The following is a 56,976-nucleotide window of genomic DNA, read 5'->3' on the forward strand; positions in this document are numbered from 1 at the left end:
GGGCGGGCGGCCCGGTCGGGGTCCGGGTGGCCGTCACCTCGGACGGCCTGGAACTCGGCGTCGTCAACCGGACCGGAGCCGGCCCGGGCGCCTTTCCGTCCTCCGGGCACGGCCTGCGCGGACTGGCCGAGCGCGTACGGCTGCTGCACGGTGAGATCCACGCCGGCCCGGACGGGCCGGGGCACTGGCGGCTGGCCGTCCGCCTCCCCGTACGGCGGCCGGCATGACCGGCCCCGACGCGAACGCCACCGTCACCCTCTTGATCGCGGACGACGACGAGGTGACCCGCAGCGGCCTGCGCACCCTGCTCGCGGCGCAGCCGGGCATCGCGGTGGTCGGGGAGGCCGCCGACGGCGTCGAGGCGGTCGAACGGGCACGGCGCCTGCGGCCGGACGTCGTCCTGATGGACGTACGGATGCCGCGCCTCAACGGGATCGACGCCACCCGGCAGTTGCTGGCCGAATCCCCCGCATCGGACGGGTCGGCCGAACCGCCGAAGGTCGTGGTGATCACCACCTTCGAGAACGACGGCTACGTCACCGCCGCCCTTGGCGCGGGCGCCAGCGGCTTCGTCCTCAAACGGCTCCCGGTCCGCCAGATCGCGGAAGCGGTACGCGTCGTCGCGGCGGGCGAGGCGATCCTCTTCCCGACCGCCCTGCGCCGGATGGTCGCCGCCCGCCCGCTGGACTCCGCCGAGGCGCTGCCGAGAGCGGCGCTGACGGGACGCGAGGAGGAGGTGCTGCGGCTGATGGCCACCGGCCTGTCCAACCCGGAGATCGCCCAGTCGCTCACGGTGACCCTGGAGACGGTCAAGACGCACGTCGGGAACGTCCTGACCAAGCTCGGCGCACACAACCGCACCCACGCGGTCGTGATCGCCTACGAATCCGGACTGGTGGTCCCGGGCTTCACCGGCTGACGCGGCCGCGGGCCTGGTTCAGGCGTCGCCGAGCCAGCTCACGACGGCCGGGACCGACGCGGTTTCCGGGACGCCCGCCGGGACCGGGGGACGGCGGACGAGGAGGACCGGGATCGCGGCCTCGCGGGCCGCGGTGAGCTTGGGGGACGTGGCCGAGCCACCGCTGTCCTTCGTCACAAGGACGTCGATGCGATGCCGCGACAGCAGCTCCCGTTCGTCATCGAGGGTGAACGGGCCCCGGGCGAGCAGGACTTCCAGGCGCGGCGGCATCGGCTCCGCCGGGGGATCCACCGAACGGACGAGGAACCAGGTGTCGTCCAGACGGGCGAAGCTGTGCAGGCCCATGCGGCCCGTGGTCAGGAACGCCCGGGCGCCCAGGGACGGCAGCACGGCGGCCGCCTCGGCGAGGGAGTCCGCGAAGGTCCAGTCGTCGCCGGGGCCCGGGGTCCAGCCCGGACGGCGCAGCGCCAGCAGCTGGACCCCCGAAAGGGCCGCTGCCCGCGCGGCGTTGAAGCTCATGCGCTCCGCGAACGGATGGGTGGCGTCCACCAGGTGCGTGACCCCGTGGGCGGCCATCCAGTCGCACAACCCCGCCGGCCCGCCGAAGCCGCCGATCCGGGTCTCGCCCGGCGGGAACACCGGCCGTGCGACCCGCCCCGCGAGCGAGGTGGTCACGCGGTACGGGGTGTGTTCCAGGGCCTCCGCGAGGCGCCGGGCCTCCGTCGTGCCGCCCAGGATCAGGACGTGAACGGGGACGCGCCGCTCAGCAGACATGCCGGTCGCGCTCGGGGGAGTACAGGTGGCTGTCCCGGAACTGCTCGGCGCCCAGCGTGCGGCCCACCACGATGACCGCGGTGCGGACCAGGCCCGCCTCCTTCACCTGCGCCGCGATGTCGGCCAGCGTGCCGCGCAGGATCAGCTCGTCGGGGCGGCTGGCCATCGCCACCACCGCGACCGGGCACTCGGCGCCGTAGTGCGGCAGCAGCTCGTCCACCACCCGGTCGACGTACCGCGTCGCCAGGTGCAGCACCAGCAGCGCGCCGCTGCGGCCCAGCGTGTCGAGGTCCTCGCCGGGCGGCATCGGCGTGGCCTGCTGGGCGATCCGGGTCAGGATCACCGTCTGGCCGACGGTGGGCACCGTCAGCTCCCGCTTCAGCGCGGCGGCCGCCGCCGCGAACGCCGGTACGCCCGGGACCACCTCGTACGGGATCCCGGCCGCGTCCAGGCGCCGCATCTGCTCCGCGACGGCGCTGAAGATCGACGGGTCGCCGGAGTGCAGCCGCGCGACGTCCTGGCCCGCCTCGTTGGCCCGTACGAACTCGGCGGTGATCTCGTCCAGGTTCAGCCCCGAGGTGTCCACCAGCCGGGCGTCCGCTGGGCACTCGGCCAGCAGTTCGCGCGGGACCAGGCTGCCCGCGTACAGGCACACGGGAGCGGCGGCCAGGGTCCGCGCACCGCGCACCGTGATCAGGTCGGCGGCGCCGGGGCCCGCTCCGATGAAGTACACGGTCATGTCTGAGTCATCCCTTTCGTTACCGACCACTGGGTCACCGGCATCGCCTGCCGCCAGCCCGTGAAACCGCCGACCGGCACCGCGTGCGCCACAGCCAGCTTCACCAGCTCGCCGCCGTACCGCTTGTGGCGCTCGCTCAGCACCGCCTCCGACTCCAGCGTGACGGTGTTCACCACCAGCCGGCCGCCGGGGCCCAGCGCCGCCCATGCCGCGTCCAGCAGCCCCGGAGCCGTCAGGCCGCCGCCGATGAACACCGCGTCGGGAGCCGGGAGTCCGGCGAGGGCCCCGGGCGCCGCGCCCGTCACCACGCGCAGCCCCGGCACGCCGAGCGTCGCCGCGTTGCGGGCGATCCGCGCCGCCCGCTCCGGGACGCGCTCCACGGTCACCGCCCGGCAGGAGGGGTGCGTGCGCATCCACTCGATGCCGATGGATCCGGAGCCGCCGCCGACGTCCCACAGCAGCTCGCCGGGGGCCGGGGCCAGCGCGCACAGGGTCGCGGCCCGCACGTGCCGCTTGGTCAGCTGGCCGTCGTGCTCGTACGCGGTGTCGGGCAGGCCGGGGGTCGCGCCGAGCCGCGGGGCGGCCGCGGCCGGGTCCCGGCGGCAGTCGACGGCCACCACGTTCAGCGGGTCGCCCGGCTCGTGGTCCCAGCCGTCGGCCCGGCCCTCGTACGCGTCCTCGCGCTCGGATCCGAGCTGCTCCAGCACCCGCATCCGGCTCGGACCGAAGCCCCGCTCCCGCAGCAGCGCCGCGATCTCGCCCGGCGACGCCGCCCCGGCGCTCAGCACCAGCACCCGCCGCCCCTCGTACAGCGCGGCCGCGAGCCGGGCCACCGGGCGGCCGACCACCGTGACCACCTCGGTGTCCTCCACCGGCCAGCCCAGCCGGGCGCAGGCGTACGAGACGGACGAGGGGTGCGGGTGGACCCGCAGGGCGGCCGCGCCCAGCTCCTCGCAGAGCGCCCGGCCGATCCCGTAGAACATGGGGTCCCCACTGGCCAGCACCGCGATCCGGCGGCCCGCGTGCTCGGCCGTCAGCTTCGGCACGGCCGGCCGCAGCGGACTCGGCCAGGCCACCCGTACGCCCGGGCAGGCGTCGGACGGCAGCAGGTCCAGCTGCCGGGGCCCGCCGATCAGCACCTCGGCGGAGGCCAGTGCGGCCCGCGCGCCGGCGGTGAGCCCGGCCCAGCCGTCGGCGCCGAGGCCGACGACGGCCACGGGCATGGGCGTGGAGGGTGCTGCGGAGCTCACTGCGCGGTACCTCGAACGGAAGACGGAGAGGGGCGGACCCGCAGCCTACTGGTGCGCAGCCGCGGCTCCAGGACCAGGGTGACCACCACCGACGCCGCCGCCAGCACCGTCATCGCGACCGCGGCCGAGGTGTACTGGGCGAGCGCCCCGGCGGGCGCCGCGCACACGCCCTGCAGGGTCAGCATCCCCGCCGAGTGCAGCCCCAGCGCCTGCCCCTGGGTGCCCTCCGGGAGCAGCGCGACCAGCCGCTCCTGCATCAGCAGCCCCGCCGAGAAGCCGACGGAGGCCACCGCCACCGTGACGGCCGCCACCACCGGGCCGGGCTCCAGCGCGAACACCAGGTACGGCACGGCGAGCAGCAGCCGCAGCGGGGCCGCCAGCCGGTCCCGCAGCCGCGCGGGCAGGTACCGGCCGGCGACGGCGTCGCCGATGAGCATTCCACCGGCGGCGGCGGCGAAGAGCAGCCCTGCGTGGGCCGCGTCGTAGGGGACGAACAGCGACTCGCAGCCGACGATCAGCCCGTTCGGCACCCACAGGGCGAGGTAGAGGGCGCGCCGGGCCGGGTCGGAGAACAGGGTGACGTTGCCGCGCCAGGTCTCGGCCGGTGACGGCCGCCCGCCCGCGCGCGGCGCCCGCCGCCGCAGCCCGCACCGTACGGTGACCGCGGCGGCGAGCGACAGCCCGGCGGCCGTCAGCAGCGCCCCGTGCGGGGAGAGCGCGGCGACGAGCAGCCCGCCGAGGGCGTACCCGGCGATCTGCGTCACCCCGGCGCAGACGGCGAGCAGCGAGCGGCCCAGCAGGTAGTCCCCGGGCGGCAGGATCTCGGTGAGCAGCCCGTACCGGACCCCGCCGGCGAGGGAGTCGGCGAGCCCCTGGCCGAGCAGGACGGCGAACACCGCCCACAGCGGCAGTCCCGGCAGGCACAGCGCCAGGGTGCCGAGAGCGCCGACGGCCGAGAGCCCGCCGAGGGCGGCGCGCGGCGGCAGCCGGTCGGCGGCGGACAGCAGCAGCGTCGCGCCGAGCATCTGGGCGAAGGACGGGCCGAACATGCTGAGGGCGGACAGCAGCGGGCTGCGGGTGCGGTCGTAGACGAGGACGGCGAGCGCGAGCCCGCTCACGGTGGAGGCGCCGACGCGCAGGGCGGCCGCGGCGAAGAAGGGGGTGAACTCGGGGACACGGGTGAGGGAGCGGTAGGTCCGGGGCATGCCGGGAGTGTCCGGGGACGGCCGCGCGGGCCCCTAATGTTTCGCCTGCACGCGAAAGAACGGCGCCGAGGGGGCAGCGGGACATGGGCTGGTGGCGGATCGACACCGACGCGCTCGCGGACAGCCGGTTCGTGGTGTCGGCGCTGGCCGAGACCACGGCCGCGATGATGGCCCTGCGCGGGCGGACCGCCGGGCACCCGGCCGACCGGGACTGGCTGGCGCGGCTGCTGCCGGGGTTCCAGGCGTACCTGGCGGCCGAACCGGTCGCCGCCGAGGTGCTGCGGGCGGCCCTCGGGAGGCAGTGGATCGCCGACTTCCTGACCCCGCCGCCCGACGGACGCCCCTTCGAGGAGGAGCTGGAGTCGATCCGCGCGACCCCGGACGCGGTGGTACGGACGAACCTGCGCGCGGCCTCGCGCCTGCCCGAGGCGATCGAGCGCGCCCGGGGCCTGGGCCCGCGCACCGCCGAGCTGCTGGAGTGGGTGTGGGCCGAGGCCGTACGCCCCGACTGGGAGCGCCGTCGCCGGGTCGCCGAGGCCGACATCCTGGTCCGCACCCGGCAGTTGAGCCTCGGCGGGTGGTCGGCGGCCTTGTCGGGGATGCGGCCCGGCATGGCCTGGCTCGGCGAGGGGCGGCTGCGGATCAACCTCCAGCAGCGCCCGCCGCGCGAGCTGTCGGGGGAGGCCGGGCTGGTCTTCGTACCCGTGACGCCCCGGCACGGGTGGGTGTCCTGGCGGGGGGCCCACCGGCACGCCCTGGTGTACCCGTGCGAGGGGCAGCTCACCCAGTCGGGCGCGGCGGCCGCCCCGCAGGCGCTGGTCGCCCTGCTCGGGCCGGTCCGGGCGCGGGTGCTGGTGCTGCTGGAGAGCCCGAAGTCCACGACGCAGCTGGTGGCGCTGACCGGGCTGAGCCTGGGCGCGGTGGCGGGCCAGCTGAAGGTACTGCTGGCGGCCGGGCTGATCCTCCGCCGCCGCACGGGCCGCACGGTCCTCTACGGCCGCGTCGCGGCCGGCGACGTCCTGGTGTCGGCGGCCGGGGCCGGGTGGGCGCCCCGGGTGTGAGCCTTTCCGCCCCCGGGTGCCCCAAGGCGCCCCGGCCGGGGTGGGACCGGCCCCGCGGTCGCCCCCGAGACTCGGTGGCATGGACAGCGATACGGACAACCACCCAGCAGGCTCACCCACAAGCCGACCCGAAGGACCCGGCAACGACGGCCCCGACGACGACGGCCACGACGACCACGCCGTGGTGCTCGGCGCGGGCCTGGCCGGGCTGCTCGCGGCCCGGGTGCTCGCCGCGAAGTTCGCCCGTGTGACCCTCGTGGAACGCGACGAACTGCCCGAGGCCGGGCCCGCGTTCCGGCCCGGCGTCCCGCAGTCCCGGCACGTGCACGTCCTGTGGGCGCGCGGCCTGGAGCTGATCGAGGGGATGCTGCCCGGGATCACCGGGAAGCTGTCGGCGGCCGGGGCCTCGGTGCTGGAATCGCCCCGGGACTTCCTCTGGCTGAGCCCGGCCGACTGGTTCCATCCGGTACCCGGCTCCGAAGTCCTCCTCGCCAGCCGGGAACTCCTCGAATGGACGGTGCGTCAGGAGGTGCTGCGGGACCCGCGCATCCGGGTGCGCGCGGGCTGCGCGGCCACCGGGCTCGTCGCCGGGGCCGACGGCCGTTCGGTGACCGGCGTGGCCCTGCGCGACGGCGAGCCGCTGGCCGCGGGCTTCGTGGTCGACGCCACCGGCCGCACCTCCAAGGCCGCCGCCTGGCTCACCGCGCTCGGCCACGAGGTTCCGCGGGCCTCCCGCTGCGATTCCCACCTCGGCTACTCCAGCCGGTACTTCGAGCCCCCCGAGGACCCCGCGCGGCGCTGGCGCGGCCTGTACGTCCAGGGCCGCCCCGAGAGCCCGCGCGGCGGCGTCCTCGCCCCGCAGGACGGCAACCGCTGGCTGGTGACGCTGATCGGCTACGGCAGCGAGCACGCCCCGCCCCCCAAGGACGAGGAGTTCCTCGACTTCGCCCGTACCCTGCGCAGCCCCGTCCTCTACGACGCGATCCGCGACGCGAAACCCCTCTCCTCGGCGACCGGTTTCCGCGGCACGGCGAACGAGCGGCTCCACTACGAGCGGATGGAGCGCTGGCCGACCGGATTCCTCGTCCTCGGCGACGCCTCCTGCCGCTTCAATCCCGTGTACGGGCACGGGATGACGGTGGCCGCGCTCGCGGCGGACGCCCTCGCCTCCGAGATCCGCGCCCTGGCCCCGGGGGAGATCCCGGGCGCTGCCCGCCGGCTCCAGCGCAAGACGGCCGCCGCGGCGGAGGTGGCCTGGCAGATCGCCACCAGCGAGGACCTGCGCTACCCGCAGACCGAGGGCCCGCCCCCGGACCGGGCGACCCGGGTCCTGCAGAAGTACATGTCCCGGGTGATGGTCGGGGCCAACAGCGACCCGCTGATCTCCGCGCCGTTCTTCGGCGTCCTGTCCCTGTCCACCCCGCCGAACGCGCTGCTCAGCCCGGGCACGGTGGTGCGCGTGCTGTCCAAGTGGCGGCTGCCGACGGCTCCGGAGACCGCCGACTACCCCGCCCACCACGGACCGCCCCGGGAGTAGCGGCCTCAGCCCCCGGTGGCGCGCTCGTACAGGGCGCGCACGCCGTCGCCGAAGTAGCTGCTGTACGAGACCAGCTCGTCCCCGCCCCCGTCCCGGCCGCCGACCACCCCGATCAGGGTGTGCGCGCCGGTCAGGACCGGGCCGCCGCTCGTGCCGTCGGGTACGTCCGCGCAGTCCAGCCGCAGCTGCGCGGGCCCGGCGGCCCGGGCGGTGTTGCGGCAGTCCAGCGGCTCCTCGGCGTCGTTCGGATACCCCACGACCCGCGCGGGCAGCGGGAGTTCGGGCCCGAAACCGATGGTCTGCGCCCCGGTGACGTCCTCCAGCCGCTGCCCGGGACGGCCCGGGCGGCGCAGCCGGAGGAAGGCGACGTCGTGGTCCGGGTCGAAGTCCTCGGCCCAGCGCGGGTCCACGTCGATCCGCTCCGGCACCCAGATGCCGTACGGGGCCTCGCCGTCGTGGTAGCCGGGAACGAAGGCGAGGTTGGTGCGGAAGCCGCCCTGGTACACGCAGTGGGCGGCGGTGGCGATCAGGTTCCCGCCGGGGGAGTGGACCACGCTCGCCGAGCAGTGGTGGTCGGAATCCCAGTCGCCGGGGGAGAACAGCGCCCCGATCGACGGCTCGGGCGCGGTGGGCCGGGCTTCGAGCGGCTCGGAGACCCGCCACGGCCCGGACTCCGCGTTTTCGGCCCCGGATTCCCCGCTCGGCGTGCCGACCGGCGGCGGGACCTCCCGTACCACCCCGTCCAGCAGGTCCGCCGCCGCGCCGTCGCCCAGCTCCGGGTCCTGTGCGTAGCTCCCCTGCCCGGGATCCCCGTCCGCGAGGTGTCCCGCGAACCCGCTCAGCTGCCACGCGCACCCGACGCTCCCGAGCAGCAGGGCGCAGCAGACGCCGACGAGCCCGAAGACCCGCGGGGCCCGCCGGTGGTCCTTGGTGAACATGTGGAACTCCCCGACCGTGTGTGCGATGCGGACAAATGTGTCACAGGCCTCCGCGCGTCATCCGCAGTCCTCCCCACCGTCACTCAACTTCCCTACTCTCCGGTGAACTTGAGGCACGGCGGAGCGACGGGAGTCGGAAACATGGGCATGGGTATGGGCATGGGCAGGGGCGCGAACACGGGCGCGCGCAACCGGATGGCTGGAGCGGTCCTGGCGGGACTCGCGGCCCTGGGGATCGCGACCGCCCCGGCCGGGGCGGCCGCACCGGCGCGGGCGGCCGCCGGGGAGCTCTCGTACGCCGCCTCGACCGGCGTCGGCGTGCACAACGCCTACGAGAAGGCCAAGTTCCCCTACTTCGCCGACGCGCTGGACTCCGGGGCCGCGATGCTCGAACTCGACGTGTGGACCAACTTCTTCGGCAGCTCCTGGCGGGTCTCGCACGACAACCCCTTCGGCAACGACAGCAACTGCGAGAACGCCACCAGCCCCGCCCAACTGCGCACCAAGTCCCGCAATCAGAACCTCGCGGGCTGCCTCTCCGACATCCGCAGCTGGCACGACGCCCACCCCGGCCACCGCCCCGTCGTCCTCAAGCTGGAGCTCAAGGACGGCTTCGCCGCCAACCTCGGACGCGGGCCCGCCGAGCTGGACGCCCTGCTGAACTCGAAGCTCGGCGACGCCCTCTACCGGCCCGGCCGGCTGGCCGCCGGACACCCGGACCTCGACTCCGCCGCCAAGGCGGGCGCCTGGCCCGGCCGCTCCGCCATGGCCGGGAAGTTCCTCGTCGAGCTGATCCCCGGCACCCTGGAGGAGGGCAACGCGTCCGACACCCTCTGGACGGACCGCGAGTACGCCACCCACCTGCGCTCCCTCGCCGCCTCGGGCCGGCTCGGCCAGGCCGCGGCCTTCCCCGCCGTACACCGGGCGGAAGCGGGCGATCCCCGCGCCCGCTACGCCGACGCCTCGCTGCGCCCCTGGTTCGTGGTCTTCGACGGGGACGCGAGCGCGTACGCCGGCGGCTCCATAGACACCGGCTGGTACGACCGCAACCACTACCTGCTGATCGCCACCGACGTCCACAACGTGGCCCCCGCCATCGACGGCACCCGGCCGACCGAGGCGCAGGCCCGCGACCGCCTCGCCCTGACGGCCGCGCGCCACGCCTCCATCGCCTCCGCCGACTGGTACCCGCTGCCGTCCGTGCTGGCGACCGTCGTGCCGCGCGGCTAGTACCCTTATTGCGAGTAATTCGCAATAAGGGTTGAAGGTGCTGTGGTGGGGTCTCCGGTGGTGCTCGGCATCGAGTCGTCCTGCGACGAGACGGGCGCGGGCATCGTGCGCGACGGGAGGCTCCTTGCCCACGTCGTCGCGTCGAGCATGGACGAACACGCCCGCTTCGGCGGCGTCGTCCCCGAGATCGCGGCCCGCGCCCACCTGCACGCCTTCAACCCGGTCGTCCGCCGCGCCCTCGACCAGGCCGGGCTGCGGGCGGACCAGCTCGACGCGGTCGCCGTCACCACCGGCCCCGGCCTCTCCGGCGCGCTCCAGGTCGGACTCGCCGGGGCCAAGACCCTCGCCTACTCCCTCGGCGTCCCCCTGTACGGGGTGCACCACCTGGCCGGACACGTCGCCGCCGACACCCTGGAACACGGGCCGCTGCCACGGCCCTGCGTGGTGCTGATCGTCTCCGGCGGGCACACCTCGCTGCTGCTGGTACGGGACCTCGTGCGCGAGCCGATCCTGCACCTCGGGGACACCCTGGACGACGCCGCCGGCGAATGCTTCGACAAGGTGGCCCGGATCCTCGGCCTGCCCTACCCCGGCGGGCCCGCCGTCGACCGCGCCGCGCGCGGCGGGAACCCCAGGGCCGTCCCCTTCCCCCGTCCGCTGACCGCCGGGCGCGGCGCGGACGACCCGTACGCCTGGTCCTTCTCCTTCTCCGGGCTGAAGACCGCCGCCGCCCGCTGGGCGGAGGGGTACCGGCAGCGCGGGGAGGAGCCGCCGGTGGCGGACGGCGCCGCCTCGCTCCAGGAGGCCGTGGCCGACGTGCTCACCCGCAAGGCGGTCGCCGCCTGCAAGGAGTACGGGGTCGGGACCCTGGTGGTGGTCGGCGGCGTGGCCGCCAACTCCCGCGTACGGGCCCTCGCGGAGCGGCGCTGCGCCTCCGCCGGGATCGAGCTGCGGGTGCCCCCGATGACCCTGTGCACCGACAACGGCGCGATGATCGCCGCGATCGGGGACCTGCTGGTGCGCGCCGGGGCGCAGCCCGCCCCGTGGGACGTGACCGTCGACCCGTCCGCGCCGCTGGAGTACGCCTCCCTCAACCCGGCCGCGGCCCGCCGGTAAACGCGTCGCGGGCGCGGCCCGGTGGTTGCGGTCCGCGCCCGCGAGGGCGGTCAGGCGGTCAGGCTGTCAGAGCTCCGAGCCTTCGTCCGACTCGTCCATCGGAGGCCGGACGAAGGGGAGCTCTTCTTCCAGGTCTTCCTCCGGGACGGTGTCCGGGGCCGGCTTCGGGCTGGGCTTCTGGGCAGGCTTGCCCGAGGGCTTTCCGGAGGGCTTCCCGGACGGCTTCTGGCCGGGCTTCCCCGGAGGCCGCTGGCCGGCTTGCTGCTGCTGGTCGGGCTTGGGCCAACTGGAGGGCCTTTCCTCGCCGCTGGGCTGCTGCGCTTCGGCGGGCTCCTGCGTGTCGTCCGGCTGCTCCTGCTGGCCCGGCTTGGGCCAGGAAGGGGGCTGCTGGGTTCCGCCGGGCTGCTGCTGTTCGGGCCTGGGCCATGCCGGGGGCTTCTGCTCTCCGGCCGGCTGCTGGGTCCCGCCGGGCTGCTGGGTTCCGCCCGGCTTCTGCTCTCCGGCCGGCTGCTGGGTTCCGCCAGGCTTCTGCTCTCCGGCCGGCTGCTGCTGTGCCGGGTCCGGCCGGGTCTGCCCGCCGGGGTTCTGCTGGTTCCCGCCCGGCGGCGGGACCGCGCCCGGCTGCGCCGGCTGCTGCTGGTCGGGCCTGCCCCCGCCCGGCTGCTCGGAGCCTTCGATCGCGAAGGCCTCGGCCTTGGCCGTCGGGGTCTCCTCGGCACCCGGGACGCCTCCCAGGGCGTACACGCAGTGGCTCTTGCGGGACTTGGGACACGCCGCGGCCGCCGCGGCGAGCGCCCGGCGCGCGGTGGGCATCGAGGGCAGCGCCACCCACGCGTTGGTCACCGGGCTGTACGCGTCGAGGGCCGCCAGGTTGCCGGCGTCGTTGTTACCGCCCACGGCATACACGCAGCCGTTGCTCATGCCGTCGGGGCAGGGCGCCGCGGCCGCGGCCGTGAGGCCGCGCTCGGTCGGCATGTCGGGCAGGGGCTGCCAGCCGTCCAGGCTCGGGCTGTACACCTCGGCCGAGATCAGGGTCGCGTCAGTGGTGTTGCCGCCGCCGAGGGCGTAGACGCAGGTTCCGCGCAGTTCCAGGTCCCCGGGGCAGGGCGCGGCGGCGGCGCCGAGGCCGACCCGGGCGACCTGCAGGGACGAGACGGTGGCCCAGGTGTTGGTGGCCGGGCTGTAGGCCTCCACCCGGGTAAGGATCGGCGTGGCACCGGTCAGCGTGCTGCCCCCGATGACGTAGACGCACGTCCCGCGCAGCCCGCCCACGTTGGTCGGGCACGGTGCCGCCGCCGCGGCCGGGCCGGAACGCGGGCCGCCCGGCATCGGCGGCAGCGACAGCCAGGCGTTGGTCTTCGTGCTGTACGCCTCCGCGGTGGCCGAGGCGGTGGTGCCGCCGACCAGACCTCCGATGGCGTAGACGCAGTCGCCCCGCACCCCGCCCGGGCAGGGAGCCGTGGCGGACGCGAGGTTCGACCGGGGGAACTTGAGCCGGGGCAGGGCCGCCCACGTGCCGACCGCGGGGCTGTACGCCTCCAGCTCGTCGTCGGAGCCCACCGCGTACACGCAGGGGCCGTGGAGCCCGTCGGGGCACTCCGCCGCCGCGGCCGCGAGGTTCGCACGTGCGGTCGGCATGTCGGGGACGGTCAGCCACACGCCCTGGGCGCTCGCCGCAGTGGACGACAGGGCCAGCAGCGGGGCGACGGCCAGGACGGCGAGTCGCCGCCAGCCTCGCTGCCCGGCCCGGCCCGGCGGGGATTCGTCCTGGTCGCTGGGGAGCATGCGCCTCATCGGGACCTCTTTCCTGGTTGCCGCGCGGCGCGGTCCGCCGACGACGGAATGGGAGCAGGATGAAGTTACATACAGTTATCGGCTTGTCGCACGCCGTAGCGACCGAACGGTCGAACCGGGGCCGCGCCCGTCACCCCTCCGTGGGTGCGGGCGGGGGTGTGGGCTCGGGCTTGGACTCGTGCTCGGGCTCGGGCTTGGGCTTGGGCTCGTGCTCGGGCTTGGACTCGTGCTCGGGCTTGGGGCCCGTCTCGTGGCGCCCGCGTTCGATGGTGAAGGCCTCGTTCGCGGCCGTCGGGTTCGAGCCGTTGTCGATGAATCCGCCGAACGCGTAGGCGCAGGTGTGATCCTTGTTCTTGGGGCACGGAGCGGCGGCCCCGGCGAACTCCCGGTGGGGCGTGGGCATCGAGGGCATGGTCGCCCACGCGTTGGTGACCGGACTGTACGCCTCGACCGTGGCCAGGGTGGTCGAGGTCCCGAGACCTCCCATCGCGTACACGCAGCCGTTCCGCAGGCCCTCGGGGCAGGGAGCCGCCACCATGGCGAAGAAGTCGGAGCGCGCGGTCGGCATGTCCGGAATGCTCAGCCAGGCGTTCAGGGCGGGGCTGTAGACCTCGGCCGAAGCGAGGGGCGAGGTGGTGCTGTTGCCGCCTCCGGCGGCGTAGACGCAGGTGCCGTGCAGCCCCAGGCCTTCGGGGCAGGGTGCGGCGGTGCCGCCGTGGCCGACCCGGGGGGTCTGCATGGGTGTGACGGTGGCCCAGGTGTTGGTGGCGGGGCTGTAGGCCTCCACGGTGGCGACGACGTCGTTGGGGCCGCCGGTGAGGAGGTTGCCGCCGAAGACGTACACGCACGTCCCGCGCAACCCGACCCCCTCCACGCACGGCGCGGTGGCCGCCGCCGAGCCTGAGCGGGCGGTCGGCATGGAAGGCAGGGTCAGCCAGGTGTTCGTCTCCGTGCTGTACGCCTCGGCGGTGGCCAGGGCCGTGGTGTTCCCGCCCCCGATGGCGTAGACGCAGTCGCCCAGTACCTCGCCCGGGCATGGCGCCGTGGCGGTCGAGGGGGTGGCCCGGGGCGTTTTCACCGGCGGAAGAGTGGTCCAGGCGCCGGTGACGGGGCTGTACGCCAACAGGTTCGTGGGTCCGACGGAGTACACGCAGGTGCCGTGGAGCCCCTCGGGGCAGTTCGCCGCCGCGCCTCCCATGGCCACGTCGGGCGCGGGCAGCGGCGCCGCGGTCACCCATACGCCCTGCGCGGTCGCCGAGGCGGCCGTCAGGGCCAGCAGTGGCGCGAGGGCGAGGACGGCGAGCCGCCGCCAGGAGCGGTGCCGTGCGCGCGGGGGTGGGGGATCGTCCTGGCCGCTGTGCCGCGTGCGCCTCATCGGGGACCTCTTTCCGGAGCGGGAGTCGGGGGCACGGCGACCTTACATACGGTGATCTGACAATCACTCAATGCGGCGCCCGGGTGCGCCGATCGGGCCGCCGCCGTTCACCCGCCCGGCCGCCTGCGGCCCCGCCCCCGCCCTCCCGGGCACCGCCGCCGGACCGTGCGCCCCCCACCGGGGCGCTCGCTCGGCCCGGCCCGGGCCCGGCCCCTCCTCGCCCGTTCCGGGGGCGGCGGACCGTTTCCCCGCAGGCGGTGGCGTCGTTGAGTCCGCGGAAGGGCCGGGGGGCCGCGGCCCGATTGTCGGCTACCGAACCGCAGGACTTCAGAGATGCTCCTCGAATCCGCCCTCCCGCCCGCCCGGCACCGGGACCGGCACGACGCCGCGACCGCCGTCTGGCAGTCGCTCGCCCGGGCGCTGTACGCGCTCGCCGCCGCCCCCGAGGCGGAGACCGGCCCGTTGGCCGCCCGGGCCGCCGCCCTCTACGACGTGTCCTCCGCGCTCCTCCTGCGCTCCGGCCCCGCCTTCGGCGAGCCCGTCCCCGGGGCCCTGCGCGCCGCCCTCGCGAGCCATCCCGCCGCCCCCGCCCTCGACCCGCTGCTGCGGGCCGTGAAGGACCACGTGCGGGTGCGGGTGGCCGTGGTCCGCCGCCCCGAACCGGACCTCCCGGCCGAGCGGCACCCCGTGCCCCCGGCCGGGCTGGCCGACCTGCTGGCCCGGTGCGCCGACGGCCCCGGCCCGCTCCCGCCCGGCTGCCCCGAACGCTTCGGCCGGGAACCGCTTGCCCGCCTCGCGGCGGTGGCGGTGGCCCTGTGCGAGGAAACCCCCACCCCGAAGGGAGACCGGCAGGAATGAGCCGGACCGAAGATCGCGTGAAGACCGTGCCGATCACCCCCGAGGTGTACGCGTACCTGGTCGCCCAGGCGGAACCCCCGAGCCCCGTGCAGCGCGGCCTGATCGCCCGCACCCGTGAACTCGGGGGCTCGGCCGAGATGCAGATCCCGCACGAGCAGGGTGTGTTCCTGACCCTGCTGGCCCGGCTCCTCGGCGCCCGCCGGATCGTCGAGGTCGGCACCTTCACCGGTTACTCCACGCTCGCCCTGGCCAACGGCCTCGTCCCCGGTGGCCAGGTCCTGACCTGCGACGTCTCCGAGGAGTGGACCGCGATCGCGCAGGAGGCGTGGAAGGAGGCCAAGGTCGCCGACCGGATCGAGCTGCGGATCGCACCCGCCCTGGAAACCCTCCGCGCGCTGCCGCCCGAGCCGGTGATCGACCTGGTCTTCCTGGACGCCGACAAGCCCGGCTACCGGGACTACTGGGACCAGCTCGTGCCGCGCGTCCGCCCCGGCGGGCTGCTCCTCGCCGACAACGTGCTGTACGGGGGCGAGGCCGTCCGCGAGGACGCGACCGGCAACGCCCGCGCCATCCGGGAGTTCAACGCCCACGTCCGCGCCGACGACCGGGTCGAGTCCGTGATGCTGCCGGTCGCGGACGGTCTCACGGTGGCCCGCAAACGCTGAACTCCCGGTCGGGCGGGGGTTGGTGCATGATCGTGAACACGAGAAGCACCCCTCCACCGATCGGGAGACACCGGCATGACCAGCCGCCGCCACATCGAGTTCGAACGCCTCCACAACTTCCGCGACCTGGGCGGCTACCGCACCGCCGACGGGCGCACCGTCGCCTGGGGGGCGCTCTACCGGGCCGACTCCCTGGGCAAGTTGAGCGGCGCCGACTGGGAGCGCTTCCTCGCGCTGGACATCCGTACCGTCATCGACCTGCGCTACCCCTGGGAGATCGAGGCCAAGGGCCGGATCCCGGAGGCCGACCGGTTCACGTACGCCAACCTCAGCATCGAGCACCGGCCCTACGACCAGGCCGAGATAGACCCCGGCATCGACCCCTGGCGCTACCTCGCCGACCGGTTCGCCGAGGTCGCCGAGGACGGCGTCCAGGAGATCCGCCAGGCCATCGAACTGATCGCCACCGGCCCCGGCCCGGCCGTGTTCCACTGCACCTCGGGCAAGGACCGCACCGGCCTCATCGCCGCCCTCGTGCTGACCCTGCTGGAGGTGCGGGAGGAGGAGATCCTCGCCGACTTCGCCCTCACCGAGCTGGCCACCGCCCGCCTCACCGCCGACTGGCACGCGGCGAACCCGGGCCGCACCCTGCGCTGGCCCTCGTACGGGCGCGCCCCGGCGGTCCTGCTCTCCCTCGTCCTGGCCGACCTGACGACGAGCTACGGCTCCCCGGCCGGCTACCTCACGGACCGCGTCGGCATCACCGCCGATACGGTCGCCCGGCTGCGGGACCGCCTGCTGACGGCCTGACGCCTCATGTGAAAAAGGAGCGGTCGCGGTGCCGGGCACCGTGACCGCTCCTCCCTCTCGTCCCGCCGGTCAGGCGCCGGGCACCCGCGACGGGCGGCCCGTGCCACGCGTCAGCGCGTAGCCGCCGATGCCGGCCAGGGCCGCGAGCAGCCCCCCGGCCGCCGTCCAGATCCACCGGTCGGACCACCAGCCGCCGGACCAGCCGCCCTCCGGCTCGGCGGCGACGGCCGGCTTCGGCGCGGTCAGCGGCGCGGCGAGCGCCCCGTCCACCGCGACGGCGCCGCCGAACTCCTTGACGTCCGCCCGCACCTCGGCGCGCACCGGCAGACCGAGGTCCTCCTGCGCCACGCCGGTCACGGTCAGCCGTACGTAGTAGCTCCCCGGAAGCGGGTCGTTGGCCCAGGGCTCCGCCCCGGCCCGGACCGTCCGCAGGGTGCAGGACAGCTCGACCGACGCGGCATCCTTCGCCGCGGCGCCGCTCTGGGCGCCGTACGTGCAGGCCTGTCGGCGGCGCAGCCCGTCGTACACGTCGAGCTGCCAGGTCGAGGCGCCGTGCCGGGAGGCCGACTCGGGCAGCTTCACCGTCGCCTTGACGGTGGCCCGCTGGCCCGCGTCCAGCGGCAGCACCCAGTACAGGTAGTCACCGGTGGAGGCCTCGGCCGTGCCCTGCTGGCCCGGCTGGAGCGCGGTGGCGGTACGGAAGGTGGTGCCGGCCTCGGTCGGCGCGCCCCCCTTGCCGCTCGCGCTCGGACTCGGCGACGGGCTCGCCGCTCCGGCCGCGCCCGCCCCGGCGAACAGGGCGGCGCCGGCCAGTGCGACGGCGGCGGTCAGTGTGCGTACGGTACGCATCAGTTGGTCCTCCAGACCGAGATACGCCAGCGCGAGACCCAGCCCCACACCAGACCCGCGAGGAAGCCGGTGAGCACGAGGACGGCCAGCAGCCACCAGCCGCGGCCGAGGCCGAAGGCGGCCACGTCGGAGGCCTCGTCCGGCGCGTCGACCAGGTCGATGGTCAGCTCGACGGGCAGGCCCGGGGCGGTCTTGACCGAGGGTCCGGCCGAGAAGGAGTTGCTGACCTGGATGCAGACGGTCTCCGCGGCCGGCTTCCCGTCCCCGTCGCCGTCCGCGTCGTCGATCTCCGCCTTCGGGTAGCGCAGCCCGGTCGAGATCGCGTCGGTCCGTCCGTCGCCCGCCTCCGAGCCCCGGACGATCTCCCGCCCGTGCGCGGTCGTCGCGCGCAGCATGACGCCGTAGTCGTTGTTGACGGCGCGGTCGGCCGCGATGCTCACCGAGGCGCGCAGCTCCTGGCCGGGCAGGACCTCCACCCGGTACCAGCGGTGCTCGCCGAAGGTCTCGCGGTCGGTGTAGAGGCCGGCGCCCAGCTTCGGGGCGCCCTCGCAGCTCTTGGCGCCCTCCGTGGCGACGGGCTTCACCACCGGGGTCGCGGCCCGGTCCACCAACTGTTTGACGCGGCCCGACAGTTCGTCGGTGTGCTGCACCGAGGTGTACGTACCGCCGGTGGCCTCGGCGATGCAGAGCAGCTGGTTGCGCGTCTTGGCGTCCGGGACGAGCCCGAGCGTGTCGATGACCAGGTGGATCCCCTTGGCCGCGATGTCCCGGGCCACCTCGCACGGGTCGAGCGGGGCGCAGGTGTCCTCGCCGTCGGTGATGAGCACGATCCGCCGGGTGGCGTCGCCGCCCTTCAGGTCCTCGGCGGCCCCCAGCAGGGCCGGGCCGATGGGCGTCCAGCCGGTGGGGGCGAGGGTCGCCACCGCCGTCTTCGCCTCGGTCCGGTCGAGCCGGCCGACCGGGTACAGCTGCTTGGTGTCCTTGCAGCCGGTCTGCCGGTCGTCACCGGGATAGTCGGCCCCGAGGGTCCGTATGCCCAGCTGCACCTCTTCGGGTACGGCGTCCAGCACCTCGTTGAAGGCCTGCTTCGCCGCCGCCATCCGGGACTTGCCGTCGATGTCGGTCGCCCGCATCGACCCGCTGACGTCCAGTACCAGTTCGACCTTGGGGGATTCCTTCGCCGAGGGCTCCCCGGCGGCGGCGTTCGCCGGGAACAGCCCGACGGCCAGCACGGCCAGCAGGCCGCCCGCCCCGGCAGCCAACCATCTTCTTGTGATCATCGCCGGATCGTATTGAGGATCACCGCCCCGGGCCAAACCGGTGGAACGATCGACGGGGTGCGCGAGCCGCCACATCACGGGCCACGACGTCGCGGGCTACGGGCGCCGCAGCAACCAGTCGGCGGCGCGCTGCAGTTCCTCCGGCGTGCCCGGGTCGAGGGCCCGCAGGCGTTCGGGGCGGCGGAGCAGGGCGCGGTGGCCGGGGGAGATACCGGCCGTCGCGAGGAGCCAGCCGCTGAGGGCGTGCGGATCGGACGGGGAGTCGCGCAGGCTCTGCGCGTAGAGGCGGCGCGCCGTGTGCGGGTCCCCGGCGGCGAGATGGCCGTCGGCCGTGGCGGGCCGACGCGGCGGGGCGGCGTAGAGGTGGCCGCGCGGATCGGTCCAGTCGCCGGCGCGGTCGGGGTCGAGTACGGGCTGCCGCGCGGACGGTGGCGCGGGCGCGGCGCCCGCCCGGAAGGCGGAGGCCAGGGCGATGCGCTCGGCGTCCCCGCAGCGCAGGTGGCGCAGCCGCCACTCGACCTGGTGGCTCAGGGCGGCGGCCCGCGCCCGCGCTGCGGTGCCGGGGGCGACGGGTTCGCGCAGCCAGGCGTCCAGGGTGTCCGCCAGGCCGTGCAGCAGACGGGTGCCCGGGCCGGTGGGGCGCGCCCGCGTCAGCAGGGTGCGGACGACGAGCCGGGTCTGGAGGCGGCGCAGGGCGAACTGGAAGGCCGCGACGTCGGGGTCCGCCGTCGTGTCGGCCATCCGGTCGCGCCAGAAACCGGTCACGCCGGTGAAGGCGTACGCGCCTTGCAGCAGCCCGGCGGCATGGCGCGGGTCGGAGCGCCAGGGGGCGTAATGGATCTCGGCGCCGTCGTCGTCGAGGAGCGGGAACAGGTGGAGCAGGGCGCCGAGCTTGCTGTGCTGGAACTCGTGCACCATCGCCTCGGCCAGCGCCAGTCCGTCGGCGGGGCGGGAGATCACCATCGACCCGAACGCGTCCGCGGTGGTCGCGCTCAGCGGGGACGCGGCCTCGGGGGCCGGGTCCGGCGGCCTGGCGGCTCTCCCCGGCCGCCCCGCCCAGGGGACGATCCGGCGCACCTCCCCGACGCGCAGCCGTCCGGGTCCGGCGGCCGTCGGGTGGCTCAGGACGGCGGTCGCCTCGGTGAACAGGCGCTGCCAGTACGCCGCCTCCGCGCCCGGCAGGGGCCCCGGGGCGACCGGTTCGTCGAGGTCGCGGTACGGATCGAGGTCGTCCAGCCAGGTCGACGTACCGGCGAAGGTGCGCGCCGGCGTCCAGTGGCCGTTCGGTATCCCGTCCAGTGGGCGGACGACCACGCCCTCGGCGGACCCGGTGGCGCTCAGGCGGAGTTCACCGCCCCGCAGCCGGGCCCTCGCGGTAGCGAAGCCGGGCCTTGCCGGCCCGGCGATCCGAGCCAGCCCCAGTGTGGGCAGCGCCAGGGCGCCGTCCCGTACGGGCACGACGACATCGGCGTCCAGCCCGGCCCCGATCCGTGCGACGAGGCCGATCGAGAAGAGGTGCCCGGCGTCCGCCCACAGCGGCGGGCCGTCCGCCGTGCCGTGCAGGCGCCGCAGCATGTGCGCCAGCCAGCACCCCACCTGAGGGCTCATCAGCAGCGCCTCGGCGGCCTCGGGCCGCACCTGGGCCGCCTCCGCGATCAGCCGCCACGCCTCGCCGGCGGAACCCGGCCCGCCCGTCGGGCCCAGCGCGTCCGGGAGCTCGTCGAGCCGGTCCAGCAGCTCGCCCAGCAGCATCATGCGGCGCGTGCGTTCCACCCGTACCAGGAATCCGACCGCCTCCGGCGAGCCGCCCCCCGAGGCGAGCTCGTCGAACAGGCGGCTGGGCATGCGTAATCGGCCGTCGTCCTGCGCAGGAGAGGCCATCTACTCGCCCTGATGGAATTCCGGCGGATTCCCGCCGCCCAGGGCGTTGCTGCGGGGGCGCCGCGCCAGGGTCAGCAGCCGCTCATTGCGCAGTGGCGAGGGTATGCCGCGCATGGCGGCGAGGCTCACTCCCGTCAGGTCCACCAGATCGGATTCGATGTGACCCGGGCGGTCCGAACACCCGGGACGGTCGGCGTCGGCCGGCTCGTGCAACGTGATTCCCCCTTCAAGTGCCCCGTTCACGCGCCCTTTTCAGCTGTGTCGCTCGCGATGCCGGAGTCCTTACATGATGACGAACGGGAGCGCTCTGTGAAAGCCCATGTGATCAAGCCAGTCGACTACCCGGCGGTCTGCGGCCGCGCACCGGCGTACGCCCCGAGGGCCGCCTCAAGCTCCCGCGCGCGCCCCGCGTCGTCGTCCAGCAGGGTGACCGCGTCGTAGAGCAGCCAGACCTCGCTCGGCTGCTCGGCGAGGGTCTTGATGACGGCGATGACGTCGGCACGGGCCTTGGGGTGCCGGGGGATCCGTGCGACGCGGGGAGTGGGCAGCGACGAGACGCACAGCTGGCGTTCGGCGGGGTCGGACATCATCGGGTACGTGAGCAATGTGTCGACCAGATGCGGCAGGGCCGGCCGGGACGGGCTCCCGCCTCCGGGCGATGGCGGGATGTGCTCCGTCCGCTCCGGTGTGTAGAGGCGCAGCTCCGGCTCCTGCTCGGTGCGGCGCCCGGCCCGCAGCCGCTCCACCCTCTCCCGGACCTCCCGGAACAGGGCCTCCGGATCGGATGACGGCTGCCCGGGTGGCGACGCCTCCAGGACGTCGAGGACGCTCTCGGAGAACAGCCCCGTACCGCGCCCAGGGTCGTTGGCGGCCCGCTGGCCCCGGGTCGCGGCCAGCAGCAGCGTCTGGTGGTGCGTACGCAGGCGCCGGCCCGTGGGGAGCTGCTCGGCGGGCAGGCTGGTGCGGAAGCCGTACTCCTCCTCGAAGGTCTGGCAGGCGTCGACGATCCAGACCTGGCGGCCGAAGCCGGGCAGCATGTCGCTCGCGAGGGTGGTGCGCATCGACTCCAGGTCGAGGTTGCGTTTGTCGGCGGCGGCGGCGTCCGCGCAGAACAGCCGGAGCCGCTCCGTCTGGTCGAGCACCCCGTGGCCGCCCCACCACACCCACAGCAGCTCGCCGTCCAGGGCGGGGAGCCGGGACAGGAGCAGGCCGCGCAAGGTGGCGTGGTCGGCCGGGCGGTGGGCGACGCCGGGGTCGGCCAGCGGGTCGAGGCAGAGCAGGATGTTCTGCTCCGGTACGCCGCCGCGCAGCAGCCAGGCTCGGAAGCGCAGCGCGTCGTTCACCGGGCCGGGCAGGTCCCAGGCGGGCCCCGCGGCGTAGCGCTCGATGCCCACGATGAGCGCGAAGGTCCGCTGCGGCGACGGCGACGGCGACGGTGGCGAGGACGGGGGAGTGGTCGCTGAGGTCACGGCAGCCGCGCGGCGATGGCTTGGTAGACGGCGGGGTTGGTCCAGTAGGCGCTGTGCGCGGCCGGGAACGGCTGCCGGTTGTCGACCTCCACGTCCGTGACCCGGCCGGGGAACAGCGGGGCGCCGACGTACCCGAGCAGATCCCGGCGGTCGTACACGTTCAGCCAGTCGGGCAGGTGGTCCGGCAGCGGCTCGGGGTGGACGAGACCGGGCAGCGCGCCGCTCTCGTACAGGAACGGCCCCTGCGAGCCCACCGTGACCAGCAGCGCGACCCGCGGCAGCGGCGAGGTGATCAGGGTGTCCAGGGCGATGATCCCGCCGAGGCTGTGGCCGATGACGACGACGGGCGGTTCGAGCTCGTCGACCACCTCGCGCAGGCGTTGGCGCAGGGGTTCGCCGTGGGCCAGGTACAGCATGATGTCGGCGGCGGCCGGGTGGGCGGCCTCGGTCAGCGCCCGCCTGCGGCGGACCACCTGGTGGGAGGCGATCCGCAGCACCGGACGGGCCAGCACGGCCTTGATGCCGCGCTCCGAGCCCTCGGGGCGGGCGCCCATCCGCTCGGCGAGTGCGGCCGCGGCCGCGTCCCGGGCGGCGCCGTCCGGGATGACCGGGGCGTCCGCGTCGAGCAGGGCGCGCAGGACGGCGGCGACGAGGGCGCGGGCCAACAGCCGGGCGAGCTCCTCGTCGTCGGGCACGGCCGTGGCGGCGCCGGCCAGTACCGGGCTGCCGGAGAGCGCGGCGACGGCGGCCGTGAGGGAGGGCGCCGGGAGGCCGGTGGCGCGGGCGATGTCGCCGACGTGTCCGTCGAGGGCGGCGAGCAGCGCGCGCGGGCGTTCCGCGGGCAGCGGGGCCCCGGGGGGCAGCTCGCCGCCGTGGCCGACGCCGTAAGCCGGACCGCCGTAAGCCGGACCGCCGGAGCCGAAGCCGCCCGCGGCCGCCGCGAGTTCCGCCAGCGGGTCGCGGTAGAGGTCGGCCCAGAGCTCCGTCCCGTCGGCCGCGTCCGCCTCCTCTCCGAGACCGCCGCGGCTCCTGCCGCCGGTGTACGGGAGGGAGAGGCCGCCGGCGCCCAGGCGCGCGCCGAGTTCCCCGCCCCAGTAGTACGGCGCCACCCGGACATCGGGGGCGAACTCCCCCAGTCCGTCGGTGAAACGCTCGTACAGACCGGAGAATCCGGGCTCCCGTACGCCCGTTCCGTGAATGAACAGTGCCGTGGTCATGTGCCCCGCCCTCGCCCCTCGCCCCCGAGTCACCGTGCCGTGATCGTGGCACATGGCACCCCGTCAACTTCGCAGTATGCTGAAAAAGTGCCCCTGACCCGGGTGCGCAACCGCTCTGGCGCTTGGTCGTGCACTGCCGTGGCAGCCGGCCCCGGCACCGGACTCCACAGGGGGACCGCATGAGTTCTGATGCGATGATCACTCATCTCGTCGGTGCCACCGCGCTCATCTTGATCATCGCCCACACGGCGGGCTGGCTCTCCCGCCGCCTGGGCCAGCCGACGATCATCGGTCAGCTCATCGCGGGCATCGCGCTCGGGCCGACCATGCTCGCGGAGATCTCCCCGCAGCTGTCCCGCACGCTGTTCCCCCCGGCCCTCGCCCCCGTCCTGACCGGGCTGGCCCAGATCGCCCTCGTCCTCTTCCTCTTCGCCGTCGGCTACGAACTCGATCTACGGGTGCTCCAAGGGCGCGCCCGCTCGGTCGTGGCCGTCTCCCTCGCCGGCTTCCTGCTGCCCATGGCGGCCGGCTGCGGCGCGGCGGTGCTCTTCCACGACCAACTGGCCGAACTGGGCGCGCCCGAACGGATGACGGGCTCCTCGGTGCTCTTCCTCGGCGTCGCGCTCTCCATCACGGCGGTCCCGGTGCTCACCGCCATCGTCCGGGAGAAGGGCCTCGCCGGGACCGTCCCCGGGATCGTCGCCGTCTCCGCCGCCGGGCTCATCGACGTGATGGGCTGGACGGTACTGATCGGCACCCTGCTGCAATCCGACGGGCACGGCGGGCTCAGCTGGCTGGTGCGCCTGCTGATCCTGCTCGTCTTCATGGCGGTGATGCTGTTCGGCGCCCGGCCGGTCCTGCGCCGCCTGCTGTGGCGCGCGCAGGTCGATCCGTCCCTGCGGCTGGCCGTCCTGGTGGGCTTCGCCTTCGCGTCGGCGTGGGTGACCAACGCCCTGGGACTGCACGTCATCTTCGGCGCGCTGCTCGCCGGCGTGGTCACGCCCCGGGAGCGGGGCGGCACCCTGGACCCGGATCTGGTCCGGCCGCTGCACGACATCGGCCTGCTCCTGCTGCCGTTCTTCTTCGTGGTCTCCGGCAAGAGCGTCGAGATCGGCGCGCTCGACTCCGACGGGGTCGTCGCGATGCTGCTGGTGACCGTGCTCGCCGTCGCGATAAAGGTGGTCAGCGGGACCGTCGCGGCCCGGCTGTCGGGGCTGGACCGGCACGACGCGCGGACCGTCGGCGTCCTGCTGAACACCCGCGGTCTGACCGAGCTGATCGCCCTCAACGTCGGGCTCCAGGCGGGGCTGGTGAGCGGCCGGCTCTACACGGCGCTCGTCCTGATGGCCCTGGCGACGACGGTGATCACCCAGCCCCTGCTGGTCGCCGTACGCCGCCTGCGCGAGCGGGAGGAGCGCACCGCCGCGACCCCGCAGGGCACCCGGCCGCCCGCGGAAGCCGCCGCACAGGCCCGGCCGATGGGCGACGCGACGTAGTCCCCGTACACCGCGGGCCCGGGGCGTACCCGGGCCCGCGGCGGTCGGTGGGGAACGGCTACAGCGGCATCGGAGCGATGTCGCACTCGATCCGCTGGTGCAGCCGGGCCGCCACCAACCACGGGTGGTCGGGTCCGAGGACCCGCGAGAAGCCCTGCACCGCCTCCGAGTTGAGCTGGTCGGCCTCCTGGATCCGGCCGAGCCCGCGCAGGTCGAGCGCCAGGTTCGCGCGGCACGACAGCGTCAGCGGGTGGTCGGAACCGCAGCTGCGGACCAGCTTCGGAAGGATGTCGTCGTCGATGCTCCGGGCCGCGTCGAAGTCCAGCCGGGCGTAGTGGTTGTTCGCCAGGCCCAGCGTGGCGGTCAGCGTGAAGGGGTGCATGTCCCCGAGCACGTCCTGGAAGGCCTCCGTCGCCTCCAGGTCGATGGCCTCGGCCTCGTCGATGTCGCCGATGGCGCGCACGGTGGCCGCCAGGTTGGTCATCGTCACCAGCGTGTACGCGTGCTGGGCGCCCAGCATCGAGCGGTAGTGCCGCAGGGTGCGCTCGCCCAGCTCGCGGGAGGCGGCGAAGTCCCCGCGCAGCCGCCGGTCGACGGTCGCGTTGACCGCGCAGGCGAGGGTGTCCGGGTACTCGGCTCCGTACCGCAGGGTGAACCGCTCAAGGGTCTGCTCGGTGAGTTCGGACGCCTCCCGCAGCGCGGCGTCCCGGCGCCGGCACACGGCGAGGTTGCGTGCGGCGCGGACCGTGGCCGCGTTGTCCTCGCCGAAGACCGTGCGGTAGACCCGGTACGTCTCCTCCTGCAGGGCCCGGGCGGCCGGGTAGTCGCCGGACTCGCGGATGTCGATGGCGAGGCCGTTCAGCGTGTTGAGCGTGAGCCCGTTGCTCGGCCCGTACAGGGTGTCCCACTGCCGGACCGTCTCCTCGTCCAGCGCGCGCGCCGTCTCGAACTCGCCGCACGCCCGCAGGGTCACGCCGTAGCCGTGGGCGGCCAGCAGGGTCGCCGGATCCTCGGGCCCGAACAGGTCGCGGGCCCGGCCGTCGGCCTCCTCGTCCAGGTCGCGGGCCGCGAGGAAGTCGCCCTTGTAGCGCAGGGCGCCCGCCATCTGCGTCATGGAGCCGATGAGCTCCTCTTCCGAGACGCCCTCCCGCCGGGAGATGTCGAGGACCGTCCGGTTCAGCTCCAGGGCCTTGGCGACCTCGCCCGTCTGGAGCAGCAGGAAGGCCAGGTGCTTGCCGATCCGCAGGACCTGGGGGTCTTCCTCGCCCGACTCGGCCTTCCAGGCGGTCCAGGCCTCCTGGGCCATCTCGGCGCCCGCGGTGTGCGCGCCCCAGTAGTAGAGGAACAGTACGACCGAGACGATGAGCTCGCGACCCCACGGGTCGGACGTACGGATGACCCCGCTGCTCATGACGTGCGGCAGCAGCGCCTGGTAGGCGGCCCACTGGTCGGGCGCGGCCGGCGCGCCGGGCTTGGCGGCGGCCAGCAGGACGTGGGCGGCCCGGCGCATCTGCCTGGCCTGGTCCTCGTCCAGAGCGGCCGCGAGCACGGCCTGCATCAGACGGTGGATGTGCAGGGTGCCGGTCTTGTGGTCGAGCCTGATCAGCGACAGCTTGCTGAGGTCGCGGGTGGCCCGGGCGAGCAGCACCGGGTCGCGCAGCACGGGGTCGAGCTCCGGGGTGATGTCCACGTTGCGGCTGCTGCGCAGGATGTTCAGCGGAATGGGCTCCGGGGCCATGCAGGCGCAGATCTCCAGCAGTTGCCGGGCGGCGGGATTGCGCTCGGCGAGCTGGTCCAGGGAGATGTTCCAGGCGGCGGCGACGGAGACCGGGTAGTCCGGGGCCGGGTCGAGCTCCAGGATGCCCGGCCTGCGCTCGGCCAGCAGCTGGAGGTACTCGCTGACGGGCATGCCGGTCGCGGCGTGCCAGGCGCCGCCCTGCTCGATCGCGAGCGGCAGGTCGCCGAGGGCCTCGGCCAGCCGGTCGGCGTCCTCGGTGCTCAGGCCTCTGGCCCGGCGCTGGAGCAGCGCGATGCTCTCCTCGCGCTCGAAGACGTTGACGGTCAGCGGCGCGGCGACGCGCTCCCAGTCGCGGTTGCGGGAGGTGACGATGATCTTCCCGGGGCCGCCGGTGGGGAAGTAGCGGCGGACGGTCTCGATGTCCTCCGCGTTGTCGAAGACCAGCAGCCAGTTGCCGTGCGGCTGCCCGGTGCGCAGCGCCTCGCGGACCGCGGGGACCGCCGTGTTGGCCTGCGGGCCGACGTCCAGGTTCAGGGCGCGGGCGAGGTCGACGAGGGCGCCGAGGACGAGGTTCTCGCGCTCGGCGGGGATCCACCAGATGACGTTGTACTCGTGGCTGTGCCGGTAGATGTACTCGATGGCCAGCTGGGACTTGCCGACGCCGCCCATGCCGTGCAGGGCGTGCGGGAGCACCGCCGCGGTCTCGTCCGAACGCAGTTGTTCCTCGACCGCCGCGAGCAGACTCTCCCGGCCGGTGAAATTGGGGTTCTTCGGCGGGACGTTCCCCATCACCCTCGGCTGGCCGGTACGGACGAAGAGGGTGGTCGGGGAAGCTTTCGGCTCCATGGGCGGATCAGCCTTCGGGTCGGAGGGGTTGTCGGTGGTCGTCGGCACACGATCTCCAGGCGGTTCGTCGTCGTTCGCGTCGCTCGTGTCGTTCACGTCGTTCACGTCGTTCGGGAGGGGCCAGGCCTGCGGAGTCCCCGCAGGAGTCATGCCCCGCTTCGCCGCCTCCTGCTCCTCACCCGCCTCGGAGCCACCTGGTGTGGTGACGGCCGGGGCGCCGCCGGCGTTGAGGGGCAGGAGGCTCTGCTCCGGGAACGCGCCCCCGGCGGCGCCGACGAGCGTGCGGCCCATCCGGGCGGCCCGGTGGGCGTACGGGCCCGCGAGCGCCTTCAGCACGGCCAGTTCGACGCGCACCCAGGGCTGGTTGGCCGCGGTCGTCTCCGGCAGCGCGGCGCCCTCGGGGTCCCGGAGCGCCGCGCGCAGCCGTACGCCCCGGTCGCGCGCGCTGGGCAGCTCCGCGAAGAGGTTCACCGTCCGGGCGAGCTGACTGCGCGTGCCGGTGGCGAGCAGTGCCTCGCGGATGCCCTCGGCGAAGTCGGGCGCGCGGTCGCCGTCCGGGGTGCCCCAGTCGATGAGCCCGCCCATCAGGAGCTCGGCCACGTGCCCCTGGTCCGCCTCGGGCAGCGCCCGGCCGCGCAGCTCCTCGATCAGCTCGAACTCGAAGGGGACGGCGGCCAGATGGGTGGTCAGCCGGCGCGCGGTCGGGGTGGCCAGGGAGAAGAACCTGCGTACGGCCGCGTCGGCGGAGCCGGGCCCGGTCATACGGGGCGTCCGCAGCCCGGGGGCCGGTGTGCCCTCGGCCAGGGTGCCCGCGAGGAGGAACGGCAGGGTCCGGCGCAGGCCGTGCTCGCCCGTCACCAGATCGGCCCAGGCGGCGAACGACTCGGGCTTCAGGCTCAGTACCGGAACGGGGACGACCGGACCCGCTCCCGGCTTGAGGGGCGGCTCCGCCCAGGGCTCGTCCTGCGGCGGGCGGTGCCCGATGCGGGTGTTGGGCGCGCCGAAGCCGCCCGACTCCAGCTCGGCCCGGTACGGCGGGGCCGAGGAGCGGTGCCACAGGTAGGTGGGCAGCAGGTGCACCAGGGCGGTGGGGCCGTTGCGCGCGAGCCGGGTCAGCAGCTCGTCCGCTGCGGGGCCGGCCCAGCCGTGCGCGAGCGCGTCGGTGACGAGGAGGTGGACGCGGGTGCCCCGGGCGTCGATCACCTCCGCGGGGTCGCCGGTGCGGCCCCCGGTCCAGCGCAGCCGCGCCGTGCCGTGGCGGGGTAACTCCAGCCGGACCGTGCGTACGTCGCGGAAGGCACCGCTGCGGGCGGCCTCCACTGCGATCGCGGCGACCCGGTCCTCCCAGATCCGCATGGTGGGCGAGGAGTCGACGAACAGGACGAGGTCGAAGGCCTTCTCGGCGGCGGGCCGCAGGTAGGGGATCCAGAGGTCGTCGGCGATGCCGTGCCGGGCGGTGCGTTCCTCGTCCAGTTCCCGGCGGGCGCGGGCGGGGACGCTGCGGCTCAGCCGGTGCAGTGCCTTGGCGAGCCGCAGCGGTGGCGGCCGCCGTACGCGGCGCCGCCCGACGGGGACGACGACGTCGCCCGCGCCCTCGGCGGCCGGGGCCGGGGAGCTGTCGTCGGCGGTGTCTGCGGCCGCGTCGGACGGGGGCATGACGGGGAAGCCGGACTCGTCGCCCGCGCCGGACGGCGTCGTCCGTGATGGGTCGTCGGCGGCCGCCTCGGCGCCGGTCCCGTCGGCGGGCGGCGTGGCCGGAGCCTGCGGCGGCGGGTCCGCCTCGTCACCGGCACGCTGCTGCTCCGGTACGGCGGACTCCGCGTCGGTCGGTTCCGCCGGGGCCGCTACCGGGGGTGGCGCGGCCGCCGCCCGGGCGGCCGCGAGCCACACGGCGTCGGCGATCTCCTGCCAGCGCGGCCCGTCGGCGGGAGGGAAGTCGGCGAAAGGGCGGTCGGCTGCGGGGAGCCCGGCGAAAGGGCGGTCGTCGGAGAGGCGGTCGGCCGGGAGACGGCCGGCCGGGAGGCGGTCGGCGAAAGGACGGTCGGCGGAGGGACCGTCCGCCACCGCTCGGGCGTCGGGTGCGCGCTCCCTGGGAGTGCCGTCCATCAGCGGCCTTTCGCGAGGTCGCGCAGCAGCAGTTCCATGAGCTTACGCCCGTGGGCGTCCGCCTGAAAACCACCCGCTGTGGTCAAATGCACCGCATTCAGCAACTGGTCGACGGACTGCGTGCCCCCCTCGCGGACCCGCTTCTCGAACTCGTCGACGAGCGCTTCCACCCCTTCGGGCCTGCGCCGCAGATGGCTGAGCACGATGGCGATGAGCTGCTCCCGGCCGGGCGGGCGCATCTCCAGCGGCAGACAGCGGCGCCGGAACGCGGCCGGAAACTCCCGTTCGCCGTTGCTGGTGATCACCACGAGCGGGAACTCGCGGCATTCGACGCGGCCGCCGACGACCTCGGCGCGCCCGCCGGGGTCGTCCGTGAAGACGCTGACGGCCGACAGCGCGCTGCGCACCAGCTCGGGCACCTCGTAGCTGCCGTTCTCCAGGGCGTGCAGGAGGTCGTTCGGCAGGTCGATGTCGCTCTTGTCGAGCTCGTCGATCAGCAGCACGCGGGGGCGCTCGTAGGCGAGCAGCGCCGTGCCGACGGGGCCGAGGGTGATGAAGTCCCCCAGCTGCGGGGCCTGTTCCGGTCCGGCCGGGTCGGCGGCCGGGTCCGCGGCGGCGCCGGGACCGGGGCCGGCGGCTCCGGCCCGCCAGGTGGCGATGGCCTGGGCGCGGCCGATGGAGTCGTACTCGTACAGCCCTTCGCGCAGGGTCGTACGGCTGACGATGCTCCACTGGAGGACGCGACCGAGCCCCAGCTCGCGGGCGACCAGATAGGCCAGGGTGGACTTCCCCACCCCGGGCGGCCCGGTGACCAGCAGCGGGCGGCGCAGCAGCAGCGCGGCGTTGACGGTGTCGATCTCGTCGTCCCGCAGGCTGGGCCGGGGGTCGTCGGCGCCCAGGCGGCGTTCGACCGCCCGGTCGTCGTCGACGGGAGCGGGCTGCAGCGGCTGCCCCGCGAACTCGCGCCACGGCGGCGCGGCCGGGATGGCCGGCGGTGCGCCCGCCGGGGCGGCGCCCGTGGCGTGGAAGACGCGCCAGGCGGTGCCGTCGGATCCTGCTGACTCGACCGCGGGGGCAGCCTGCTCCTGCTCGTACTCGGTCATGCCGGTACCTCCTCGCAGTCGATGAGCCTGAAGGGGTCATCGTAGAAGAACGCGACGTGCCTGCCCGGCAGTTGAACCCCATCGGCCTCGACTTCGGCCCTCATCCTCAGCCGGTGGATGGTGACGGGCAGCTGGGCTGTGGGGTAGCCGATCAGCATGTTCAGCGGCACGCCGAGGCGCTGCTCCGAGGGTTCCCTGCGGTCCCAGAGCGCCACCCCGATGCCCTCGGCGATCGCCGCCTTCAGGGGCTCCAGCGCCTGCCCCTCCAGGGCGGGCGCGCCGAGCGTCACGGCGGTCAGCTGCTGGTCCGCGACCAGCTGGTTGCGCCAGAGCCGCAGCCCGGTCTCCGGGTCGGAGCCCGACCAGGCGTGCGGCCGGGCGGCGGAGGCCGACTTGAGCGTCTGCCAGCGCAGCCGCCAGCGACGCAGCTGCGCCGGGTCGCGGGTGCGCATCCGCTCCAGGCTGCGCAGGTGGACGTAGTAGCGCAGCCCGATGGGGACCGGATCGGAGTCGTCCGCGCTCTTGCCGAGGCCGGCCACGTCGTGGTTGAGCATCGTGTACGGCAGGACGAACTCGACGTGGATCGGGCTCGGGTCCTCGCCGGAGCTGTCCGCCTCGGCCCACGACTCCTCGCCGTGGCGGATCGCCCGCTCGACGGCGGCGCCCAGCGTCTCCAGGGTGGCCCGCTCCATGTTCCCCGACACGGGAGCCCAGAAACCGGCGGTCCGGTTGACCCAGTGCCGGACGAAGACGTCGGGCGAGCCGTCGACGGCGGGATCCACCATGACGATCAGACAGCGGGGGGAGTGGTCCCCGGCCGGCGCGCCCGCCGCCTGGATCCGGCCGCGCCGCAGCAGCAGCGCGTCCCGGGCCCCGGCGCGCTCGGACCAGCTCTCCGACCAGTCGTGCAGCCGCCGCCGGTCGCTCTCGCGGGGGGCGAGCGCGGCGATGGACTCCAGCATGACCACGGCGGGCGGCAGCCCGTCGGCCTGGGCGTTCATGTCCAGCAGGTGGTCGAACAGCTGCGCCGGAGTGAGGCCGCGCGGCAGGTCCAGCCGCAGTTCGTACGCCAGCCGGTCGTGCAGCCGGCCCCGGTCGACGCCGCCGTGCCCGGCGAGCAGCGCGCGGGCGGCGTTGACGTCCTTGTCCTCGAACGCCCCGTGCAGGGCCAGGAGGGGACCGGGCTCGGGCGCCCACGCGCTCAGCACCCGCTCCCGTACCCTCCCGGCGATGTCGCTGCCCTCGTGCAGCCCGACGGCGTAGAGCAGCGCGTCGAGGCCGGTTTCCACGTCGTGCTGCTCCCGCAGGACCGCGTGCACGAGGGCGACCGTGTCGTTGCGCGCGTCCTTGCCCGGCATGTCCACGGGTCTTTCGAGGTATTCGCCGACACTGTGCCCGAACAGCACCCGCTGCCCCGGATCCCGGACGCAGTCCAGCGCGCTGAGCTCCTCCACGAGCACCAGACGCAGATGCACCTTCTTCGGCGGCAGCCGCGGCACACTCATCTCCACCGACCATCCCCCAGGAGTCGGCACGGTTCCCTTGTCGGTCCGCGAAGTTATCACGGCCCCTTCATGGCGACCAGGTCAATTGATCATCCGTCAATTCCCCATCCGGCGAACGATTGTTTACGGCCAATTTCCTTTCCGGCGAGGCCCGGTCAGCGGTGCCGGGTGAGTGCGTCCACCTCGCGGACCAGAAAGGTCTCCCGGCACAGCTCGAAGTGGTCCACCCGCCGCAGGTCGAAGACCCGGCGCACGCCGCGCTGCCGGGCCAGCCCCACCACCTCGTTGAAATGCCGCTCGAAGTGCGTGGAGAAGAAGATCTTCACCGTGCCGGACAAGGCCTGGAGCTGGTCGAAGCGCCGGAAGAACAGGTCGTAGCGGCCCTCCGGCTCCCACTCGGCCCACAGTTCGCCGGCGTAGCGCTGGACCTGGTGCAGATCCTTCTCGGTGATCTTGTGGAGGTACTCGCAGACGTTCTGGAACTCCACCGGGGAGCGCGGGACGTTGGCGATCCGCTTGAGCTCGGCCAGCGGATCCTCCGGGTTCATCTGCGCCATGCTGCCCGTGATGATCATCGTGGAGTGGTTGATGTTGGGGTCCAGCAGCAGGGCCGCGGTCACCTTCGGCTTGCGGTCCGGGTGCGCGGTCCACAGCGCGGCGAGCCGGAACAGCATGTCCGCGCCGACGGAGAACCCCACCAGGGTCAGCTTCTTGTGCGGGTACTGCCGGCACAGGTTGTTGATGGCGCCGCTGATCAGGTCCGTGTGGGTGGCCAGCCCGATGGGCCCGTACCGGCTGTCGCGGGCCTCCGCCACGTTGTGCCCGAACGCGGTGATCGCGATGGTGTGCTGGCGCGCCCTGTTCATGTACGGGCGGAAGTCCTCGGCGTCCAGACCGAGACCGTGCAGCAGGACCACCAGGTGCGAGGAGGAGGTCCGCCGTTCGAGGTAGCGCAGTTCGCGGCCGATGACAGCCTGGTCCGAGGGGAGGTCGCCGTCGAAGTCGTCGGCTCGGATCTCGAACGACTGCTGGGTCACCTCCCGCTGGAGCTCCCGGCGCCGCTCCACCCGGCCGCGGGCCCACCAGGCCGTGGAGAACACGGCCGCGATCCCGGCGGCCACCAGCGTTCCGCCGGCGGCCACGTGGGTCCAGGTCCAGGCGAGCATGGCGCGGGCCTCGTCGCTGTAGATCCCGACGAGCAGGCTGACGGCGCCCCCGGCCGCCGCCAGCGGCCCCCGGCGGCGGGCCACGAAGGCGGCCGCCCGCGTGGTGTCGATCCCCCTCACCGGACCCGGCCGTCCAGGCCGGTGAGCTCGGTGAACCCGGGGCCGGCCGTGGCCCGGCCGAGGACGTGGGCGTCGGAGAGGTCCGCGACGTGGAGCGGGCCGGCGCCGCCGGTGGGATGGGCCTCCACCCTGGCCCCCATCCGGCGCAGGCCGTCGCGCGGCTCCATGCCGAGCAGCAGTCCGGGCGGGGCCAGGGCCCGGGTGATCGCGGCGATCACCTGGGCGCGGGTGGCCTCGTCGTACTGGTAGAGGACGAAATTGCAGGTCACGACATTGATGCGGTGGGCGCGGAGATACCCCGTCAGGGCCTCCAGATCGAGCATGTCCAGGGCGGAGATCCGGAGGGAGCCGTCGACGGACGCCGTCTGCTCCAGTGACCACAGCACCTCGGAGAACCGCTCGTCGTAGTACGCCGAGGGGCCGTGGCAGGCCCGTACCCAGTCCAGCGTGGGCAGCGGCGGGGCGTCTATGCCGTGCCGCTCCAGCAGCGGGATCGTCCGGTAGGGCGGCGGGCCGGGATTCCACCGCAGGTCGGGGGCGAACCGGTCGTAGACCGCCCGGTTGTTCAGCTGGCGCAGCAGCAGCCCGATCCCGGTGCCCACGTCCAGCAGGCGTACGCCGTCGACGCCGTGGTGCGCGGCCCAGGAGCCGAGGAGGAGCTGGGGTATGAGGAACCGGCGCGCTCCGGTGAAGGAGTTGGAGCGCCCGGTGAGCACGGCCGTGATCCGGTCGCGGTGTGAGTCGAGGGTCTCGGAGAGCAGCTTGGCCCGGTCGGCGGGCGGGAGTTCGGGTGAGAAGAGTGCCTCGGCCCGCGGGTCCCGCGCGGCCACGGTGCGCAGGGCGATGCCGATGAGGGTGATGAGGTGCGAGGTGCTCATCCGGGGCCGGGCGCCGCGGACGGACTCCAGCAGCCGGTCCACGGCCGGTGCGGAGCCGGACCCGGCCAGCAGCGCCATCGACTCGTGCACCACCGACCAGCCGTGATTGCCCTGCTCGTGCTGCTGCATATCGCTCAATGTGCGTACCAGAAGGTCCTTGCCGTCGGACATCAGCGAAGTGCCCCCCTCTTGTTCGGCTGACTGGACCACGTGCCGGATTGCGGCTCGCTTTTGGAAGGTTCGGTAGCCGTGCGAGTGCCTCCCAATTAAGCTGGACGGTCCTGGACCCTGTCCAGCACGCCGACGAGTCCCTTCCCGCTCCGACGACACGGATCGTGGCACCGTTCGCCGCCCCGATCCCCGCCGCTTTCTCCCGTTCCCCCCATTCCGGCACACGCCATTGCGGCGTTGGTCTAGAGTCGCTCACGCACTTGCCGCGCACATCTCCAGAGGGTGGTCCGTATGACCTCTGCGTTGGCTTTCGGTCAGGTGACCGAAGGACGAACGTCGACCGGATTGAGGTACCTGGAACGAAAGTCGGACTCCGACACGCTCACATTCTTCTTCCACGGCCTCGGTCTCGACGCAACGGACTACCTCGGATACCTCAGTCACACGGACACCCACGGCATCGCCCTGAACCTGCGCGGCTACGAACCGGACCGGTCGACCGGAATCCCACCGGTGCCGCTGGCCTCGCACATCCGGCTGGCCGCCGCCTTCGTCGAGCAGGTGAGCCGCGAGAACGCGGGCAAGAAGATCGTGCTGCTGGGCTTCTCGCTGGGCGCGGACCTGATCCTGCAACTCGCGGAACACTGGCAGGGCGGGGGCCGGGCCCCGGCGATCCGTGCCGCCGTACTGCTCGATCCCAACGTCAATCAATCGACCATGACCATTTCCCGACTGTTCGCGGAGGCGGACCCGACGGATCCGGTTCCGGCTTTCAAGCGCCTGGTCAATCTCGCTCCGGACAAGGAGGGATTCCGGTCCCTCTGCCATTACCTCACGAAGGTGGCGCCAAAGGATTTTGAACAGGTGGCGCAACTGTCCCGCGACATGATCACGTACTGGCGTCCTGACGGCTACGACCAATTCGGGGCCCGACTGCACAATGTGACCCGTGTGGTGGACCACGTACGCCTGGTCCTCTCCGCTTCCTACGGAGAACACCTGTCCGCCATGCGCGCCGCAATGGCCCGGCACGGGGACGGCGAAAGCGTTTCCGTGGAACTGACCGGGGCCGACCATTTCGACCTGATCAACGAAGACCGCCTCACCACGGTCCTGACCCCGTTCACGGGCTGACGCACCGGCTACAGCCAGTCGCGCTTCTTGAAGATGACGTACAGGCTCACGCAGACGACTGCCATCAGGAGGATGGCGAAGGGGTAGCCGCCTGCCCACTTGAGCTCCGGCATGTCCTCGAAGTTCATGCCGTAGATGGTGCCGACCAGGGTGGGGGCGAAGAGGATGGCGGCCCACGAGGAGATCTTCTTGATCTCCTCGTTCTGTTCGAAGCCGGCTTCGGCCAGGGCCCGCATTTCGGCGTTCTGCTGTTGGGAGACCAGGGTGGCGTTGACCGTCAGGATTTCCGTCAGGGCCTGGCGGAAGCCGTCTACGCGTTCGCTGGTGTGGGTGACGTGGTCGGCTACGTCGCGGAGGTAGCGCTGGAGTTCCTCGTCCGTGCCGTATTTGGCGAAGCCGGCCATCAGGCCGTGGAGCATGCCGACCAGGGGGCGGGTGGCGCGCTGGAACTCGACCATTTCGCGGGAGAGTTCGTAGATGCGGCGGGAGACCTTCGGGTCGCCGCGGAAGACCTCCGTCTCGATCTCGTCGATGTCGGTCTGGACGCCCTCGACGACCGGGGCGTAGCCGTCGACCACCGCGTCGAGGATCGCGTAGAGGGCAGCCTCCGGGCCGAGGGAGAGGAGTTCCGGGGTCTCCTCCATGCGGCGGCGGACGGCGGAGAGGTCGGGGGCGGCGCCGTGGCGGACGGTGATGAGGAAGTCGGGGCCGACGAAGACGTGGAGCTCGCCGAAATCGACCTCCTCCACGGCGTCGATGTAGCGGGCGGCGCGCAGGACGACGAAGAGGGTGTCGCCGTAGCGTTCCAGTTTGGGGCGCTGGTGGGCCTCCAGTGCGTCCTCGATGGAGAGCGGGTGGAGGTTGAACTCGGCGGCCAGGGAGTGGAGTTCGGGCTCGGTCGGGCGGTGCAGGCCGATCCAGGCCATGCCTTCGGGCTCCTCGCGCAGCCGGCGGAAGGTCTCGGCGAGGGTGGCGGGGGAGGCCACGCGGCGGCCGTCGCGGTAGACCGCGGAGTCGATCACGCTGCGGTGGTCCGGGGGTGCGGCAGCCGATGCCACGGGCTGCGGGGCCGCGGGCGGGGGCGTCGGGGGCGTCCCGGACGGGGAGGTGGGCCTGAGCCAGCCCGGGCGCTTCCCGGACGGGGAGGGGCGGCGGTCTGGGCTCTCCGGCATCGCAGGTCAGCTCCCGGTCGAACGAGTGTTTACGGGCAAGGGGAAGGATATATGGGGAGAAAGGGGTGGGGTGAGGGGTGAGGGGCGGCTTCTCGGTGGGTTGCCTCTTTGGATGCGGACAGAAGGTGTCCGCATCGGGGGATAGCTTGCTGTCATGGCCTCCAGGACGACGCACCCCGTCATCGACAACCGCTCACTGAACCGTGCCACGCTCGCCCGCCAGCTGCTGCTGGGCCGCGCCGGGATGTCAGCGCGGGACGCCGTCGCGCACCTCGTCGGGCTGCAGGCGCAGAACGTGAAGCCGCCCTACTACCAGCTGCACGCCCGGCTCGCCGGGTTCCGGCCCGCCGAGCTGGCCGGGCTGATGGAGTCCCGTGAGGTGGTCCGGATGGTCACCATGCGCTCCACCATCCACACGCACACCGCGCACGACGCGCTCACCCTGCGCCCGCTGGTGCAGGGCGCCCGGGACCGGGAGGTGAACTACTTCCGCAAGGGCCTCGTCGGCGTGGACCTGGAGCGCCTGGCGGCAGACGCCCGGGCCTTCGTCGAGGCCGAGCCGCGCACCATGGGGGAGATCCGCGAGGAGCTGCTCAAGCGGTGGCCGGACGCCGATCCGCAGTCCCTGGCCGTCGCCGCGCGCTGCCGGCTGCCGCTCGTGCAGGTGACCCCGCGCGGGGTGTGGGGGCGCAGCGGGCAGGTGCGGCTCACCACCGTCGAGAGCTGGCTGGGGACGGGTGGAGAGGGCACCGCCGCGGCGCAGGGTGTGGATGAGGTCGTGCTGCGCTACCTCGGGGCCTTCGGGCCCGCCTCCGTCAAGGACATGCAGACCTGGGCCGGGCTGACCCGGCTGGGCGAGGCCTTCGAGCGGCTGCGGCCACGGCTCAGCGTGTTCCTTGACGAGAACGGAGCCGAGCTCTTCGACCTGCCCGACGCGCCCAGGCCGGACGCCGACACCCCCGCCCCGCCGCGCTTCCTCCCCGAGTACGACAACCTGCTGCTCTCGCACGCCGACCGCAGCCGCGTGATGACCCCCGAGGCCAGGGGCCGCAGCTGGGTCGGCAACCAGTCCTACCGCACCCTCCTCCTCGACGGATTCCTCGCCGGGCTGTGGAAGGCCGACGCGGGCGTGCTCACCGTAGAGCTGTTCGGGAAGGCGTCGAAGGCGGCCAAGGAGGAGATCGTCGCCGAAGGGGAGCTGCTCCTCGCCGGGATGGAGGGGGAGAAGGAGGAGGCGTCCGATGGGGATGGCTCCGATGGCTCCGCACGCTCCGACGGCTCCGTTCGCTCCGTTCGCTTCGGGTCAATCCACGGCTGACGTCGCTCTGGTGATCCGCGTACCCCACGCGGCACGATTCCTTCCATGACGGAGAACAGCGCCACCGAACAGTTCCTGGCCGCACGGGACTTCCTGCTGGAACGCCGCGGGGACTACGAAGCCGCCCGCGCCGGATTCACCTGGCCCCGCCCCGAGCGGTTCAACTGGGCCCTCGACTGGTTCGACCGCATCGCCGACGGAAACGGCGCGGACGCGCTGCGGATCGTCGAGGAGGACGGCACCAGCCGTAGCGTCTCCTTCGGCGAGATGAGCGTACGGTCGGCGGCAGCCGCCAACTGGCTGCGCGCGCAAGGCGTCGCCGCCGGCGACCGGATCCTCGTCATGCTCGGCAACCAGCGGGAGCTGTGGGAGGTCATGCTCGGCGCGATGAAGCTGCGCGCCGTCGTCATCCCCGCCACCCCGCTGCTCGGCCCGGCCGACCTGCGCGACCGCGTCGAGCGCGGGCACGTCCGCCACGTCATCGCACGCGCCGAGGACACCCCGAAGTTCGACGAGGTGCCCGGCGGCTACACCCGGATCGCCGCCGGCCCCGACGCGCCCGCCGGCTGGCGGCGGCTGGAGGACATGTACGGCGCTGACGGGAATTTCAGCCCGGACGGCGAGACCCTCGCCACCGACCCCCTGATGCTGTACTTCACGTCGGGCACCACCGACCGGCCCAAGCTCGTCGAGCACACCCACGCCTCGTACCCGATCGGGCACCTGTCCACCATGTACTGGCTCGGGCTGCGCCCCGGCGACGTCCACCTCAACATCGCCTCGCCCGGCTGGGCCAAGCACGCCTGGTCCAACCTCTTCGCCCCGTGGAACGCCGGCGCCACCGTCTTCGTCCACAATTACACCCGCTTCGACGCCGAGCGCCTGATGACCGAGATGGACCGCGGCGGCGTCACCACCTTCTGCGCCCCGCCCACCGTGTGGCGGATGCTGATCCAGTCCGACCTCGGCGCGCTGCGCACCCCGCCGCGCGAGGCCGTCGCCGCCGGGGAGCCGCTGAACCCGGAGGTCATCGAGCGGGTCCGCCAGGCGTGGGGGATCACCATCCGCGACGGCTTCGGCCAGACCGAGACGACCCTCCAGGTCGGCAACTTCCCCGGCGTCCCCGTCAAGCCCGGCTCGATGGGCCGCCCCGCGCCCGGGTACGAGATCGTCCTCCTCGACCCGGTCACCGGCAAGGAGTCCGCGGACGAGGGTGAACTCTGCGTGGACCTGCGCACCCGGCCCGCCGGGGTCATGACCGGCTACCGCGACGACCCCGAGCGCACCGCCGAGGCCATGGCGGACGGGCTCTACCGCACCGGGGACGTCGCCTCGCGCGACGCCGACGGGTACCTCACCTACATCGGGCGCTCCGACGACGTCTTCAAGGCCTCCGACTACAAGATCTCCCCCTTCGAGCTGGAGAGCGCCCTGCTGGAGCACGAGGCCGTCGCCGAGGCGGCCGTCGTCCCCGCCCCGGACCCGCTGCGGCTCGCCGTGCCGAAGGCGTACATCACGCTGGCCGCCGGCTGGGAGCCCGGGCAGGAGACCGCGCGAGCGCTGTTCGCGCACTCCCGCGCGGTCCTCTCCCCGTACAAGCGGATCCGGCGCATCGAGTTCGGCGAGCTCCCGAAGACGGTGTCCGGCAAGATCCGCCGGGTGGAGCTGCGGGAGCTCACCGCGGCCGGCTCGACGGGGGAGTACGACGAGGCCGACCTGGGCTGAGACAGCGGCGGGCCCGGGTCCCCGACCGGGGACCCGGGCCCCGCACGCGTGCGGTGTTACGCGGGCAGCTGCGCCTCGATCGCGGCGATGAGCTCCGGGGACTCGGGCTCGGTGCGCGGGCGGAACCGGCCGACGACCTCGCCGGCGGGGGAGATCAGGAACTTCTCGAAGTTCCACTGGATGTCGCCGGCCGCGCCCTCGGCGTCCGGGGTCTTCACCAGCTCCTGGTAGAGGGGGTGGCGGTTCTCGCCGTTGACCTCGGTCTTCTCCAGCATCGGGAAGGTGACGCCGAAGCCGGCCGCGCAGAACGTCTGGATGTCGTCCGCGGTGCCGGGCTCCTGGCCGCCGAACTGGTTGCAGGGCACGCCGAGGACGGTGAAGCCCTTCTCCTCGTACGCGAACTGCAGCCGGGCCAGCCCGGAGTACTGCGGCGTGAGCCCGCACTGCGAGGCGGTGTTGACCACCAGGATCGCCTTGCCCTTGTACGGGGCGAGGCTGGTGGGCTCGTCGGACAGCGTGGTCAGCGGAATGTCGTACAGGCTCAAGAGGCTCTCCTCGGCGGGGCAGGGCCGATCAGCGGGACCGCGCGCCGGACGAGCCGAACGTGTGGCCGGTGACCGATCCCGTATCGGATGACGCCTCCGAGCCTAGGCCCCCATCGCGATCAGCTCGTCCGCCGGGTCGTTGACCGGCTGCGGCACGCCGGTGAGGTCCATGACGAACAGCGGTATCCGCAGGTCGTCCGCGCGGGAGCGGGCGTCGTCGGTGTAGCCGGCGAGTGCGAAGTAGACGCTGGTGGCCGAGGCGGTCAGGCCGTTCAGCCACACGCACTCCACCGCCCGCAGCCCGGCCGGCGCGGTGGTCGGGTCCACCTGCGCCACCAGGCCGGGCGCCCGTAGGTCCACCGCCGCCGAGGGGATCGGCCGCCCGTCGGGCTGGCGTACGTCCTGGAAGCCGAGCCAGCGCAGGTAGAGCGCGGCCGTGGTCACCGCGTCGCGGGCGGTACGGATGGTCATCGGCCGGAACGCCGGGCGCCTGGCCGGCGGGGTGGGAGGCAGCGGCCCGTGGGCCGGGCCCGCGCCGGGTTCCCCGGCCGGCGGCCCCTGGCCCGGACCGTACTCCTGGCCCTGGCCCTGGCCGGGTCCGTCGCCCTGACTGGGGCCGCGCTCCTGGCCCTGACCGTGCCCCTGGCCGAGCCGCCGGCCCTGGTCCTGTCCGAGCCCCGGGCCGTGCCCTTGGCCGGGTACCTGGCCGTGGCCCGGCCCGTGTCCCTGGCCCTGACCGGGCCCGTATCCCTGGCGGGGATCTTGGTCGAGCCCCTGGCCGGGGCCCTGCCCCTGGTCGCGCCCGGGGCCCTGGCCGGGTCCGGGGGTGTGTCCTCGGCCGGGGGGTGCGGGGCGGGTCGGGGCCGGGCGCGGCCAGTGCGGTGTCCGGCCGGTGGAGCCGGACTCCGCGGTGTCCACGGGATGCACCGGAATGCGTACCACCGTCCCGCACGAGGTGCAGCCCACCTCCGGGTGCGGCCACTCGCTCTCCCGCCCGCAGGCCCCGCACCGCACCGAGACCCAGGTCTCGGACCAGTTGCGGTGCGTCAGCGGGAGCGGCTCCGCCGCCAGGTCCAGCGGCGGCAGGACCGGGCTCCCGCAGGCGCACGGGAAGACCGGGGCGGTGTAGCCGTTCTCGCGCAGACACGCCGGGCAGCGCACCGGTACCGCTTCCGCCATGAGTCCTGGACCCCCTCCGTCGCTGTGCGTGGGTCCATGCTCCACCACCGGCTACCGCCGGGGCGAGGACGGCCGCGATTTTCCCCCGCCGCCTGGTCATTCGTACAAGTCACCGAGCGAGACGCGGCTTTTGGTGGTCCGGGGTCCCGAACCGCCTTGACGTGCGCGGAGCTGCCACTTAGCTTGTTCCGTATAGCAGAACAAAACTTCCGGATTACGGAAAAGCCTGACCGTCGGACCCGCAGGAGAACTCGATGCCCCGTATGACAGCCGCCGCCGCTGCAGTGGAGATCCTCAAGCTCGAGGGCGTTTCGCAAGCCTTCGGCGTGCCCGGTGCAGCGATCAACCCGTTCTACCGCGAGCTCAAGAACGTGGGCGGCATCAACCACACGCTGGCCCGTCACGTCGAGGGCGCCTCGCACATGGCCGAGGGCTACACGCGTGCCAAGGCGGGCAACATCGGTGTCTGCATCGGTACCTCCGGCCCCGCCGGCACCGACATGATCACCGGCCTGTACTCGGCGATCGCGGACTCCATCCCGATCCTCTGCATCACCGGTCAGGCTCCGGTCTCGAAGCTCCACAAGGAGGACTTCCAGGCCGTCGACATCGCCTCGATCGCCAAGCCGGTCACCAAGGCCGCGACCACCGTCCTGGAGGCCGCGCAGGTCCCCGGCGTCTTCCAGCAGGCCTTCCACCTGATGCGTTCCGGCCGCCCCGGCCCGGTCCTGATCGACCTCCCGATCGACGTCCAGCTGACCGAGATCGAGTTCGACCCCGAGACGTACCAGCCGCTGCCGGTCTACAAGCCGCAGGCCAGCCGCGCCCAGGCCGTCAAGGCCCTGAACTTCCTGCTGGAGTCCGAGCGCCCGCTGATCGTCGCCGGTGGCGGCATCATCAACGCCGACGCCAGCGACCTGCTGGTCGAGTTCGCCGAGCTGACCGGCGTCCCGGTCATCTCCACCCTGATGGGCTGGGGCGTCATCCCCGACGACCACGAGCTCAGCGCGGGCATGGTCGGCGTCCAGACCTCGCACCGCTACGGCAACGCGACGTTCCTGGAGTCGGACCTCGTCCTCGGCATCGGCAACCGCTGGGCCAACCGTCACACCGGCTACAACCTCGACGCGTACCTCGGCGACCGCAAGTTCGTCCACGTCGACATCGAGCCCACCCAGATCGGCAAGATCTTCGCCCCGGACTTCGGCATCGCCTCCGACGCCAAGGCCGCGCTGGAGCTCTTCATCGAGGTCGCCAAGGAGCTCAAGGCCGAGGGCAAGCTGCCGGACTTCTCCGCCTGGGCCGCCTCGGGCCAGGAGCGCAAGGCCACCCTCCAGCGCCGCACGCACTTCGACAACATCCCGATGAAGCCGCAGCGCGTGTACGAGGAGATGAACAAGGCGTTCGGCCCGGAGACGCGCTACGTCACCACCATCGGCCTCTCCCAGATCGCCGGCGCGCAGATGCTGCACGTCTACAAGCCGCGCCACTGGATCAACTGCGGCCAGGCCGGCCCGCTCGGCTGGACCATCCCGGCCGCGATCGGTGCCGCCACCGCCGACCCGGAGACCCCGATCGTCGCGCTCTCGGGCGACTACGACTTCCAGTTCATGATCGAGGAGCTCGCGGTCGCCGCGCAGCACAAGGTCCCCTACGTCCACGTCCTCGTGAACAACGCCTACCTCGGTCTGATCCGTCAGGCGCAGGGCGGCCTGGGCATCAACTTCGAGGTCAACCTCGAATTCGAGAACATCAACACCCCGGAGCTCGGCGTCTACGGCGTCGACCACGTCAAGGTCGCGGAGGGCCTGGGCGTCAAGGCCATCCGCGTCACCGACCCGGACGAGCTGGGCGCCGCCTTCGAGCAGGCCAAGAAGCTGGCCCAGGAGTTCCAGGTCCCGGTCGTCGTCGAGGCCATCCTGGAGCGCGTCACCAACATCTCGATGAGCAAGACGGTCGACATGAGCGACGTCACCGAGTTCGAGGAGCTGGCGACCGAGCCGGGCCACGCCCCGACCGCGATCCGCCCGCTGGCCGTCTGAGCGGCGCCCTCGTAGTACGCGACGGCCCCCGTCCCTCCGCAAGGAGGAGCGGGGGCCGTTCCGCGTGCGCCGGGGAGCCGACGCCGGCCGGGTCGGTCGCGCGCCGACGGGGTCAGGCGGCGCCGGCCGGGTCAGCCGAAGAGCACGCCCGGGTTGAGGACGCCGCGCGGGTCCAGGGCGCCCTTCGCCGCGCGCAGGGCCAGGGCGAAGGGTTCGGGGCGCTGGAGGTCGTACCCGGGGCGGTGGTCGCGGCCGACGGCGTGGTGGTGGGTGATGGTGGCGCGGTGGCGGTGCAGCACCTCGCCCGCGACCTCCTTGAGGTGGTCCCACACGGCGACCTCGTCGCCCGGCCGGCCCGCCGCGAGGACGGTGAAGTACGGGGCCGCGCCGTCCGGGTAGACGTGCGTGAGGCGGCAGTTGACGGTGGCCGGGTGGCCCGTCGCCTTGAGCGCCGCCTCGCCGACCTCGGTGCGCACGGCCTCGATCAGGCCGGGGACGCGGTCCCAGGTGGCGGCCGTCTCGAAGGTCTCGGCGATCGCGCCCATGCGGGCCAGGCCGTCGCGCAGGTACGGCATGCGCAGGAACGCCGAGCGCCAGGCGCCGACCGCGCTCGACCCCCCGTCGCGGGAGCCGTCGGGGGCGCCGGAACCGTCTGAGGCCCGGGAGCCGGCGGGGGCGCCGGAGCTGCCGGAGCCGCCGGCCGCGCGGGATGCGTCCGATGCCCGGGACGCGTCGGGCCGCCCGCCGTGGCCTCGGGCCAGGTCGACGGCCTGCTCCAGGCGCGCGTCCACCGGGGAGTCGGCCGACTCGAACCCGAGGACCAGGACCGCCGAACCGTCCCGGGACGCGCCGGCGAGCGCGGCCTCCCCGGCGTCCAGGAGGCGGCAGTTGGCGGGGAAGAGGTCGCACTGCGCGATCGCCCGCACCGCCTCCAGCGCGGCGCCGAACGACGCGAACGAGACCGCGGCGGACGCCTTGTGCCGGGGCCGCTCCTGTACGCGCATCCACGCCTCGGTGATGACCCCGAGGGCCCCCTCCGAGCCGAGGAAGAGGCGGTCGGGGGAGGGGCCCGCGCCGGAGCCGGGCAGCCGCCAGGAGTCGCTGGTGCCGGCCGGGGTGACCACCCGCATGGACTGGACGAAGTCGTCGATGTGCGTGCGGCCCGTGGCGTAGTGGCCGCCGGCCCTGGTCGCCAGCCAGCCGCCCAGGGTGGAGAACTCGAAGCTCTGCGGGAAGTGCCGCAGCGTCAGGCCGTACGGCCGCAGCTGGTCCTCCAGGTCCGGCCCGAGGGCTCCGGCCTGGATCCGGGCGGCCCGCCCCGCCGGGTCGACCTCCAGGACCCGGTTCATGGCCGTCAGGTCCATGGACAGTACGGCCCGGTGGGCGTCGCCGCGGTACTCCACGCCCCCCGTCACCGACGAGCCGCCGCCGAACGGGACCACCGCGACGCCGTGTTCACCGGCCCACTCCAGCAGGTCGGCGACCGCGCGGTCGTCGGCGGGGTGGGCCACCAGGTCCGGGATGCGGCCGGGCTTGCCGCGCAGGGCGCGGGCCACGTCCCGGTAGGCCTTGCCCATCGCGTGCGCGGCGCGCACCGCGGGGTCGGCCGTGACCGCGGCCGTACGGGCCAGTCCGGGCGGGGGCTCGACGGCCGGGCGGCCGATGCGCAGGTCGGATATCCGGGGCACCGGCAGCGGCCGGGCGAGGGTGCCGGGCAGCAGCGCGCCCATGGCCACGCACTCGGCGTCGTCGGGGTGCGCGTCGGCCCACCCCCAGCCCCACCAGGAACGGGTGCGGGCCCGGTCGTGCGTCGTCGTCGTTCGGGTGGCGCCGGCCATGGGGCACTCCATGCGAATCGAGGAACACGAATTTACCTTGCGGTAAATTACTTACTGATAATATCGGCGCATGGCAACCCCACCACCCTCCAGGGCCGGCACGAAAGGCGTTCCCCGCGCCCGGCGCGAGGAGCAGATCCTCGCCGCCGCCACCGAGGAGTTCGGCAGCCGCGGCTACGCGGGCGCGTCCCTGGCCGACGTCGCCGCGCGGGTGGGCGTGACCAAGACGCTGCTGCACCAGTACTTCGGCGCCAAGCAGGACCTCTACCTCGCCTGCCTCGTCCCGGTCGGCGACCGGCTCGTGGCCGTGATGCGCGAAGCCGTCGCCGAGGGCGCGGCCGGGCCCTCCGGCACGCCGCTCCTGGTGCTGCGCGGGATCTTCACCGCCCTCGAAGGGCGGCGCGAGGCCTGGTTCCTGCTGTACGAGACCTCGCTCCCGGCGGACAGCGAGGCGGCCCGGCGCGCCGCGGAGTACCGCGCCGCCATCGGTCGGCTCGCCGCCGACGGCACCGCCGGGCTGCTGCGCGCCGCCGGCTCGGCGGACCCGCTGGACGCCGACGCGCTCAATCACGTCTGGCAGGGCCTGGTCGCGACCCTCGTCCGCTGGTGGATCAAGCACCCGGACCAGTCCCCGGACGCCATGGCGCGGCGCTGCGCCCGCCTCTTCGCGGTCGGCGCCGCCTTGGCGCCCGACGGCTGACCCGACGGCTGACCCGACGGCTGACCCGAGGGCTGACCCGGCGGCCCTGATGCCGGCGGCCCTGATGCCGGCCGGACTACGCGGCGTCCGGCCCGAGTTCGGCGTCGACCGCGCCGGCCAGCAGGGCGCGGGCCCGGTCCAGGGTCAGCGAACCACTCAGCCAGCGCTCGCTGAGGCCCTCGACCAGGGCGGTGAGCCGGTCCGCGGCGTCCAGCGGCGAGACGCGCAGGTCGGCCCGGCCGGCCGCCTGGGCGTCCGCGATGGCCTCCGCGGTCTCCCGGGTCCAGTTGCGGGTGGACTCGGCCAGCGGCTCGCGCAGGTCGGCGTCGAAGATGGCGGTGGCCCGCAACTCGCCCCAGGCGATGCTGTTCTCGCGGACGCGCCGGGTGTCCTGGAGCTCGCCCAGCAGTAGCTGGAGCAGGGTGGCGCGGGCGTGGTCGGTGTCGGCCAGGGCGGCGTCGGTGTAGTCGGTGGCGCGGTCGCTGATGAAGGCGAGGGTGCGCCGGATCAGGCCCGCCCGGTCCTTGAAGTGGTAGTAGATCAGCGCGGTGGAGACCCCCGCCTCGGCCGCCAGCTCCTCGACGCGCAGGCCTCTGACGCCGGTGCGGGCGATGACGCGTACGGCTGCTTCCAGGATCAACGCTTGGCGATCGGCCACTCTCGCTCGCACCTTTCGGTCGGACACCTCTTGACTGAGCTTTCAGTCAGGTCCCACGATAGCTCCATCCCGGCATCCTGACCGGATTTTCAGTCCCTGCGAAACTGACTGGAAATTCAGTCAGCCGTGCACCGCCTTCGAAGGAGCCATCCCATGAATCCGCGCATGCCCGCCGAGTGGGCCGAACACGACGCCTGTCTGATGGCCTGGCCCACCCGCCCCGCCCTCTGGGGACCCGCCTTCGAGGCGGCCAAGCGGGAGTACGCGGCGGTCGCCCGCGCCATCGCCGCCTTCGAGCCCGTCATCATGATCGCCGCGCCCGGCCTGGCCGAGGAGGCCCGCGCCGCGTGCGGCGCCGACCAGGGCAGCGGCTCCGACACCGGCGCCGCCCCGGACATCGAGGTCATCGAGCTGCCCATCGACGACTCCTGGCTGCGCGACTCCGGCCCGGTCTTCGCCCTCGACGAGCACGGCGCCCGCGTCGGCGTCGACTTCCGCTTCAACGCCTGGGGCGAGAAGCACTACCCCTGGACCGCCGACGACAAGCTCGCCTCGCTCCTCCTGGACCGCCTCGGCGTCCCGCGCGTGCACTCCTCGATGATCCTCGAAGGCGGCGCGATCACCGTCGACGGCGAGGGCACCCTCATCACCACCGAGCAGTGCCTCCTGCACCCCAACCGCAACCCGCGCATGAGCCGCGCCGAGATCGAGGACGAGCTGAAGCGCCGCCTCGGCATCGAGAAGGTCATCTGGCTCCCGTACGGCGGCCTGGAGGACACCGAGACCGACGGCCACGTGGACGGCGTCGCCGCCTTCGTCGGCCCCGCCAAGGTCGTCGTCTCGCTCCCCGAGGACCCCGCGCACCCCGACCACGCCCGGATGCGCGCCAACCTCGCCGTCCTGGCGGCCTCCACCGACGCCCGCGGCCGCGCCCTGGAGGTCGTCCCCGTCCCGCAGACCACGTACGGCGAGGTCGAGGGCAACCCCGTCGAGGTCGGGTACCTCAACTTCTACCTGGCCAACGGCGGTTGCGTGGTCCCCGTCGGCGGCGCCCCGCAGGACGAGGCGGCCCTCGCCGTGCTCGCCGCCGCGCTGCCCGGCCGCAAGGTGGTCGGCGTCCCGACCCCGGCCCTCGCGTACGGCGGTGGCGGCATCCACTGCATCACCCAGCAGCTCCCGAAGGAGGCGCGCGCGTGAGCACGTACCGGCTCCTCACCTCCTTCGGCTCCCCGCTCGGCTCCCCGGCCCGCACGGAACCCGCCGAGCGCGAGCCACTGCGCGTCGGCCTCGTCCAGATGCGCCGGCACGCCGACGAGGCCGAGCACGACGAGCGGCTGCGCGAGGGCGTACGCCTGGCCGCCGCCGAGGGGGCGACGGTGGTCTGCCTCCCGGAACTCACCCGCAGCCCCTACTTCTGCAACACCGACGACCCCATGGCCGACGGCGCCGCCCGCTACCTGGAGGACGTCGAGGACGGCCCCACCGCCCGGCTGGCCGCCGAACTCGCCACCGGTCTCGGCATCACCGTGCACGCCTCCCTCTACGAGCGCGCCGAGGACGGCGGGCTCGGCTACAACACCGCCGTCTGCGTGGACGCGGACGGCAAGCTGATCGCCCGGACCCGCAAGAACCACATCCCGGCCTTCCCCGGCTACCGCGAGGACCTCTGCTTCCGCCCCGGCGACAGCGGCTTCCCCGTCATCGCCCACCAAGGCGCCCGGTTCGGCTTCCCCACCTGTTGGGACGAGTGGTTCCCCGAGCTCGCCCGCGCCTACCACCTGCACGGCGCCGAGATCCTCGTCCACCCCACCGCCATCGGCTCCGAGGTCGGCCTGCCCGACTTCGACACCCGGCCGATGTGGGAACACGCGATCACCGCCAACGGCCTCGCCAACGCCCTGTTCATGATCGTGCCCAACCGCGTCGGCACCGAGGGCCGCTCCACCTTCTACGGGTCTTCCTTCATCTCCGACCCGTACGGACGGGTCATGCTGCGCGCCCCGCGCGACAGGGAAGCCGTCCTGGTCGCCGACCTCGACCTCGACCAGCGCCGCGACTGGCTGGAGTTCGGCCTGACGCAGACCCGCCGGCCGGAGCTCTACGGCCGGCTCACCGAACGCCCCTGAGGGGCGGGCCCGGCCGCCCACTCGGCTGCGCCGGCGGCGAGGTGGGGGCGGCGCGCCGGGCGAACGACAAAGCGCCGAGTCACGGGACCGTCCGTGACTCGGCGCTTTGGGTATGACCGCCCGACGGTGCGAGGCTGGCGCGACAGGACGTTCGCACCGCCGGGCGGAGATTGTGGCCTCGGGAAGTACCCGACGGCCGGAGGCCGGCGCAGCCGGACCGATGCCCGCGCAGCGGTGCGAGGACGGCGTCCAGGAGAGGCCGTTCGCACCGCCGGGCGGAGATTGTGGGGAGGTTGCTCCTCCGTACACAGGGGACTCTGTGCGTGGCCCCTGTATACAGAGGAGTGGCTGGGACCGTGGCGGGCGGCGACGAGAACTTCGGCTTCGTCTCCCTCAGGTCAAGAGACGGGCCTCGGAACCCATTACCACCGCACTGGCTCGCGCGCCCGCCACGGTCCTCGTCCTGCCCTCGCCGCGTACCACCCCTCATCCGGGTCCGCGGGTCGGGCTCGGCACCCGGGGCCTGACCTCCCGTCAGGGCCCCCGGTGCAGCTTTGTGGCTCAGGCGTCGCGCAGGGCGCGGACGGCCTCCTCGACGCGCTTGCCGTAGTCGGCGTCGGCGGCGTGGAAGTGAGCCAGGTTCTTCTCGATGACGTCGTCCAGGGTGACCTGGGAGAGGCCGCCGGCGATGTTCGCCACCAGACGCTGCTTCTCGGCCTCCGACATCAGGCGGTACAGCTCACCGGCCTGGAAGAAGTCGTCGTCCTTGGTGTGGGCCGGGGCCTCGTGGGTGCCCGTGTAGCCGGAGACGGCCTTCGGGGCGCCCAGCGCCAGGCCGGTCTCGACCGGGCCCTGGTACGAGTTGGGCTCGTAGTTCTTGTCGTGGCGCGAACCGTTGCGCAGCGCCATGACACCGTCGCGGCCGTAGTTCTCGGCCTTCGTCGCCTTCGGGGCGTTGACCGGCAGCAGGGTGTGGTTCACACCGAGGCGGTAACGCTGGGCGTCGGCGTACGCGAAGAGGCGGCCCTGGAGCATCTTGTCCGGCGAGGCGGTGATGCCCGGGACGAAGTTGTTCGGGGAGAACGCGGACTGCTCGACCTCGGCGAAGACGTTGTCCGGGTTGCGGTCGAGGACCAGACGGCCCACGCGCTGCAGCGGGTAGTCGCTGTGCGGCCACACCTTGGTGAGGTCGAACGGGTTGAAGCGGTAGTCCGCCGCCTCGGCCGCCGGCATGATCTGGACGTACAGGGTCCAGGACGGGTTCACGCCGCGCTCGATCGCCTGGAGCAGGTCGGTCTGGTGCGAGTTGGCGTCCTTGCCGACGAGCTCGGCGGCCTGGTCGCCCGACAGGCAGCGGATGCCCTGGTTCGTCTTGAAGTGGTACTTGACGAAGAAGGCCTCGCCCTGCTCGTTCGTCCACTGGTAGGTGTGCGAGCCGTAGCCGTTCATGTGGCGGTACGACGCCGGTATGCCGCGGTCACCCATGAGCCAGGTGATCTGGTGCGTCGCCTCGGGGGCGTGCGCCCAGAAGTCCCAGACGTTGTCCGGCTCCTGCTTGCCCGTGAAGGGGTCGCGCTTCTGGGAGTGGATGAAGTCGGGGAACTTGATCGGGTCCTTGATGAAGAACACCGGGGTGTTGTTGCCGACGAGGTCGTAGTTGCCCTCTTCGGTGTAGAACTTCAGCGCGAAGCCGCGCGGGTCGCGGACCGCGTCCGCGCCACCGAGCGAGTCGGCGACGGTGGAGAAGCGCAGGAAGGTCTCGGTCTTCTTGCCGACCGTGTTCAGGAACGCGGCGCTGGTGTAGGCGGTGACGTCGTCGGTCACCTCGAAGTGGCCGTACGCGGCCGAGCCGCGGGCGTGCACCACACGCTCCGGGATGCGCTCACGGTTGAAGCGGGCAAGCTTCTCGAGGAGCTGCTGGTCCTGGACCAGGAGCGGGCCACCGACGCCGGCGGTGGCGGAGTTCTGGTTGTCGGCGACCGGGGCGCCGGACTCGGTCGTCAGCGTGCGCTTCGACATGGTGACCTTCCGTACGGGAACCTGCTGACGAAAAGCGTCTTCCGTCATGCGGAACAGCCTAATTTCAGGCCGAACGCAGCGTCAACAGTTTGTTGAACAAAGATGGAGAGAGGTGATCCGGACGGTGCCGGCGCTTGGGCGCGACAGGACAGGTGTCAGCACCGGCACCATCCGGAAACTCAGGCCCCCGTCAGGGGGAAGGGCGGCCCGGCGAGCGGGCCGCGGGCTCAGATCTGGGCGCCGGAGAGGCGCTCGACCGCACGCAGCAGAGCCGAGTGGTCCAGGCCGCCGTCACCCTGGGCGCGCAGCGAGGCGACGAGCTGGGCGACGACCGCGCCGACCGGGAGGGCCGCACCGACGTTGCGGGCGGCGTCGGTGACGATGCCCATGTCCTTGTGGTGCAGGTCGATCCGGAAGCCGGGCTTGAAGTCGCGGTTCAGGAAGTTGTCCTTCTTGCGGGTCAGGACCGTGGAGCCGGCCAGACCGCCGTTGAGGACGTCCAGGGCGGCGTTCAGGTCCACGCCGGACTTCTCCAGGAAGACCACGGCCTCGGCGCACGCCTGGATGTTGACCGCGACGATGAGCTGGTTGGCGGCCTTCACGGTCTGGCCGGAGCCGTGCGGGCCGCACAGGACGATGGTCTTGCCGAGGGCCTCGAGGACCGGCAGGGCCTCGTCGAAGTCGGCCTGCTCGCCACCCACCATGATCGACAGGACGGCCTCGATGGCGCCGGCCTCGCCGCCGGACACCGGGGCGTCGATGACGCGGATGCCCTTCTCGGCGGCGTTCTTCGCCAGGTCGACGGAGGTCTGCGGGGTGATCGACGACATGTCGATGATCAGCGCGCCGGACTTGGCGTTCTCCAGGATGCCGTTCTCACCGTAGGAGATGGCCTCGACCTGCGGGGAGGCGGGCACCATCGTGATGATGACGTCAGCGTCCTTGACGGCCTCGGCGATCGAGCCGGCCGCGGTGCCGCCGGCGGCCGCCAGGCGGTCCAGCTTGTCCTGCTCCAGCGTGAAGCCGGTGACCGGGTAGCCGGCCTTCAGGAGGTTCTCGGCCATGGGGGAGCCCATGATGCCGAGGCCGATCCAGGCGATGTTGGGGAGGGTGCTCATGATGAGGGTCCTTCTCTTAATGCTTCGTACGAAAAGTGCGAGGGGTGCCCGGCTGATCGCCCGGACTTCGTCCGCCTACCGGGCGGCGCGGGCCTCGGCCGGGAGGAAGCCGAAGGACGCGGCGGCGTCGGCGGCCTTGTACTCCAGGCCTACGTAGCCCTCGTATCCGGCCTTCCTCAGCTGGTCGAGCAGCTCTTCGAGGGGCAGCTCGCCGGTGCCGGGGGCACCGCGTCCCGGCTTGTCCGCGATCTGGACGTGACCGGTCTTGGCGGCGTACTTTTCGATGACCTCGGAGAGGTCCTCATCGTTCATCGCCAGGTGGTACAGGTCGAGCAGGAACTTGGCGTTCCCGAGGCCGGAGGCCTCGTTCACCTTGTCCACTACCTCGATGCCGGCCGGGGCGCTCACCAGCGGGTAGAGCGGCGACTCGGGCTTGTTGAGGGTCTCGATCAGGAGGATCGCGCCGACGCGGTCCGCGGCCCGGGCCGCCACGACCAGGTTCTTCAGGGCGAGCTCGTCCTGAACGGCCGGGTCCACCCCCTCGACGCGGTTGCCGTAGAGGGCGTTCAGCGCCTTGCAGCCGACCGAGGCTGCGAAGTCCGCGGCCACGTTGATGTTGGCGTTGAAGCGCTCCGACTCCTCACCGGGTACCGATACCGCGCCGCGGTCCGGGCCCGGCAACTGGCCGGCGTAGAAGTTCAGGCCCACCAGCTGGGTGCCGGCGTCCTCAAGAGCCTTCTTGAGGGCGTCCAGCTCTTCCTGGGCGGGGGTGGGGGTCTCGATCCAGGGCCACCACAGCTCGACCGCCGTGAAGCCGGCCGCGGCGGCAGCCGCGGGACGCTCCAGGAGCGGGAGTTCCGTGAAGAGGATCGAAAGGTTCACATCGAAGCGCTGGTCCGTGTATCCCATGAGGGGTATGCGCTCCTTCCGTATTGCGGAAGTTAGTTTCTGCTTGATGGAAGACTGCATCGGGCTCGTCGCAGATGTCAAGTGCGAACTGCCGGAAAATCGAGACGGCGGGGTAGCTTGACCTGCGTGCGATTGAGAGTGGAGTTCACGACCGAGCCCTTCGATCTCGAAGAGGCCCCTGCCCATGCCGTGGCCGCTCGCGAGGTCATCCAGAAGGCCCAGCTGGACGCGGTGGACGTCGGCCCGTTCGGCAATACCGCCGAGGGCGAGGCCGACCGGGTGCTGACCGCGGTGGCCGCGCTGCTGCGCGACTCGCTGGAGTCCGGAGCCACGCGCGTGTCGCTCCAGGTGAACGTGATTGCGGAGGACACCCCGTGACCGAGCCCCGCGACCACCCGTTCGTCGCCGCGGTCAAGCCGCTGGTCGACGCCATGGGCGGCGAGCTGATGGATCCGGCCCAGGCGCTGCCCGACGACGTGGTCCTGTCGTGGGAGGGTCGGGAGCTGCTGGCCGTACGCCTGCCCCAGCTGTCCGACTCGCTGGACCACATCCTGGCGGCGCTGGAGCGCCGGCACGGCGTACCGTTGTCCCAGCTCGACCGGAAGACCAAGCAGGACGTCGTCCGGATACTGGAGGCGCGGGGCGCCTTCTCGGTCCGGCACGGCGTGGAGACGGTCGCGGGCGCCCTGGGCGTAAGCCGCTTCACGGTCTACAACTATCTGAACAGGGAAAACCCCAACAAAAACAGCAAAGCGTGAACCCTGCTTGACCCACTGTGACGAGCCGCCGCCCAATTCATCCGGGCGGCGGCTTTTGTGTACGGGAAGTTTCAACAAAGTGTTGACGCCGTGTTGTCGAGGGCGTTAGCTATGCCCAGCCCGTCAAAGCAACAACAGGCCACGGAGGCCTACCGTGACTTCGAGTCCGACCCCGGGTCTCACCCGGTTCAACGCCTTGGACGACAGCGAGGCCACGGCCGAGCTGCACGAGGTGTGTGCCAGTTCGGCATGGGGGAGCAAACTGCTCGCCCAGCGCCCCTTCGCCGGCGCCGACTCCCTGTTCTCCGCGAACGAGGCCGCCATGGCCGAGCTCACCGCCGAGGACCTGGCCGAAGCGATGGCAGGCCACGCGCCGATCGGCCGGCCGAAGCCCGGAGACCCGACCTCCGCCCGCGAGCAGCGCGGCATGGCCGGTGCCTCGGAGGAGCTCAAGAGCGAACTCCTCGAACTGAACCTGGCGTACCAGGAGAAGTTCGGCCACGTCTTCCTCATCTGCGCCACCGGTGCGACCGGTGAGTTCATGCGGGACGCGGTCAAGGTGCGGATCGACAACTCGCCGGAGCAGGAGCGGGAGATCGCCCGCGGCGAGCTCGTCAAGATCAACCGTATCCGGCTGACCCGACTCATCGAGGAAGAGAGCGCGGCATGAGCACAGACACCACCGCGTCCGTGTCCACTCACATCCTGGACACCAGCATCGGCAAGCCCGCCGAGGGCGTCGCCATCTCCCTGTCGGCCCGCGCGGGCCAGGGCGGCGAGTGGGCGGCCCTGGGCGGCTCCGCCACCGATGCGGACGGTCGCTGCAAAGACCTGCCGGCCCTGCCGGAGGGAACCACCCACGTACGTCTCGACTTCGAGACCGAGACGTACTTCTCGAAGAAGAACAGTTCCAACAAGCAAGCCGAGGCGCAGCAGGACGCCCCCCGCGTAAGGGACAGCGGTGCGTTCTTCCCCGAGGTCACCATCACCTTCGCGGTGAACCCGGGCGAGCACTATCACGTACCGCTGCTGCTCAACCCGTTCGGCTACTCCGTTTACCGAGGGAGCTAGCATGGCCACGATTCTGGGCCAGAACCAGTACGGCAAGGCAGAGAACCGCGTCGTCAAGATCACGCGGGACGGCGACACCCACCACATCAAGGACCTGAACGTCTCGGTCGCCCTCTCCGGCGACATGGACGACGTCCACTACTCCGGCTCGAACGCCAACGTCCTGCCGACGGACACCACCAAGAACACGGTGTACGCGTTCGCCAAGGAGTACGGCATCGAGTCCGCCGAGCAGTTCGGCATCCACCTGGCGCGCTGGTTCGTCAACAGCCAGGAGCCGATCCAGAAGGCGCGCATCCGGATCGAGGAGTACTCCTGGTCCCGGATCGCCACCTCGGACGCCAACTCCAAGTTCATCGGCTCCGACGAGGTGAACCACTCCTTCGTCCGCGAGGGCCAGGAGACCCGCGTCACCCAGATCACGTACGACGGCACGAACTGGGAGGTCATCTCCGGCCTCAAGGACCTCGTCGTCATGAATTCCACGAACTCCGAGTTCTGGGGTTACGTGAAGGACAAGTACACGACGCTGAAGGAGGCCTACGACCGGATCCTGGCCACCCAGGTGTCGGCTCGCTGGCGCTTCAACTGGTCGGACGACGAGCAGCGGATGCCCAACTGGGAGAAGTCCTACGCCGAGACCAGGAAGCACATGCTCCAGGCCTTCGCGGAGACCTACTCCCTCTCGCTGCAGCAGACCCTCTACCAGATGGGTTCGCGCATCATCAACCACCGTTCGGAGATCGACGAGGTCCGCTTCTCGCTCCCGAACAAGCACCACTTCCTCGTCGACCTGGAGCCCTTCGGCCTCAAGAACGACAACGAGGTCTACTTCGCGGCGGACCGTCCGTACGGTCTGATCGAGGCGACGGTCCTTCGTGACGGCGTTGACGCCCGTATCCCCGTGGACATGACCAACCTCTGACGTTTCGCCGAAGGCACGTCCCGGGGCTCCGCAGTGGCCCCGGGACCGCGCGGCAGGCTTCGACTCCCCACCGCGACACGCTTCAACTTCCTGAATCGGCACCCGGACGCACCACACGGGACGGCAGTACTGTCAGCTGTCAAGGTCCCCGGCTCCGGCACTCAAATCCCCTGGGTTTTGCCGTGCCCGCACCGCCACTGAAAGCACGAGGAAGTCCCATGGCAGCATCGGCAGCCCATGACAGCGCCGTCGAGCGCATCGTCATCGAAAACTGTGCGATTGCAACCGTAGACGCGAACGACACCGAGTACGCCTCGGGCTACGTCGTCGTCGCCGGCAACAAGATCGAGTCGATCGGTGCGGGCAAAGCCCCCGAGAACCTCGGCAATGTGGTCCGCCGCATCGACGGAACGGGTCACCTCGTCACCCCGGGTCTGGTCAACACCCACCACCACTTCTACCAGTGGATCACCCGCGGTCTGGCCACCGACCACAACCTCTTCAACTGGCTCGTCGCGCTGTACCCGACCTGGGCGCGCATCGACGAGCAGATGGCGTACACGGCGGCCCAGGGCTCCCTGGCGATGATGGCCCGCGGTGGTGTCACCACCGCGATGGACCACCACTACGTCTACCCCAAGGGCTCCGGCGACCTCTCCGGCGCGATCATCCGCGCCGCGTCCGAGATGGGCGTCCGCTTCACCCTCGCCCGCGGCTCCATGGACCGCAGCGAGAAGGACGGCGGCCTGCCCCCGGACTTCGCGGTCGAGACCACCGAGGGCGCGCTCATCGCGACCGAGGAGACCGTCAAGAAGCACCACGACTACTCCTTCGACGCGATGACCCAGGTCGCCGTCGCGCCGTGCTCCCCCTTCTCCATCTCCACCGAGCTGCTCAAGCAGGGCGCCGAGCTCGGCCGCCGCCTCGGCGTGCGCATGCACACGCACGGCTCGGAGACCGTCGAGGAGGAGCAGTTCTGCAAGGAACTGTTCGGCATGGGTCCGACCGACTACTTCGAGTCGACCGGCTTCCTCGGCGAGGACGTGTGGATGGCGCACAGCGTCCACATGAACGACTCCGACATCGCTGCGTTCGCCCGCACCAAGACCGGTGTCGCGCACTGCCCGTCCTCCAACGCCCGTCTGGCCGCCGGCATCGCCCGCGTCCCGGACATGCTCGCCGCCGGTGTCCCGGTCGGCCTCGGCGTCGACGGCACCGCCTCCAACGAGTCCGGCGAGCTGCACACCGAGCTGCGCAACGCGCTGCTGATCAACCGCCTGAACCCGGTGCACCGCGAGCGCGCGCTCAACGCCCGTCAGGCCCTGCGCCTCGGTACGTACGGTGGCGCCCAGGTACTCGGCCGCGCCGACAACATCGGTTCGCTGGAGGTCGGCAAGTGCGCCGACCTGGTGATGTGGAACCTGAGCACGCTGGCCCACTCCTCCATCGCCGACCCGGTCACCGCGCTGGTCTTCGGCGCCGCCGCCCCGGTCACCCTCTCGCTGGTCAACGGCAAGCAGATCGTCGAGAACAACCGACTGCTCTTCGCCGACGAGGACGCGATCGCCGTGTCCACCCGGGAAGAGGCCCAGCGCCTCGCGCGGATCACCGCGCAGGCCTGATCCCACGGAGTCCGGTCGAGG

General features: G+C 72.9%; 48 protein-coding genes and 1 pseudogene (1 of these 49 cut by a window edge). 23 read left to right on the top strand and 26 right to left on the bottom strand.

From position 1 onward, the window contains the following. Both OG982_RS24330 and OG982_RS24335 read left to right on the top strand, forming a co-directional pair. Positions 1-227, top strand: partial view of a sensor histidine kinase gene (locus tag OG982_RS24330; protein ID WP_266783337.1) — the 3' portion only. The gene continues 994 nt to the left of window position 1, outside the view; the window shows 227 of its 1,221 coding nt (coding positions 995-1,221); its start codon lies off the left edge, out of view; it ends in the stop codon at positions 225-227. Beyond that, positions 224-919, top strand: a complete 696-nt coding sequence (locus tag OG982_RS24335) for a response regulator transcription factor (protein ID WP_266783335.1) — start codon at positions 224-226, stop codon at positions 917-919. Before OG982_RS24330 ends, OG982_RS24335 begins: the two co-directional genes overlap by 4 nt. Before the next feature lie 18 nt (positions 920-937). Here the strand turns inward: OG982_RS24335 and OG982_RS24340 are convergent, their stop codons facing one another. The 4 genes from OG982_RS24340 to OG982_RS24355 are packed head-to-tail and all read right to left on the bottom strand — an operon-like array spanning position 938 to position 4,887. Then, positions 938-1,693: a cobalt-precorrin-6A reductase gene (locus OG982_RS24340; protein WP_266783333.1), complete on the bottom strand. Its 756-nt coding sequence runs from the start codon at positions 1,691-1,693 to the stop codon at positions 938-940. Continuing rightward, positions 1,683-2,432, bottom strand: a complete 750-nt coding sequence (cobM, locus tag OG982_RS24345) for a precorrin-4 C(11)-methyltransferase (RefSeq protein ID WP_266783331.1) — start codon at positions 2,430-2,432, stop codon at positions 1,683-1,685. The genes OG982_RS24340 and cobM overlap by 11 nt, the downstream gene beginning before the upstream one ends. Next, complete coding sequence (cbiE, locus tag OG982_RS24350; protein ID WP_266791737.1) at positions 2,429-3,655, bottom strand: precorrin-6y C5,15-methyltransferase (decarboxylating) subunit CbiE; 1,227 nt, start codon at positions 3,653-3,655, stop codon at positions 2,429-2,431. Before cbiE ends, cobM begins: the two co-directional genes overlap by 4 nt. Before the next feature lie 23 nt (positions 3,656-3,678). Continuing rightward, positions 3,679-4,887 carry an MFS transporter gene (locus tag OG982_RS24355; RefSeq protein WP_266949249.1) on the bottom strand — a complete coding sequence of 403 codons (1,209 nt, stop codon included), beginning with the start codon at positions 4,885-4,887 and terminating at the stop codon, positions 3,679-3,681. Positions 4,888-4,970: 83 nt separating this feature from the next. On the opposite strand from OG982_RS24355, the gene OG982_RS24360 reads away from it, so the two are divergent. Together OG982_RS24360 and OG982_RS24365 are read left to right on the top strand one after the other, a co-directional pair. After that, a complete protein-coding gene (locus OG982_RS24360; protein ID WP_266783327.1) occupies positions 4,971-5,948 on the top strand; it encodes a helix-turn-helix domain-containing protein in 978 nt (325 codons plus the stop codon). 79 nt (positions 5,949-6,027) lie between these two features. After that, on the top strand, positions 6,028-7,485 hold the full coding sequence (locus OG982_RS24365) for an NAD(P)/FAD-dependent oxidoreductase (RefSeq protein ID WP_266949250.1): 1,458 nt from the start codon (positions 6,028-6,030) through the stop codon (positions 7,483-7,485). 5 nt (positions 7,486-7,490) lie between these two features. Here OG982_RS24365 and OG982_RS24370 read toward each other — a convergent pair whose 3' ends face one another. Beyond that, positions 7,491-8,423: a serine protease gene (locus OG982_RS24370; RefSeq protein WP_266783323.1), complete on the bottom strand. Its 933-nt coding sequence runs from the start codon at positions 8,421-8,423 to the stop codon at positions 7,491-7,493. A 147-nt stretch (positions 8,424-8,570) separates the two neighbouring features. On the opposite strand from OG982_RS24370, the gene OG982_RS24375 reads away from it, so the two are divergent. Beyond that, entirely contained in the window at positions 8,571-9,653 is a 1,083-nt protein-coding gene (locus OG982_RS24375) for a phosphatidylinositol-specific phospholipase C domain-containing protein (RefSeq protein ID WP_266791735.1), read from the top strand. A 45-nt stretch (positions 9,654-9,698) separates the two neighbouring features. Next, the gene (tsaD, locus tag OG982_RS24380; protein WP_266783320.1) at positions 9,699-10,769 is read left to right on the top strand and encodes a tRNA (adenosine(37)-N6)-threonylcarbamoyltransferase complex transferase subunit TsaD; all 1,071 of its coding nucleotides are present in this window, start codon (positions 9,699-9,701) and stop codon (positions 10,767-10,769) included. Positions 10,770-10,835: 66 nt separating this feature from the next. Here tsaD and OG982_RS24385 read toward each other — a convergent pair whose 3' ends face one another. Together OG982_RS24385 and OG982_RS24390 are read right to left on the bottom strand one after the other, a co-directional pair. Next, positions 10,836-12,563, bottom strand: a complete 1,728-nt coding sequence (locus tag OG982_RS24385; RefSeq protein WP_266783319.1) for a kelch repeat-containing protein — start codon at positions 12,561-12,563, stop codon at positions 10,836-10,838. Between the two features lie 130 nt (positions 12,564-12,693). Then, positions 12,694-13,938, bottom strand: coding sequence for a kelch repeat-containing protein (locus OG982_RS24390; RefSeq protein ID WP_266783317.1), 1,245 nt, complete (start codon positions 13,936-13,938; stop codon positions 12,694-12,696). A gap of 333 nt (positions 13,939-14,271) precedes the next feature. Between OG982_RS24390 and OG982_RS24395 the strand changes: the two genes are divergently transcribed. The 3 genes from OG982_RS24395 (at position 14,272) to OG982_RS24405 (ending at position 16,271) form a co-directional block, all read left to right on the top strand. Further along, on the top strand, positions 14,272-14,796 hold the full coding sequence (locus OG982_RS24395) for a hypothetical protein (RefSeq protein ID WP_266783316.1): 525 nt from the start codon (positions 14,272-14,274) through the stop codon (positions 14,794-14,796). Beyond that, on the top strand, positions 14,793-15,461 hold the full coding sequence (locus OG982_RS24400; protein ID WP_266783315.1) for an O-methyltransferase: 669 nt from the start codon (positions 14,793-14,795) through the stop codon (positions 15,459-15,461). The genes OG982_RS24395 and OG982_RS24400 overlap by 4 nt, the downstream gene beginning before the upstream one ends. Before the next feature lie 75 nt (positions 15,462-15,536). Further along, entirely contained in the window at positions 15,537-16,271 is a 735-nt protein-coding gene (locus OG982_RS24405; protein WP_266783313.1) for a tyrosine-protein phosphatase, read from the top strand. A 69-nt stretch (positions 16,272-16,340) separates the two neighbouring features. Here OG982_RS24405 and OG982_RS24410 read toward each other — a convergent pair whose 3' ends face one another. The 6 genes from OG982_RS24410 to OG982_RS24435 all read right to left on the bottom strand — a co-directional run bounded on the left by OG982_RS24410 (position 16,341) and on the right by OG982_RS24435 (position 22,967). Then, on the bottom strand, positions 16,341-17,120 hold the full coding sequence (locus OG982_RS24410; protein ID WP_266783312.1) for a hypothetical protein: 780 nt from the start codon (positions 17,118-17,120) through the stop codon (positions 16,341-16,343). Beyond that, positions 17,120-18,400 (bottom strand): VWA domain-containing protein, encoded by a 1,281-nt coding sequence (locus tag OG982_RS24415; RefSeq protein ID WP_266783310.1) that lies wholly within the window; start codon positions 18,398-18,400, stop codon positions 17,120-17,122. Before OG982_RS24415 ends, OG982_RS24410 begins: the two co-directional genes overlap by 1 nt. A gap of 96 nt (positions 18,401-18,496) precedes the next feature. After that, complete coding sequence (locus OG982_RS24420) at positions 18,497-20,245, bottom strand: HEXXH motif domain-containing protein (protein ID WP_266949251.1); 1,749 nt, start codon at positions 20,243-20,245, stop codon at positions 18,497-18,499. Positions 20,246-20,281: 36 nt separating this feature from the next. Continuing rightward, a complete protein-coding gene (locus OG982_RS24425) occupies positions 20,282-20,494 on the bottom strand; it encodes an aldo/keto reductase (protein ID WP_266783306.1) in 213 nt (70 codons plus the stop codon). Between the two features lie 125 nt (positions 20,495-20,619). Then, entirely contained in the window at positions 20,620-21,750 is a 1,131-nt protein-coding gene (locus OG982_RS24430) for a caspase family protein (RefSeq protein WP_266783304.1), read from the bottom strand. Then, on the bottom strand, positions 21,747-22,967 hold the full coding sequence (locus tag OG982_RS24435) for an alpha/beta fold hydrolase (protein ID WP_266783302.1): 1,221 nt from the start codon (positions 22,965-22,967) through the stop codon (positions 21,747-21,749). Before OG982_RS24435 ends, OG982_RS24430 begins: the two co-directional genes overlap by 4 nt. A gap of 179 nt (positions 22,968-23,146) precedes the next feature. Between OG982_RS24435 and OG982_RS24440 the strand changes: the two genes are divergently transcribed. Continuing rightward, positions 23,147-24,463 (top strand): cation:proton antiporter, encoded by a 1,317-nt coding sequence (locus tag OG982_RS24440; RefSeq protein WP_266783300.1) that lies wholly within the window; start codon positions 23,147-23,149, stop codon positions 24,461-24,463. A 58-nt stretch (positions 24,464-24,521) separates the two neighbouring features. Here OG982_RS24440 and fxsT read toward each other — a convergent pair whose 3' ends face one another. The 5 genes from fxsT to OG982_RS24465 form a co-directional block, all read right to left on the bottom strand. Further along, on the bottom strand, positions 24,522-29,111 hold the full coding sequence (fxsT, locus tag OG982_RS24445) for an FxSxx-COOH system tetratricopeptide repeat protein (RefSeq protein WP_323139277.1): 4,590 nt from the start codon (positions 29,109-29,111) through the stop codon (positions 24,522-24,524). A gap of 41 nt (positions 29,112-29,152) precedes the next feature. Further along, positions 29,153-30,256: a MoxR family ATPase gene (locus OG982_RS24450; protein ID WP_266783296.1), complete on the bottom strand. Its 1,104-nt coding sequence runs from the start codon at positions 30,254-30,256 to the stop codon at positions 29,153-29,155. Continuing rightward, the gene (locus OG982_RS24455) at positions 30,253-31,761 is read right to left on the bottom strand and encodes a hypothetical protein (RefSeq protein ID WP_266783294.1); all 1,509 of its coding nucleotides are present in this window, start codon (positions 31,759-31,761) and stop codon (positions 30,253-30,255) included. Before OG982_RS24455 ends, OG982_RS24450 begins: the two co-directional genes overlap by 4 nt. A gap of 155 nt (positions 31,762-31,916) precedes the next feature. Beyond that, positions 31,917-33,047 carry an alpha/beta fold hydrolase gene (locus OG982_RS24460; RefSeq protein WP_266783292.1) on the bottom strand — a complete coding sequence of 377 codons (1,131 nt, stop codon included), beginning with the start codon at positions 33,045-33,047 and terminating at the stop codon, positions 31,917-31,919. After that, positions 33,044-34,054: a DUF2332 family protein gene (locus OG982_RS24465; protein WP_266783290.1), complete on the bottom strand. Its 1,011-nt coding sequence runs from the start codon at positions 34,052-34,054 to the stop codon at positions 33,044-33,046. Before OG982_RS24465 ends, OG982_RS24460 begins: the two co-directional genes overlap by 4 nt. 333 nt (positions 34,055-34,387) lie before the next feature. On the opposite strand from OG982_RS24465, the gene OG982_RS24470 reads away from it, so the two are divergent. Continuing rightward, entirely contained in the window at positions 34,388-35,230 is an 843-nt protein-coding gene (locus OG982_RS24470; protein ID WP_266783288.1) for an alpha/beta hydrolase, read from the top strand. Positions 35,231-35,238: 8 nt separating this feature from the next. Here OG982_RS24470 and OG982_RS24475 read toward each other — a convergent pair whose 3' ends face one another. Next, positions 35,239-36,402 (bottom strand): magnesium and cobalt transport protein CorA, encoded by a 1,164-nt coding sequence (locus tag OG982_RS24475; protein ID WP_266783287.1) that lies wholly within the window; start codon positions 36,400-36,402, stop codon positions 35,239-35,241. A 154-nt stretch (positions 36,403-36,556) separates the two neighbouring features. On the opposite strand from OG982_RS24475, the gene OG982_RS24480 reads away from it, so the two are divergent. After that, positions 36,557-37,720 carry a winged helix DNA-binding domain-containing protein gene (locus tag OG982_RS24480; RefSeq protein ID WP_266783286.1) on the top strand — a complete coding sequence of 388 codons (1,164 nt, stop codon included), beginning with the start codon at positions 36,557-36,559 and terminating at the stop codon, positions 37,718-37,720. A 45-nt stretch (positions 37,721-37,765) separates the two neighbouring features. Further along, the gene (locus tag OG982_RS24485) at positions 37,766-39,445 is read left to right on the top strand and encodes an AMP-binding protein (RefSeq protein ID WP_266783285.1); all 1,680 of its coding nucleotides are present in this window, start codon (positions 37,766-37,768) and stop codon (positions 39,443-39,445) included. 56 nt (positions 39,446-39,501) lie between these two features. Here the strand turns inward: OG982_RS24485 and OG982_RS24490 are convergent, their stop codons facing one another. Next, positions 39,502-39,990 (bottom strand): glutathione peroxidase, encoded by a 489-nt coding sequence (locus OG982_RS24490; protein ID WP_266783283.1) that lies wholly within the window; start codon positions 39,988-39,990, stop codon positions 39,502-39,504. A gap of 102 nt (positions 39,991-40,092) precedes the next feature. Beyond that, a pseudogene (locus tag OG982_RS24495) lies at positions 40,093-40,509 on the bottom strand (hypothetical protein); the annotation flags it as partial. A 914-nt stretch (positions 40,510-41,423) separates the two neighbouring features. Here OG982_RS24495 and gcl point away from each other — a divergent pair. After that, entirely contained in the window at positions 41,424-43,211 is a 1,788-nt protein-coding gene (gene gcl / locus OG982_RS24500; RefSeq protein WP_266783281.1) for a glyoxylate carboligase, read from the top strand. Positions 43,212-43,342: 131 nt separating this feature from the next. On the opposite strand, the gene OG982_RS24505 is transcribed toward gcl, so the two are convergent. Continuing rightward, on the bottom strand, positions 43,343-45,049 hold the full coding sequence (locus OG982_RS24505; RefSeq protein WP_266783279.1) for an FAD-binding oxidoreductase: 1,707 nt from the start codon (positions 45,047-45,049) through the stop codon (positions 43,343-43,345). 70 nt (positions 45,050-45,119) lie between these two features. Here OG982_RS24505 and OG982_RS24510 point away from each other — a divergent pair, with 70 nt between their 5' ends. Beyond that, entirely contained in the window at positions 45,120-45,749 is a 630-nt protein-coding gene (locus tag OG982_RS24510; protein ID WP_266783277.1) for a TetR/AcrR family transcriptional regulator, read from the top strand. A gap of 76 nt (positions 45,750-45,825) precedes the next feature. On the opposite strand, the gene OG982_RS24515 is transcribed toward OG982_RS24510, so the two are convergent. Continuing rightward, the gene (locus OG982_RS24515) at positions 45,826-46,407 is read right to left on the bottom strand and encodes a TetR/AcrR family transcriptional regulator (RefSeq protein WP_266783275.1); all 582 of its coding nucleotides are present in this window, start codon (positions 46,405-46,407) and stop codon (positions 45,826-45,828) included. Positions 46,408-46,560: 153 nt separating this feature from the next. Here OG982_RS24515 and OG982_RS24520 point away from each other — a divergent pair, with 153 nt between their 5' ends. Then, positions 46,561-47,604 carry an agmatine/peptidylarginine deiminase gene (locus OG982_RS24520; RefSeq protein ID WP_266783273.1) on the top strand — a complete coding sequence of 348 codons (1,044 nt, stop codon included), beginning with the start codon at positions 46,561-46,563 and terminating at the stop codon, positions 47,602-47,604. Next, complete coding sequence (locus OG982_RS24525; RefSeq protein ID WP_266783271.1) at positions 47,601-48,533, top strand: nitrilase-related carbon-nitrogen hydrolase; 933 nt, start codon at positions 47,601-47,603, stop codon at positions 48,531-48,533. Before OG982_RS24520 ends, OG982_RS24525 begins: the two co-directional genes overlap by 4 nt. Positions 48,534-49,094: 561 nt before the next feature. Here the strand turns inward: OG982_RS24525 and OG982_RS24530 are convergent. The 3 genes from OG982_RS24530 to OG982_RS24540 all read right to left on the bottom strand — a co-directional run bounded on the left by OG982_RS24530 (position 49,095) and on the right by OG982_RS24540 (position 52,579). Then, positions 49,095-50,552 (bottom strand): catalase, encoded by a 1,458-nt coding sequence (locus tag OG982_RS24530; protein WP_266791733.1) that lies wholly within the window; start codon positions 50,550-50,552, stop codon positions 49,095-49,097. Between the two features lie 227 nt (positions 50,553-50,779). After that, complete coding sequence (locus OG982_RS24535; protein ID WP_266783269.1) at positions 50,780-51,670, bottom strand: 2-hydroxy-3-oxopropionate reductase; 891 nt, start codon at positions 51,668-51,670, stop codon at positions 50,780-50,782. A 75-nt stretch (positions 51,671-51,745) separates the two neighbouring features. Then, positions 51,746-52,579, bottom strand: coding sequence for a TIM barrel protein (locus OG982_RS24540; RefSeq protein WP_266783267.1), 834 nt, complete (start codon positions 52,577-52,579; stop codon positions 51,746-51,748). A gap of 126 nt (positions 52,580-52,705) precedes the next feature. Here OG982_RS24540 and OG982_RS24545 point away from each other — a divergent pair, with 126 nt between their 5' ends. The 6 genes from OG982_RS24545 to OG982_RS24570 all read left to right on the top strand — a co-directional run bounded on the left by OG982_RS24545 (position 52,706) and on the right by OG982_RS24570 (position 56,955). Next, on the top strand, positions 52,706-52,957 hold the full coding sequence (locus tag OG982_RS24545; protein WP_266783265.1) for a thiamine-binding protein: 252 nt from the start codon (positions 52,706-52,708) through the stop codon (positions 52,955-52,957). Further along, positions 52,954-53,337 (top strand): helix-turn-helix domain-containing protein, encoded by a 384-nt coding sequence (locus tag OG982_RS24550; RefSeq protein ID WP_266783263.1) that lies wholly within the window; start codon positions 52,954-52,956, stop codon positions 53,335-53,337. Before OG982_RS24545 ends, OG982_RS24550 begins: the two co-directional genes overlap by 4 nt. A gap of 154 nt (positions 53,338-53,491) precedes the next feature. Continuing rightward, entirely contained in the window at positions 53,492-54,007 is a 516-nt protein-coding gene (uraD, locus tag OG982_RS24555; RefSeq protein WP_266783261.1) for a 2-oxo-4-hydroxy-4-carboxy-5-ureidoimidazoline decarboxylase, read from the top strand. Then, positions 54,004-54,408 carry a hydroxyisourate hydrolase gene (gene uraH, locus OG982_RS24560; protein ID WP_266783259.1) on the top strand — a complete coding sequence of 135 codons (405 nt, stop codon included), beginning with the start codon at positions 54,004-54,006 and terminating at the stop codon, positions 54,406-54,408. The genes uraD and uraH overlap by 4 nt, the downstream gene beginning before the upstream one ends. 1 nt (position 54,409) lies before the next feature. Continuing rightward, a complete protein-coding gene (gene pucL / locus OG982_RS24565) occupies positions 54,410-55,333 on the top strand; it encodes a factor-independent urate hydroxylase (protein WP_266573105.1) in 924 nt (307 codons plus the stop codon). Positions 55,334-55,551: 218 nt separating this feature from the next. Next, positions 55,552-56,955 carry an 8-oxoguanine deaminase gene (locus OG982_RS24570; protein ID WP_266783257.1) on the top strand — a complete coding sequence of 468 codons (1,404 nt, stop codon included), beginning with the start codon at positions 55,552-55,554 and terminating at the stop codon, positions 56,953-56,955. Positions 56,956-56,976: the final 21 nt, after the last annotated feature.

Origin of the sequence: Streptomyces sp. NBC_01551, assembly GCF_026339935.1 — a bacterium.
Lineage (GTDB): Bacteria > Actinomycetota > Actinomycetes > Streptomycetales > Streptomycetaceae > Streptomyces.

Bases quoted from the DNA above. Each gene is read 5' to 3' on its own strand.
- OG982_RS24335 (WP_266783335.1), top strand. From the start codon at position 224: ATGACCGGCCCCGACGCGAACGCCACCGTCACCCTCTTGATCGCGGAC.
- OG982_RS24340 (WP_266783333.1), bottom strand. From the start codon at position 1,693: ATGTCTGCTGAGCGGCGCGTCCCCGTTCACGTCCTGATCCTGGGCGGC.
- cobM (WP_266783331.1), bottom strand. From the start codon at position 2,432: ATGACCGTGTACTTCATCGGAGCGGGCCCCGGCGCCGCCGACCTGATC.
- cbiE (WP_266791737.1), bottom strand. From the start codon at position 3,655: ATGCCCGTGGCCGTCGTCGGCCTCGGCGCCGACGGCTGGGCCGGGCTC.
- OG982_RS24355 (WP_266949249.1), bottom strand. From the start codon at position 4,887: ATGCCCCGGACCTACCGCTCCCTCACCCGTGTCCCCGAGTTCACCCCC.
- OG982_RS24360 (WP_266783327.1), top strand. From the start codon at position 4,971: ATGGGCTGGTGGCGGATCGACACCGACGCGCTCGCGGACAGCCGGTTC.
- OG982_RS24365 (WP_266949250.1), top strand. From the start codon at position 6,028: ATGGACAGCGATACGGACAACCACCCAGCAGGCTCACCCACAAGCCGA.
- OG982_RS24370 (WP_266783323.1), bottom strand. From the start codon at position 8,423: ATGTTCACCAAGGACCACCGGCGGGCCCCGCGGGTCTTCGGGCTCGTC.
- OG982_RS24375 (WP_266791735.1), top strand. From the start codon at position 8,571: ATGGGTATGGGCATGGGCAGGGGCGCGAACACGGGCGCGCGCAACCGG.
- OG982_RS24385 (WP_266783319.1), bottom strand. From the start codon at position 12,563: ATGAGGCGCATGCTCCCCAGCGACCAGGACGAATCCCCGCCGGGCCGG.
- OG982_RS24390 (WP_266783317.1), bottom strand. From the start codon at position 13,938: ATGAGGCGCACGCGGCACAGCGGCCAGGACGATCCCCCACCCCCGCGC.
- OG982_RS24395 (WP_266783316.1), top strand. From the start codon at position 14,272: ATGCTCCTCGAATCCGCCCTCCCGCCCGCCCGGCACCGGGACCGGCAC.
- OG982_RS24400 (WP_266783315.1), top strand. From the start codon at position 14,793: ATGAGCCGGACCGAAGATCGCGTGAAGACCGTGCCGATCACCCCCGAG.
- OG982_RS24405 (WP_266783313.1), top strand. From the start codon at position 15,537: ATGACCAGCCGCCGCCACATCGAGTTCGAACGCCTCCACAACTTCCGC.
- OG982_RS24410 (WP_266783312.1), bottom strand. From the start codon at position 17,120: ATGCGTACCGTACGCACACTGACCGCCGCCGTCGCACTGGCCGGCGCC.
- OG982_RS24415 (WP_266783310.1), bottom strand. From the start codon at position 18,400: ATGATCACAAGAAGATGGTTGGCTGCCGGGGCGGGCGGCCTGCTGGCC.
- OG982_RS24420 (WP_266949251.1), bottom strand. From the start codon at position 20,245: ATGCCCAGCCGCCTGTTCGACGAGCTCGCCTCGGGGGGCGGCTCGCCG.
- OG982_RS24435 (WP_266783302.1), bottom strand. From the start codon at position 22,967: ATGACCACGGCACTGTTCATTCACGGAACGGGCGTACGGGAGCCCGGA.
- OG982_RS24440 (WP_266783300.1), top strand. From the start codon at position 23,147: ATGAGTTCTGATGCGATGATCACTCATCTCGTCGGTGCCACCGCGCTC.
- OG982_RS24450 (WP_266783296.1), bottom strand. From the start codon at position 30,256: ATGACCGAGTACGAGCAGGAGCAGGCTGCCCCCGCGGTCGAGTCAGCA.
- OG982_RS24455 (WP_266783294.1), bottom strand. From the start codon at position 31,761: ATGAGTGTGCCGCGGCTGCCGCCGAAGAAGGTGCATCTGCGTCTGGTG.
- OG982_RS24465 (WP_266783290.1), bottom strand. From the start codon at position 34,054: ATGCAGCAGCACGAGCAGGGCAATCACGGCTGGTCGGTGGTGCACGAG.
- OG982_RS24470 (WP_266783288.1), top strand. From the start codon at position 34,388: ATGACCTCTGCGTTGGCTTTCGGTCAGGTGACCGAAGGACGAACGTCG.
- OG982_RS24475 (WP_266783287.1), bottom strand. From the start codon at position 36,402: ATGCCGGAGAGCCCAGACCGCCGCCCCTCCCCGTCCGGGAAGCGCCCG.
- OG982_RS24480 (WP_266783286.1), top strand. From the start codon at position 36,557: ATGGCCTCCAGGACGACGCACCCCGTCATCGACAACCGCTCACTGAAC.
- OG982_RS24485 (WP_266783285.1), top strand. From the start codon at position 37,766: ATGACGGAGAACAGCGCCACCGAACAGTTCCTGGCCGCACGGGACTTC.
- gcl (WP_266783281.1), top strand. From the start codon at position 41,424: ATGCCCCGTATGACAGCCGCCGCCGCTGCAGTGGAGATCCTCAAGCTC.
- OG982_RS24505 (WP_266783279.1), bottom strand. From the start codon at position 45,049: ATGGCCGGCGCCACCCGAACGACGACGACGCACGACCGGGCCCGCACC.
- OG982_RS24510 (WP_266783277.1), top strand. From the start codon at position 45,120: ATGGCAACCCCACCACCCTCCAGGGCCGGCACGAAAGGCGTTCCCCGC.
- OG982_RS24520 (WP_266783273.1), top strand. From the start codon at position 46,561: ATGAATCCGCGCATGCCCGCCGAGTGGGCCGAACACGACGCCTGTCTG.
- OG982_RS24530 (WP_266791733.1), bottom strand. From the start codon at position 50,552: ATGTCGAAGCGCACGCTGACGACCGAGTCCGGCGCCCCGGTCGCCGAC.
- OG982_RS24535 (WP_266783269.1), bottom strand. From the start codon at position 51,670: ATGAGCACCCTCCCCAACATCGCCTGGATCGGCCTCGGCATCATGGGC.
- OG982_RS24540 (WP_266783267.1), bottom strand. From the start codon at position 52,579: ATGGGATACACGGACCAGCGCTTCGATGTGAACCTTTCGATCCTCTTC.
- uraH (WP_266783259.1), top strand. From the start codon at position 54,004: ATGAGCACAGACACCACCGCGTCCGTGTCCACTCACATCCTGGACACC.
- pucL (WP_266573105.1), top strand. From the start codon at position 54,410: ATGGCCACGATTCTGGGCCAGAACCAGTACGGCAAGGCAGAGAACCGC.
- OG982_RS24570 (WP_266783257.1), top strand. From the start codon at position 55,552: ATGGCAGCATCGGCAGCCCATGACAGCGCCGTCGAGCGCATCGTCATC.